The organism is Mesorhizobium sp. M1078 (genome assembly GCF_040318615.1).
Lineage (GTDB): Bacteria > Pseudomonadota > Alphaproteobacteria > Rhizobiales > Rhizobiaceae > Mesorhizobium.
In genome coordinates this window covers 1-54,317 of the sequence record NZ_JAMYMP010000026.1, presented here as the reverse complement: position 1 = coordinate 54,317, position 54,317 = coordinate 1, and the positions used below count along the sequence as shown (strand labels likewise).

Genomic DNA, 54,317 nt, shown 5'->3' with positions numbered 1-54,317 from the left:
GCAAGGTCCACGCGCTGTCGATCGGCGAGAATTCCGTGCACGGCTCCGACGCGCCGGAAACCGCTGCTGAAGAGATCAAGTACTGGTTCTCCGACACCGAGATCGTCGGCTGAGCCGACGCGAACCAATGTATGCAAGAGGCCGGCACTTCGCCGGCCTTTTTCTTTGGTCAGGTCCCGGCTTCGGCTTCATGCCGCTTTCAACGGATGAGCGGCGTGTCCCAGAGGTCGCCGAGCAGCGTTTTCAGCTCCGTGAAACGCTTCTCGCCCAGTTCCTCGGCCCATTCCCGCTCGACGTCGAGCAGGATGTCGGCCATCTTCTGGTATGCGGCGCGCCCGCGGTCGGTGAAGTGGACGACGGTCCCGCCGCTCTCATCGGGTGCCGCCGAGCGAGTGATATAACCCATCGCTTCCAGCGTCTTCAGCAGTTGATTCATGGCCTGCTTGCTCATCGCGGCGCGCTCGGCGAGCGCGCTCGGCCGAAGGCCATCCGGGCCGGGATATTGGATCACCGCCATATGCGGCGGGCTGAGGTCCTCGAAACCCGACGCCCTGAGATCCCTGATCAGCTTGCGGTGAATGGCCATGGCCGGAACGCGCAGCAGTGCACCGATCAGCGGTGGCTTCTTTGGCGGTTCTTCCGCGGATAATGGCATTGACACTCTGGTAAATCGAGTTTACTCATTTCGGTAAATTCAATTTACCACGTGGGAGGATGAAATGCTAGACAGAGCTAGCCAGATCAGCGTCAATCCGGCCGACGAGACAATCAGCCATGGCGGCCTTGCCGTGCGCTTCCTGCTTACCGGCGACCAGTCGAACGGCAGCATCGCCGCCTTCGAACTGACGGTCGCCGGCTCGCAGCGCCTGCCCGCCCCGGCGCACAGCCACGATCACTATGAAGAGACGATGTACGGGATCGAAGGCGTGCTGACGCTGACCGTCGACGGACACCGGCACGATATCGGGCCTAGGCAGGCGCTGTGCATTCCGCGCGGCGCGGTCCATCGCTTCGACAACGACACCGCCGCGACCGCCAAGGTGCTGTGCGTGGTGACACCGGCGGCGATCGGCCCGGAATATTTTCGCGAGGCCTTCGCCATCTTCAGCACTGGCGGCCCGCCAGACCGCACCAGGCTGATGGACCTGATGCGCCGGTTCGGCCTGACGCCGGCGCCCCCGCCGCCGCAGTCTTGATTCTTAGCTCGCTGCGTTGAAGCGCAAGATATCGTGGCCGTCCTTGTCGGCGATGATCAGCTTGCCGCCATCGACACGGTATGACGCCGCCTTGGCGAGCGCCTCGAACAGCGCCTTTTCCTCGGCCATGATCTCCGGCGCGCAGGCCTTGTAGGTCGAGCCGATGTCGCTGATGACGATGGTCTCGCCATCGACCTTGGCGGTGGCGAAATAGGCGTTGCACGGGCCGCTGCCGCCCGCCTTGCCGGCTTCGCTGACCCGGAACGTCGCCTGCGGCTCCGAAATCACGCCGATACCGTCGATATATTCGACTAGCCAGCTCTGGCCGAACAGCGAGGCCGAGGTCGGCTTGTCGCTCGGCGCCATTTTCAGCACAATGGCCTGCGGCGCCTCGCTGAGCGGATCGACCTGATAGCGCGAGTCCGTGACGAACAGCAGCTTGTCGTCGGCGATGATGCGCGCCTGCAGCGCATAGGTCATGTTGGGCCGGATCACCGTTGGATCGAAGCTGATCTCGAACTTGATCGGCACCTGGCCGGCCGGCGCTACCTTGCGCTCGCCGACAATGGCGGCCGGCGCATCGGCCAGCGATACATCGGCAAGTTGAACCGACAGCACGGCGTTGGGCGGCAGCGCGATGCGCTCGCGATACATCACCTCGCCCTTCAGGGTTTTCTCGGCGGCGACGGAAGGCTCGGGAACGGCCAGAACGCCGATAACCAGCGGCACAAAACCGAAGACGAAGAATTCGGCGATCCTGTCCAGCATGCCCTTGCTCCCTTTTTGGCCGATGCGATTTGGCCAAGGGAATGCGGTCAATACATGGCTGCGCCGAGATTTATTCGGGCCGCGCCTTCCAGCGCGCCGCAGCCTGGTCGTCGGCGTCCTTGGCCTCGACCCAGCCGCCATCGGTGCCGTCCACGCGGTGCTCCTTCTTCCAGAAGGGTGCACGCGATTTCAGGAAATCCATCAGGAAATTGGCCGCTTCGAACGCCGCCTGCCGGTGCGAGGACGCTGCCACCACCAGCACGATGTTTTCGCCCGGTGCGATCTTGCCGTGGCGATGGATGACGGTCAGCCCTTGCAGCGGCCAGCGCTGAAGCGCCTCGCGGGCGATGCGGGTGATTTCGGCCTCGGCCATGCCGGGATAGTGCTCGAGTTCCAGGGCCGACAGCTGGCCCTGCTCGTCGCGGCAAAGTCCTGAGAAGGACACTACAGCGCCGATGTCGGCGCGACCCTCGGTCAGTTTCGCGATCTCGGCGGCAACGTCGAAATCGTCGCGCTGGATGCGCACCGTCGGCGCGCCGGACATGGTGTCAGCCCCCGGTCATCGGCGGAAACAGCGCGATCTCGCGCGCGCCGGCTATCTTCTCGCGATGCTCGACATGTTCCTGGTTGATGGCGACGCGGATCACATCAGGATATTGCAGCGCGTGCTCATATTCCTCGCCACGCGATTTCAGCCAGCGCAGGAGGTCGGCCACCGTCTCGATACCGGCGGGCAGTTCGACATCCTCTTCCGGCTTGCCGATCCGTTCGCGCACCCAGGCGAAATAAATGAGCCTGGTCGACATCTCACTCGTCCATGATGTGCTTGAGGCCGGCGCGGAAATAGTCGTAGCCGGTGTAGAGCGTGACGAGGGCTGCGATCCACAGCAGCACCAGTCCGGTCTGCGTGGTCAGCGGGAAGATCTTGTCGCCGGCAGGCCCGGCCAGCAGGAAGGCGATGGCGACCATCTGGATGGCGGTCTTCCATTTGGCGAGCTGCGTCACCGGCACCGAGACTTTCAATGCCGCCAAATATTCGCGCAGCCCCGAAACCAGGATTTCGCGGCACAGGATGATGATTGCCGCCCACAACGACCAGCCTGCGATGCCGGCATGGCGGTCGGTGTCGGCGGCGAGCAGCAGCAGGCAGGTGGCGACCAGCAGTTTATCGGCGATCGGATCCAGCATCTTGCCGATGTTGGACGTCTGCTGCCAGGCGCGCGCCAGATAGCCGTCGAGATAGTCGGTGATCGAAGCCAGCAGGAAGATGATCAACGCCGACCAGCGGGCGAAGTCGCTCGATTTCAGATGCCCCTCGAGAAAAAAGCACAGCACCACCAGCGGCACCGCGACGATGCGGGCATAGGTAAGCATGTTAGGCAGGTTGAACGCGCGCTTGGCCATATCTCAGGGACTCTTTCTGCCTGCGTACTCAAATCAGAACCGGATGTAGGGGGTCAACAGGCGAGATTCGATTGGCCAGACGAAAATAGCGCGCGATTGCCGGGATTCGAGTGGCCTGCGAGAAAAGAACGGCTGCTGCCATTTGATCGGGACAGCGGCGTCACCGGCGCTCAGCTCTCATGGAAATGATTGTAGACGAGCTTGGCGACCTGCTCTGAAATACCGTCGACCTTGACCAGATCCTCGACTGCCGCGCGGCTGACCGCCTTCGCAGTGCCGAAGGCCAGCAGCAGCGCGCGCTTGCGGCCGGGACCGATGCCGGCGATCTCGTCGAGCGGGCTCTTGACCAATTCCTTCTTGCGCCGCGCGCGGTGCGAACCGATGGCGAAGCGATGCACCTCGTCGCGCAGCCGCTGGACGAAATAGAGCACGGGATCGCGGACGGGCAGCGAAAACGAGTCCCTGCCTCTGACGAAGAAACGCTCGCGGCCGGCATCGCGGTCCTGGCCCTTGGCGATGCCGATGGCCGCCACGCGATCCTCGATGCCGAGGTCGGCGAGGATCTTGCGCACCGCGCTCATCTGGCCCTGGCCGCCATCGATCAGGATGACGTCGGGCCAGGCCGGGAAGCTGCCGGAGATGTCTTCTTCGATGTCGTCGCCTGCTCCACCGGCTGCCGCGTCGTCGGGAACGACATCGCCATGTTCCTTCAGCAGCCGCGAAAAGCGCCGTTCCATCACCTCGCGCATCATGCCGAAATCGTCACCGGGCGTGATCTCGGTCGAGCGGATGTTGAATTTGCGGTACTGGTTCTTCACAAACCCTTCCGGCCCGGCGACGACCATGGCGCCAACGGCGTTGGTGCCCATAATATGCGAATTGTCATAGACCTCGATGCGCACCGGCGGCTTCGGCAGGCCGAAGGTCTCGGCAAAGCCGGCGAGCAGCCGGCCTTGCGTGGAGGTTTCGGCCAGGCGGCGGCCGAGCGCCTCGCGGGCATTCTGCAGCGCGTTGTCGGTCAAATCCTTCTTCTCGCCGCGCTGCGGCACCGAGATCGACACTTTACGGCCGGCGCGGGTGGACAGCGCTTCGGCCAACAGTTCCTGATCCTGGACGCCTCGCGACAGAAGGATGTTCCGTGGCGTCGGCTTGTCGTCATAGAACTGCGCCAGGAACGAGCCCAGCACTTCCGCCCCCTCCAGTGCCGGATCGGCCTTGGGGAAATAGGCGCGGTTGCCCCAGTTCTGGCCGGTGCGGAAGAAAAACACCTGGATACAGACCTGGCCGCCCTCCTGATGGATGGCAAAGACATCGGCCTCGTCGACCGTGGCCGGGTTGATGCCCTGATGGCTCTGCACATGGGACAGTGCAGCCAACCGGTCGCGATAAATGGCGGCGCGCTCGAAATCGAGCTCCTGCGAGGCCTGCTGCATGGCGGCAGAGATTTCGGTCTTCACCTTCTGGCTGCGGCCCGACAGAAAATCCTTCGCCTCGCTGACCAGCTCGGCATAGTCGCTATGCGAGATCTCCCCGGTACATGGACCGGCACAGCGCTTGATCTGGTAGAGCAGGCACGGCCGGGTGCGGTTTTCGTAAAAGGAGTTGGTGCAGCTCCTGAGCAGGAAGGCGCGCTGCAGCGAATTGATGGTGCGCCCGACCGCGCCGGCCGACGCAAAAGGTCCGAAATAGTCGCCCTTGCGCGAGCGCGCACCGCGATGCTTGTAGATGCCGGGCGAGACGTGATCGCCGGTCAACAGGATGTAAGGGAACGACTTGTCGTCCCGCATCAGCACATTGAAACGCGGCCGCAAACGCTTGATGAGATTGGCCTCGAGCAGCAGCGCTTCGATTTCGGTGCGGGTGACGACGAACTCCATCGTCGATGTCTCGCGCACCATGCGGCCGATGCGGGCGGTGTGGAACCGGCCTTGCGCGTAGTTGGTCACCCGCTTCTTCAGGCTGCGCGCCTTGCCGACATAAAGCACGTCGCCGGCGGCGTTCATCATGCGGTAGACGCCGGGCGCATTGGGCAGCCGCTTGACCAGTGTCTGGATGACCTCGGCGCCGACCATGCCGTCGGCGTCGCCGGCATGCGGCGCCCAGTCTATCGCGGTGAAGGCGACATCGGGCCCGGTGGCCTCGGGCTCGACGATCTCCTCGACCGCCTCATCCTCAAGGTCGATGTCGGGCGGCATATCGTCAGCGGCGCCGGCGCGCGTCTTGTGTTTCTGGTCTGCGGGACTCATTCCACCATGCCTGCCACATCCGGCGTCTGCCATGCAAGATGCTGGCCGCCGTCGAGCGCGATCATCTGGCCGGTCACCGAGCGCGCATCCCAGAGATAGCGAATGGTGGCGCCGAATTCGGCCAATTGCGGGCCGCGCTTCAGAATCAGGCCATCGACCTGCTTCTGGAAATCATCATCGTCCTGGCGCGTATTCTTCAGAGTCGGACCGGGACCGATGGCGTTGACGCGGATGCGCGGACCGAGCGCCTGTGCCAGCATTTCGGTCTGCGTCCACAAGGCCGACTTCGACAGCGCATAAGAGAAATAGCGCGGCGTCGGCCGCCAGACGCGCTGGTCGATGATGTTGACGATCAGCCCCTCCTGCCCTGGCGGCAAGGCGCGGGCGAAGTTTTGCGCCAACAGCGCCGGCGTCTTCACATGGATGGCGAAGTGAAGGTCCCATGCCGCCCAGTCGAAGTCCTCGACGCTATCGTCGACGAACAGCGACGCATTGTTGACAAGAAGCGTGACCGGGCCGAGCGCTGCCGCGGCGCGGCCGACGAGATCGCCAACCGCATCCATGTCGGTCAGATCGGCGGCTACCACGCCGGCGCGGCCGCCTCCGTCCCTGATGCTCGCAGCCAGCGCGTCGGCCTCGGCGGTCGAGCGGTTGGCGTGGATGGCGACGGCAAAACCGTGCGCGGCCAGATCCTCGACGATCGCCTTGCCGATCCGCTTCCCCCCGCCCGTCACCAGCGCCGTTCCGGCGGCTTCGATCATCTGTCAATCCTCAATCTGCGCCTCAATTCGGCTGGCGGCACATTGTGACGCGACCAGGGGTTAAATGCCGTTTCCACCTGGGGCAGGAATGTGGCGAAACGGCTTTTTCGCCGCCGGCACCGCCCCGGATTCGGGTCGGCAGGACCGCAATATAGGACGCTGAACCCGTTGCACCAAGCCGAGTGCAGTGCAGCATCGCCTGCGTACTGACATTTCGCTGTTGCGAAGATGCAACGTCAAGCTTCGGCCTCATTCGTGCCGGGGAATGACCCATTTTCAGGTTCGCTGCCGCCGCATTTTGACACGACATTCGGAACCGTTGAGTGCCAGATCCGTTTCACCCCCCGGACGGGTTGATGGCGCTCAGGACAAACAAGCCTACGTGTCTTGTGGCTTAAGGAGTAAACAACAATGCAAACCAATCTCAAATTCGCGCCGCTCGCGGTTGCGCTCGGGCTCTTCGCCCTCAGCGGTACCGCTTTTGCTGCCGATGTCGTCTCGGAAGAGCCCCCGGCGCCGGCCCCGATCGCCGAGCTCCCCGTCGCTTCCTGGGCCGGCCCGTATGCCGGTCTCAGCGCCGGCTACGGCTTCAGCGGTCATGCCAAAGTCCAGGACGGCGGCCCCGACATCAAGACCAAGGGCTTTGTCGGCGGCGTTTTCGGCGGCTACCAGTGGCAGCAGGAAAACTTCGTGTACGGTGCTGAAGCCGATCTCGGCTACAATGGCGTCAAGGGTGACAGCGGCGGCGTCAATTCCAAGGGCGGCTTCGAAGGCTCGCTGCGCGCCCGTCTGGGTTACGCCGTGACCCCGGAAATCCTGCTCTACGGCACCGGCGGCGGCGCCCTGAAGAACCAGAAGGTCTCGGTCCCCGGCGACAGCGACAGCAACACCATGCTCGGCTGGACGGCCGGCGTCGGCACCGACATCAAGATCACCGACAATGTGTTCGGCCGTGTCGAGTACCGCTACACCGACTTCGGTTCCAAGAGCTTCGACAGTGTCGGCACCAAGGTCAAAGAGAGCGACAACCGCGTCACCTTCGGCGTCGGTATGAAGTTCTAACTGTCGTTCAAGCCACGACACAAGAAAGCCGGGCCTCGCGCCCGGCTTTTTTTGTTTCGCCCGTCAGGCCGGCACAGCCACCTTCAGCTCCGGAAACTTCTCATCGAAACGCGCTGCCCAGCGGGTCAGGCGGCCGCGGCCCTTTTCCCATTTGCCGGCGAAGCGCAGAGCGAGGTAGCCGAGGCAGGCACGCAACGCCAGCTGGCCAAGCGTGATCTTCTTCGGCAGCTTCGGCGGATTGGCGTTGAGGAAATCGAGTGCGGCGGTGATCTTGGTCCACTGGCGATCGAGCCAGGGTTGATAGACCATCTCCTCCGGACGCGTGCGCCGCTCATAGACCATCGACAGCGCGCAGTCGCATATGCCGTCGGCCAGCGCCTCCAGCACTTCGGCCTCGAGGCGCTTGTCGGCATTGCGCGGCAACAACAGGCTCTTCGAAGCGCGGTTGAGATGCTGGGTGATCGCGCGGCTGTCGTGGATCGAGCGGCCGTCGTCGAGCACCAGCACCGGAATCTTGCCGAGAGGATTGGCTGACATCAGTTCAGCAGGCTTGTCCTCGGTCTTGACCGGCACTAGCTCGACGGCAATGCCGGCATGGAGTGCTGCCATGCGCACCTTGGAACTGTAGGGGGATGAGGACGCGTAGAGCAGCTTCGGCATGATCGGTTCCCTGTTTTCGGACGGCCAGTGCATGTCGCTCAAAAATGCGGTTCCGGTCTTGAGAACGACGCGCGTAAAACAAAGGTCTAGAGCGCGTCGCCTGAACCCCATCGAATGCGACCGCCTTAGTGTTGGCCGATCTTCCCTGAGGGAGCAACTGCCAGAAGGGCAAAACCAGGCGGCCAATCCGCCGACAATGAAATCGCCAATGCATGTCTCACAGAAGTGGCCTCAATTTCGAGAGAACGACATGGATCAAAACAAGGCCTAAATCACCACAAAAAAGCTCCCGGGAATCTGCCAGTCGGCAAAGTTCCCGGGAGCTTTGAGATGGAACGTCGTTACTTCTTCTTGGCGGCTGGCTTTTTGGCCGGTGCAGCCTTCTTCACAGCTGCCGTCGACTTGGCGGCGGCGGCCTTCATCGGAGCCTTGGCGGCGGGTTTTGCCGCTGCCTTGGCTGCCGGCTTCTTGGCGGCGGGCTTGGCTGCTGCCTTCGCAGCAGGCTTCGCCACAGCCTTGGCGGCCGGCTTCTTGGCGGCGGGTTTCGCTGCTGCCTTGGCGGCGGGTTTTGCTACTGCCTTAGCTGCCGGCTTTGCCGCTGCCTTGGCGGCCGGCTTTGCCGCTGCCTTCGGTGCTGCCTTCTTTACTGCTGCAGGTTTCGCGGCAGCTTTCGGTGCCGCTTTCTTTGCCGGCGCTTTCGCCGCCGGCGCCTTCGTCGTGGTCTTTGCCATGCGATGCCCCTTGCGTTTGTGCCGATGGCCGTGAGTGACCCGGCGAGCTAATGCATATCTGACTCGTGCGTATCTAGCCAGCGAAGCATTACATAGAATTTCGCAGATTAAGTTTCGGTTACGCTGAGAGCATGATCGCAATGATCGGCACAGAAATCGGCAAGAAATCTTCCCGCTTCGCAGCGAACTGTTGCGAGAGAAATCTCTGATATCGCGACTCACACGTTCTTCTCGTCAAGCTCACATTCTCTTGCAACGCCGTCGATCTCACGCGGTCATCGGCGGCCTATTGGATGGCAACAATCATCGCACCGCAGAGGCTGATCTTGCTTCATCCCCACGGTTGCAGGAACAGCACTAAACTAAACGCGAGCTTTTTACTCGTATATCGAAAGTGGTTGGATGGAAGCCAGGAAAGACAGTACTTGAAGGGACAGCCTGTTGTGTTGGACGTTTCCCAGACGAGAAGGGAGATCGCCAGCTTCGGCGCAAGAGATGCCCAACGGAAATGGGAAACGAAAGATCGGGGAATCCTCCTCCCGGGAAGCCGCGGTCCCTTGGAAGCCAACGGGTGCGGGCCCCTAAGCGCCAACCCGTTCGCGCACCTGCAGCCGGCGCGAAGGCTCGGCGTGGTGGAGGTGGACGGCAAACGTATCCCACGGCGGCGCAATGCCGATCTGCATCAGGATCCGCCCGATCTCGCCGCGGTGATAGCCGCCATGCGTGACGACATGTGTCAGCATTTCCTGGCGTGACATCATCGCCCTGTCGCCGTTGGTGAAGGTGAAAGGCACAGGCTCTGACATGAGCTTTGGCGAGACGGCTTCGATATAGTCGAGATACCAACGATCCACCGCAGCGACATCAGCGCTCAATTCATCGAGTGCCGGTGTGTCCTCGGTGTTGTCGGACGCATAGCCATGACGCGTGCCGGAAAGATGCGCGGCGAATATCTTCGATACGACAAGGTTGTGGTTGATGAGACGGGTCGCCGTGTGGCGCTGATCGACATGCTCCTGCTGGTCGAGGCCCGCAAGCTTCTGCAGCAATTCACCATTCGCCCAGGCTTGATAAACGAAGAGGCTGCGGAGCAAATCCAGCGCGTCCATGGTCTGTATCCTTTGCAAAAAATGTGAGTATATTATCTATATTCTTGGCTGCTGGAGCAGACATGTCTACTCGCATTGCAAAGCCGCGCTCACGCATGCGCAAGCAGCCGCGCCAGGCGCGTTCGAGAGCGACGGTCGAGGCGATCATCGAAGCCGGTGCTCATGTTCTAAGCGCGCTCGGCTGGGCCGGCTTCACCACCAACAAGGTGGCCGATGCGGCCGGCGTCAGCATCGGCTCGCTCTATCAATATTTTCCCGACAAGCTGTCGCTGGTCGAAGCAATTCGCCGGCGACATTTCGATCAGGTGCTGTCGGTGATCGCCGAATCAACAGAAGGCGACAAGCCGCTCAAACGATTCGCGCAGGAGTTGGTGCGCGGCATGATCGATGCGCACAGCATCCATCCGACGCTGCATCAGGTGCTGCTCGACGAGGCGCCGGGCGATCGCGGCTCACGCGCCGCCCATGCCTCGTTCCAATCGCGCTATCTCGATCACTACACGGCGGCGGTGGCGCAATATCGCAGGCGCAGAAAGGACAATGAGACCGTGGCCCGGGTGCTGTCCTCAGCGGTCGAGGGCGTCATCCACAATGCCGCGCGGCGAGACATGCTCGACGCGCCGGAACTGCAGAAGCAGTTGGTCGAGCTGATCTGCGCTTACGTATCTGGTGGGAAGGCGATGTGAGGCAGCGGCAGCAGTTCGGAGATTGGCGAAACCGGAGCGACATCAGATCTCCCCCTTGCAGGAGATGGCAGGTGCAACGGCGGTTCTTATCCGACCTTAGCGCAGGACGCGGCAGCGGCCGTTGTAGACCATCCAGCGGTCGAAGCCCGAGACGCAGAATTCGACATTGTCGCCGATCGAGGCAAAACCCTGGCCTTCCTCGATCAAGTACCAGATGGTGCGGGCGCGGCCGTCGGAAAGGCTGACGGTGGCGCCGCAATAGCGGCGGCCGATCGGCCATTCTTCGCTGGCCGGGAGATAGCGATGCTGGTGGATGCGTTGGAAATCGGTGATCGAAACATCCGGCAGATGCGGCACGTGATGCACCTGGTAGGAGAAGCGGCTGGAGATTTTGCTTAGCACCCAGGCCTCGCCGCAAACGCCGCTGTCCTCGTCGGAATAGACGGAAAGATCGGCGGCCTGCGCTGGCTGGCCAAAGGGTGCGGCCAGCGGCGTGCAAAGCGAAATCAGGGCAGCAAAAGCGGATTTGGCAAAGCGAGTCATGGCAGCCTCTCAAAGGTCGACTGCGCCCACTTTGCGGATTCGGCGGCGCGCGGTCAAGCGGTCGCACTGACGATGGTTTCCCGCTCCGCAACCGGTTTTGCCGGTGCGAAGCTGCGAAACCACGTCCTGACCTTTGAAAAAGCTCGCCTTGCCCATTTAGGAAAAGCGGCCTGCCATGGCCGGCGGGGTGCTGAAACCCGGTTCAGCCTTGCTTGGCGTCGCCCTTCGGTATGGCGGCCGGGTCCATCCACATCGCTTCCCAGACGTGGCCGTCAGGGTCGGCCAGGCTGCGATTGTACATGAAGCCATAATCCTGCTGGGCGTTGATGTCGGCGGCGCCGCCATTTTTCGCCGCCGCCTCGTTCATCGCATCGACCGCCGCGCGGCTGTCGCAGGACACGGCAAGCATGACCTCGCTCGAGCTGGCGGGTGGGATGGGGCGGTTGGTGAATTGACGCCATTTGGCGTGGGTGAGCAGCATGACGTTGATGGTTTCGCTCAGCACCATGCAGGCTGCGGTGTCGTCGGTGAAGTGCGGGTTGTTGTCGAAACCGAGAGCTTTGTAGAAGGCCATCGACGCAGCGAGGTCGGCGACGGGCAGGTTGACGAAGATCATACGGGGCATAGGGTCTCCTTGACAGTACACAGTTGAAACCGGACCGGCGTTGCGCCGGACCATCCTTCGATGCCTTCTCTCAAGGCACCGGTTTTGCTTTGCCGCGCAGCCTCTCGGTCTACACCTTCTGCATCGCTTCGACCTCTTCGATGAAGCCGAGCAAAACTGCATCTCGGCCACCGTGTATTTCTCCAGCAATGCGGCACCTGCCTCGAAGATCGGATGGTAGCAGCGCCGGACGAGTTCCTCGGTCTTCTTGCCCGCCGCTGCCATAACCTTGCGCCTGTCACCGGGATCCGGCTGGCGGCTGACGAAGCCGCGCTTTTCCAGCCGGTCAATCAACGTCGTAGCCGCCGCCGGCGTGAGATTTGTCTCCCTCGCTACGACGTTTGCCGGCCGCGGGCCGTGACTGATCGCGCCAGCGGCGCTCGGCAGCGCTCAGCACATAGATTTCGGCAACGGTCCCATCGAACGTTTCAACGGCATCCTGCCAGCGCGACATCGCGAAGCCTATCGCGTTGACCAGTTCCTTTTTTGTCGATCTTGGCTTCGATTCGAAATCTAATAATTAGATATCTATCTATCTGATTCTGGGATTAGCGTCAACGCCAAGCCGATTAGATGTGCATCTCCATGGTTTCGGTTCGTTCAACACAACTGAGCATTCGCGGATGGCGCCACCGTCAAAACTTCTAGCGACTTTGTGTCTTTGCCGCGGGCGTCGCCCGCTGCGAAGCGTCGCTACTCCCCGGCCAGCCATTCCAGCGACCAGTGCGCCGGCTTTTCGACCGCCAGCAATCTGTGCAGGACCGGCAGCACGATGCGCAGTTCGCGCTCCAGCGTGAAGGGCGGGTTGACCACCACCATGCCGCTGCCGTCGAGGCTTGGTTCACGCGATGCCGGCCGGATCTCGAACTCGATGTCGAGCAGTTTTGGAACGCCGGATTGCTTGAGCGCCTTGCGGAAGGCGATGATCGCTTTGCGGTCCTTGATTGGATACCACAGCGCGTAGATGCCACCCGGCCAGCGCCTGTGCGCTTTCTGCATGCCATCGACCAGGCGGTCGAATTCGCCGACTTCCTCGAACGGCGGATCGATCAAAACCAGGCCGCGCTTTTCCTTCGGCGGCAGATGCGCGCCAAGCGCCAGCCAGCCGTCGAGTTCGATCACCCTTGTCTGGAAATCGCCGGCAAACAGCGTCTTCAGCCTGGCGGCATCTGCGCCGTGCAGTTCGATCGCCGACAACCGGTCCTGCTTTCGCATGAGGTGCCTGGCGATCAATGGCGAGCCCGGATATTTCTTCACCCCGCCATCGGGATTGAGCGAACGCACCGCTTCAAGATAGGGGGCAAGCAGCGCAGCCGCCGATTTTTCGATCGGGGCGTGGATGAGGCGGCCGATGCCGCCTTGCCATTCGCCGGTCTTTTGCGCTTCCGCCGACGAAAGATCGTAGCGGCCAATGCCGGCATGAGTGTCGACGACACGGAACGCCTTGTCCTTCTGCTTCAGATAGTCGAGCAGAAGGCTGAGCACGACATGCTTGACGACGTCGGCGAAATTGCCGGCGTGATAGGCGTGACGGTAGTTCATGCCGCGCTCATGTCGAGGAGCCTCTGCCCCAACGCGGCGGTCGCGGCTTCGAGTTCGGGTTCTCCGGCCGGCGACCGCCGAAAGCCAGAGTAAGCAGGAAGCCGATCAGGCCGACGGCCATCAGCCCATAGCCAACCGGCCGTGCGCGTTGATCGATCTCACCGGCGCCGGAGCGCAGTATCAGATCCACTGCGCGTATCGGGATATCGTCGGCGTCGCCCGGGCCGGCGGTGAAGAGATAGGCGCCGGGACTGACGGTTTCGATCACGCCGGCCTCGTCGCGAAAGATCTTGTCGGGCAGTTGCGGGCTGACCTGGCGCGGATTGTCGGCGTGGTTGAATTGCAGCGTCGAGGCAAGCACCGTGCGCCCGGCTGTGGCGGCAGTCAGCGTCAGCACGGTGCGCTGCTGCGAGACAATGCGCTCGGCCTTTGCCGTCAGGTCGACCAGCACTCTGACCGGCGCGTCGCCAGCTTTCAGCGTCACCGTCACAGGCCTAAACCGTCCCTGGTCGTAGACGCGCCAGGCGCCGATCTCGTGGCCGGAGAAATTGCTCATGGCCCAGGGATAGACGAAGCCAATGGCGGCGCCGGCAAGCAGTATCAGGACAAACAGAAAGCGCATTGAGGAGATCCGGGTGTTCGACAGATTGCCAATAACGCCCTGAAGGCCAAAAAGCGATGGCTGACGCAGCGGAGCCACCTTTGTGGAGTCCGTTGGCGGCACGCAAGCCATGTGGCACTTATGGCGAATGAAGCCTTCCGCAGAAGCATTGACTCGTCTTTTCCAACCGATGCCGGTGGCTCATGCCCAATAGCACCGTGCTGATCACCGGTGCCCGCGCGCCGGTGGCGCTGCACCTGGCGCGGCTGCTGCATGGCGCCGGTTGCCGGGTGATCCTGGCCGACAGCCCGGCCCGGCCGATCGCCGCAGCGAGCACGGCCTGCGCCGCCTACCATCGCCTGCCGCCGCCGCGCTTTGCCGCCGACGCCTATGCCAAGGCGGTGGAAGCGCTTGTCCGCGCGGAAGGCATCGAACTCGTTATCCCGACCTGCGAGGAAGTCTTTTATCTCGGTCGTCTCTGGCAGCACCGCGCCATGCCGGCCCGCCTCTTCGCACCCGAGATGGCGATGCTCGCCCGCGTTCACGACAAGCATGCCTTCATCCGGCTGGCGCAGAGCCTTGGGCTCGACGTGCCGGAAACGATACTGCTGCAAAGCGAGGCCGATCTCGACGGCGTTCGTGGCCAATCGCGCGAATTGGTGTTCAAACCTGTGTGGTCACGTTTTGCCCGTGACGTACTGCTGCGGCCATCGCCGGACGAACTCGACGCCGTCCGCCCCTCGCCCGCCGCTCCTTGGGTGGCGCAGCGCTACATCGCTGGTGAAGAGATCAGCGCCTATGCGGTGGCGGTCGAGGGTGAACTCAAAGCGCTGGCGCTCTACAGTTCGCTCTATCGCGCCGGCATGGGCGCCGGCATCTGTTTCGAGCCAGTCGGGGATGCGGCTGCCCGGCGCTTCGTCGAAACCTTCGTCGCCGGCGCCGGCTGGACCGGCCAGATCTCCTTCGACCTGATGCGCGAGAATAACGGCACGGTGCTGCCACTGGAGTGCAATCCGCGCGCCGTGAGCGGCCTGCACTTCTTTCGCGATCCGCGGCGCTTCGCCGACGCGGTCCTGGAGGATGGCGCCGAGGTGAAGCCCGACGTGACGGCGCCGCAGACGGTGAGGCTTGCGATGTGGATCTACGGGATGCCGGCGGCACTGCGCTCCGGTGGTCTCGGCCGCTTCCGTCAGGCGATGCACGATGCCGATGAGCTGCTCGACTGGCCGGGCGACCCCGCGCCGAAGCGGGCGCAGTGGCGCACGCTGGCCGAGATCGCCGGCACAGCACTGCGCCAGCGCATCAGCCTTCAGGCTGCGTCGACGCGCGATATCGAGTGGAATGGGCCGGAGCAGGACTAGTCGAGTTGAAGCGGAACTTCCCGTTTTCAGCTGAGTGCGTAAGTCCTGCTAAGGTTGCCTAAACGGGATTAACTGGCTTTGCGGACAATTGCAGGCCAAGCGCCTTGGTTACGCCCAGCAATGTACTGAGGCGCGGATCGCCCTTTTCGCTCAGCGCCTTGTAGAGTGCCTCTCGGGTCACGCCGGCGTCCTTCGCTATGCTTGTCATGCCGCGGGCGCGCGCGACAATGCCGAGGGCGTGCGCAATATAAGTCGCGTCCCCGGTCTCGAACGCATCAGCGAGCAGTTCGGCTTGAGACTCAGCATCATCAAGATATTCGGCGGCGTCGAATGGTGTGGTTCTGAGGGTCATATCAAACTTCCTTTGCCATTTTCCTGGCTTTTCCGATGTCCCTGTCCTGCGAGCCTTTGTCACCGCCGCAGAGCAGGATAATGACCGTGTTGCCGCGCCGGACGAAGTACACGCGGTATCCCGGACCGTAATCTACGCGCAATTCTCCTATGCCATCGAAGAACTTGGCGTCTCCCAACAGCCCAGCCTGAACGCGGACAATCCGTTGGGTGATCTTCTTTACGGCGCGAATGTCCGTGAGCCCTCTGAGCCATTTTCGGAATTCGTCAGTGGATCGAACTTCGATCATCCGTGAACTATAATTTACAGCAGAACTGGAATCAAGTGCCGTGAACTTTAGATTACAACTCGATTTGGTGCACCCGCGGCTCTGCCGCCGCCGGTGGCATCTTGCCGTCGATGATCGCCGCTATGTCGCGGCGCAGGAAATCCAGCGGGCCGATCGCCGGCTGAACCTGCGGCGATATACGGGCGTTGTCGCTGGCCGATTTCAGCACACGGCGATCCTGCTGCAGGGCAAAGGCAAAGAGCGGCCGGAAAGCAAGCGCCTTGAGTTCGCCGAACAGGCCCTGTCGCGGGCCGATCAGCCAGCCGACGCCTTCGACGGTCCGTTCGTCCGCCTGACGCAAATGGAAAGTGGTCGCCAGCGCCAAGCCGCCCTTGCCCCAATATTCGAGTTCGACGATGCCGGGATGGCGGTAGCGGCCGATGGTCCTGGCGCGCTCGCCTTCCAGTAGCCGGCTGACCAGCCCCTGTTGGCGGTCCTCGCCGGTGTAGCAGCTTTCGACCCAGCCCTTGCCGCCGGTCACCTCGACGCGCACGAGATGGCGCTTTGCGGTCAGGCCGCGCAGCACACCCTTGTGGGTGAAGTGGGTGTGAGTGGCGTCGAGAATGTTCTCGGCGGCGTCGAGCACCGTCGATCGCGCCGAGCTTCGCACCCGCTTCACGACGACATCCTTGCCTTGCATGCAATGGAGATAGGGCTCGCCCTCAGGCGTGCCTGCCGAGACGAAGACGACGCCGTCGCGCTCGATCGCGCTGTAGCGGCGGATACGGTAATGCGGGACGTCGCCGACATGGCCGGGAATGGCGGTGCAGCGCCCTTCCCCATTGTAGCGCCAGCCATGATAGGGACATTCGATCTCGCCACCGACGACCTTGCCGGTCGAGAGTTCGACCAGGCGGTGAGCGCAGCGGTCGAAGAGGGCGGCAATGCCTTTCGCCGAGCGGAACAGCACCAGTGGCGCGCCGTCGAACAGGATGCGCTTCGGCTTGGCTTTGATGTCGGCAGACCGCATCACCGCCTGCCAATAGTCTTTGTCTTTCTGCTGCCGGGTGTCGCTCAAAGTTCAAATCTCCTGAGCAGGGGAATGCCGATCTTCGCGAGCACAAATTCCATGATACGCACTGCAGCGCGCTGGCGGCGCCGAAGATGGCCGGCATAGACGGCGTTGTACTCCACCGTTGCCACGGCGCCGCGCAAGCGTTTGAAGGCGGCGGCACCGGCGCTCATGTTGAAGAACAGGCCGTGCGCCATCGCATGGTCCTGCGCGATCGCCATCATCATGCGGTAGAGCCCTTCGCTCACTGGAAGACTTGTGTCGTAGCCAACGATTGGCTGCGTCAATGTCCTGCCGTTCTGAGACAAAGCGGCGACTGCGACCAGTTCACCGCCGGGACGACGCAGGCCTGCCAGTTGCAGGATGCCGCGACGGTGCGTCTCACCGATATAGCGGGCGGTGTAGTGCGGGTTGAGTGGCGTATATTTGTCGAGATAGAGCATCCGGTAGAGCGCTTCGGAGCGCGCATAGTCGGCCTCGGTGAAGTCGCCATTGCCGACCCGCTCGAACGGCGTCGTGCGCAGCCGCTTGCGGTCGCGCTTCATGTCGTTGGTCATGGCCGAACCGCGCCCGGCGAAGATGTAGATTTGCCGCGCCGCCAGCATTCGAAAACCCTCCGCCTTCAGCGCTGCGATTGTCGAGGGATCGGCGATCTCGCTCAGGGAGCGGATGAGAACAGCGCGATCGGGAAAACGCGCCGTGAGATCGTCGCGGATCGCAGCGACCGCGTTGCGATCGAGCAGCGGCACCGGATTGGTCGAATAGAGCCAGTTGTTGACCTGAACCTGATGGTCGAGGCCGCTCATCCTGACCAGCGGCGCGCACAGGCCAATCAACATGCGGATCGCTCTTTGCAGCACGGGCGACGAGACGAAATTGCGGGTCTCGTCGATGGCGTAGTCGATATAGGCGCTGGACGGGCAGCAGATATAGCAGTTCGGCGCCTCGCTTCTGTCGTTCAGCGTCAGTGGAAAAAAGCGGCCAGCGATCTCGAAGGCCTCGACGGCGACCGTCAGATTTCGCACGAGGTCGCGCACCGGCACCTCGTTAAAAAGCTGAACGAAGGCTTCGACCTCACGCGGGTTGATTTCTACCCGGTTCGTCTGATCGAGTGGCAACATAGCGAGCCGGTTCATGATGCCGCTCCCAGGTGGCATTCGACCCGACGCAGTTTGCGGCCGGTCTCCAACGGCAGGTCCCTGCGAACAAGGCTGACCGAAGCTGTCGCCTGGCGCGCCGCCAGCAAATTGCGCACGGACTGATGGGCGGCGGTGGCGGCTTCGTCGGCAAGCCCGGGGGCCAGGCTGAGTTCGATTGCATCTTCAGCGGTCTGGACCAGGCGGAAATCGTCGATGCGCCGGTCGGCCTTGAGCACCGCATTGCGTAGTATGTCGGGCGTGACGAGGAGCTGCCCGTGCGGCGAGGCGAGCCGGAAAGCGTCGTCCATGCGGCCGACGATCTCGTCCAGCGTGCGCAGCGGCGAGCCGCAGCGGCATGGCTTTTCGGACAGCCGCAGCAAGTCGTTCATCCGGTAGCGCGCCATGATCTGGGTCCGGCGGCGAAAGGCGGTGATCAGCGGCATGACCAGGCCGTCGCCGGCCGGTTCGAACTCGAAGAACACCGAATCCTCGGCCAGATGCAGCCCGCCCTGGCGGCAGGTGACGGCGAACAGCCCTTCGGTCGCCATGTAGATCTGGTCGACCTGACCACCAAAGAATGCCTCGATGACCGGCCGGTCAACCGGGTCGAGCGTTTCGGCGGCGCTGAAGACACGCTGCGGCTTGAGCCGAAAGCCCTCGGCCGCGAAGTGCCGCAGTATCTTCGGTGGCGCGATGATCACCGTCGGCGCGAAATCTTCGAGAGCGCCGCGCCAGCTCTCCGGACCGCGCGTCAGATCGAAGAAGCGCAGATCGATACGCCGCGATTTGCGCGCGCTATCGTAGAGCCCGGTGTTTTGCGGCAGGATCACCGCAACGCGCTGCCGGCGCCAGAGCAGATCGGGCACGGCCTTGGCCAGGATGGTGCCCAGCCAGCGGTATTTTTCCGCCTCGGAAATGACGAACAGGCCACGATTGCCCGACGTGCCGGTGCTGGAGCCGACAGTCAGCTCGCCAATGCGGCTATCGCCGGCCTGCGCCTTCCAGGCCTCGGCGGCCGAGACGCCATGAATGTTGAAGCGCTCGAAATTGCCCATCACCGTCGCCTTGTCGGTCACCGGCAGGTCGCCGAGAAGACGCGGCGCCTTGCCGTAGAACGGCGCGCGCGGCAGGTCGCGGTCGAGAAAGCGGCGCAAGGCTTGCGCCTGCCAGCGCTCGAAACTCTCGCGGCTTTTGCGCGAAACCCATTGCGTCAGCGCAAACGAGCGGATCGCTTCGGCCGGCCCGTTCACGCGCTCTCTCCGGCCACATCGTAGGCCGTCACCGCCGGATCATGACAAAGAACAACCTCGCCGCCGGTCGCCAGAAACCGACGCAACATTACGCTGGTCGGCTCGATCGCGGCGGCATCCTCGGCCAGCAGGGTTGCAGGCAGACCGGGAGTTCGGTTTTCCACCAATGCTCTGATCAGCCATTGCGCATCGACGGCGTAGAGCAGCGGCCGCTCCAGATTGGGGAACAAAAGGCCGAACTGGCCATCGGCATGGCCGGGCAGATCGACTGCGACGACGCTGCCGTCGCCGAACAGATCGGCGCCGCCCGGTACGCCGCCACGCGGCTCGACCTGCCGCTTCGACGACAGCCCGTCGAGTCGGGCCTCGAAGTCAGACGGGAACAGTTCCTTGAAGACGCCATGGCGCAGATTCTGCAGGGAAGTCTTGGCCTTCGCCCGCGCCCAGGCGGTGTCATTGGCGATAAGCCGAGCGTTGGGAAACAGCGACAGGCCCGACATGTGGTCGGCATGGAAATGCGTGACGATGACGGTGCGCACATCCTGCAAAGACAGGCCGAAGCGCGCCAGTACCGCGAGCGGCTGCTCGGCTTCGTTGAGCTGGGGCCGGAGGATCGCACTGTAAAGACGCAGCGCCGTGCTGCGCCCACTGCCTTGTGTCACATGCGGCGTGTAGCCGGTGTCGATCAGGACGGGGCCGGCCCGCGGATGCATGATCAGGCCGTAGCGGACACGTAGCCTGACCTTCGCCCAGCTGCCGCCGCGCAGGATCAGACGCTCGGCTGCGCTGACAGAGGCGCTGTTGGCGAAGACGATCTTCACGCTGCCCTCCTGCTTTCCATCGCCTTGCCGAATGTGCGATCGAGCCCTTCCTCGAACGACACTTTCGGCGCCCAGCCGAGGATGCGGCCTGCCTTGGAAAGATCGAGGCTCTGCGCATAGGCGAACAGGCCAAGACCGTAGCGCGTCACCGGCGGTTCCGGGCGGCCGGGCAATATATTCGCTACCGCCTCCGCTATCCCGGCCGTCAGCATGGCGGGCCAGAGCGGCATTCTGCGCCAGCGCGGCTGCACGCCGGCGCGGGCGCAGGCCGCCTCGGCAATGCGGCGGACCGGCACCACTTCGCCGCCGGAGATGTTGAATATCTGTCCCTCGGCAGCGCTCCCGGCGGACAGCGCGGCAAGCACCGCATCGACGACATCCTCTATATAAGTGAGATCGATGCGCGCCTTGCCGTCGCGAAACAGCGGCAGCGGGCGCTGCCGTGCCACCTGCAGCAGACGCGGCAGCAGCGTGCGATCGCCGGGACCGTAGAGGCCGCGCGGCCGCAGCACCACCGGGCTGATCTCAGGCGCCGCCAGCACGATCTCCTCGGCCTGCCGCTTGGTGCGGGCATAGTGGTTGACCGGAGGGGGCAAGGCCGCATTCTCGGAAACTCCGAGCTGGTCGCGATAGGCGAAACAGACCGTCGGGCTGGAGATATGGACGAAGCGGCGCACGCCTTGCCCGCGCGCGAAATCGCTGAGGTTGCGGGTAGCTGTGACATTTGCCGTCTGGAAATCCGCCAACCTGCCGAAGGGCGCGGAAAGTGCCGCGCAGTGGATGATCGCATCGACGCCGTCGAGAGCGCGCGCGGCAGCTGCATCGAATGGTTGAGACAAATCGAGCCGAACGACCCGATGACCAGCGGCTTCGAGCGCAGCGCAGCGTTTGGCGTCCCTGCCAAGACCCAGCGCCGGTGTGCCCACTGCCGCCAGCCGCGCCACGACATGCGCGCCGAGGAAGCCGCTGGCGCCGGTGACGAGGACGCGTCCCACGGTCATGCTTCCAGCGCCATGCCGCCGAACGACACGCCGGCCGAGGTGCCGAGGAACAGCACCTTGGCGCCCGGCACAATGCGTTGTTCGCGGCGCGCGACGTCGAGCGCAAATGGGATAGAAGCGGCGATCTGATTGCCGTAGCGCGCCGCGATGTCGACGAGCTTTTCCCTGGCGAAGCCGGTCTGGCGCGCCATGTGGGCGAGCGCCAAAGGGCTCGCCTGATGCGGCACGACGAGGTCAACATCGTCGTGCCGCCAGCCGGCGCGATCGAGCAACTCCGCTACAAAGCCGTTGAAATGGCGTGACGTGACGCGAAACAGTCCCTTACCCTCCATGTGGAACAGGCTGTGGCGGGCAAATTCCTCAGGCTCACGATGAAAGTCGAACCGGGTGCCGCCGGAGCCGATGCTGCAGGCCTCATAGGCGGAAGGGTAGGTGCGCATCAGGTTGGCCGCGACTCGACCCTCGGCAGGGGCTGCCTGCTGCAGCACGGCGGCCGCCGCGCCATCGCCGAAGAGGGCAGCAATTTCCGGCTGGTCCTGCCACGGCAGGGCGCGCGAGGCGATTTCAGACGAGAACACCAGCGCCGTCCGGCATTGCCCGGCCTCGATCAGGCGCGACGCGGTCTCGAAGGCTGTGAGGAAGCCGAGGCAGGTGCTGTTGACGTCGAAAGCGGCCGCCGACCCATCGGCAAGGCCGAGGCGCTGCATGACCAGCGGAGCCGTCGATGGCAACGGCTGATAAGGCACGCCGCAACCGCCGATGACCAGATCGACACTGCCTGCCTCAAGTTCGGCATCGGCAAGCGCCAGACGGGCTGCGGCACAAGCAAGGTCGACCTGCGATTCGGCCTCGCAGACATAGCGTTCGATGATGCCGGTCGCGGCCTCGAAATGTCCATCGCCAAACCCCAGCCGCGCATCGAGGGCGCGCGACGTCACGCATCGAGCCGGCACGGCCCGCCCCGTTCCGATGATCCTGATCCGCATTCTCAGCCCGCCGCTTGAGTTGCGCTTTTCGCAATCCTTAGATCGGATCGTTCGGCGATAACAGCGTCGTTTTCAAGACGCGCCGGCAAAGCGCTTACGCCTTGCGTTCCCAGCGCCGGTCGGGCGTCTGCTGCCAGTAGGTGACCGCGTGGCCCGCTTCTTTCAACACCTTCCAATGCGTCCGCGCGCTTTCGACCTGGGCCGCGTCATGGCCGTCGAAAAGGAACACGGCGCGTTCATAGCCGGCGAGATCCGCGGGTGCGGCGCCATCGACGAGGAAGCGTATCTGCGCCTGGTTGGGGTTGGCGTCGCTTGTGGTGAGAAGGATTGGCTGTTCGGCCGGATGGGCTTCACGGTCGCTCGCGTGCGCGAGGAACGAATCGTCCCTGAACGTCCACAGATGCTGGTCGAGCGCGTCGCGCCGCTCTTCGGTGCCGGTCTGCACCACGGCTCGCCAGCCGCGATCGATGCTGCGCTCGAGCAGGCCCGGCAGAGCATCCTCCAGCGTCGATTCGGTCAGGTGGTAGAACAGGACATCGGCCATTCCCTGCCTTATCCCTCGTAATTGTCGCGGACCAGCCGGTCGAGCAGCCTGACGCCGAAACCCGAGCCCCAGGACTGGTTGATCTCGCTCGGCGGCGAGCCCATCGCGGTGCCGGCGATGTCGAGATGCGCCCACGGCGTTTCCTTGACGAAGCGCTGCAGGAACTGCGCGGCGATGATGGCGCCGCCATAGCGGCCGCCGATGTTCTTCATGTCGGCGTTCTTGGAATCGATCAGCTTGTCGTATTCGGGCCCAAGCGGCATGCGCCACAGCCGCTCCTGACTCGCCTTGCCGGCCGCCGTCAACCTGTCCGAAAGTTCGTCATTGTTGGAGAACAGGCCGGCATAATGCTGGCCGAGCGCGACCATGATGGCGCCGGTCAGCGTCGCCAGATTGACCATGAATTTCGGCTGGAAGCGGTCGTTGCAATACCACAGCGCGTCGGCCAGAACGAGGCGTCCTTCGGCGTCGGTGTTGAGCACCTCGATGGTCTGACCCGACATCGAGGTGACGATGTCGCCAGGGCGCTGGGCATGGCCGTCGACGGCATTTTCCACCAGCCCGACGATGCCGACGACATTGGCCTTGGCCTTGCGCGCGGCTAGCGCCTGAATGAGCCCGATGACGGCCGCGGCGCCGCCCATGTCGCCCTTCATGTCTTCCATGCCGGAGGCCGGTTTCATCGAATTGCCGCCGGTGTCGAAGGTGACGCCCTTGCCGACGAAGGCGACCGGTGCGTCCTTGGCCTTGCCGCCCTTCCATTGCATGACAGCCATCCGGGCGCCGCGTGGCGAGCCTTGCGCGACACCGAGGAGCGAGCCCATGCCGAGCTTCTTCATTTCCTTCTCGGTGAGGATCTCGACCTCGACGCCGAGCGCTTCCAGTTCCTTGGCGCGGGCGGCGAATTCGATCGGGCCGAGCGTATTGGCCGGTTCGTTGACAAGGTCGCGCGCCAGAAGCACGCCGTCGATGACCGCAACCTCGTCGGCGAAGGCCTTTTTCGCCGCGGCAGGATCGGCGGTGTGGATGGTCACCTTGACCGGTTTCTTCGGCTCGGCATCGTCCTTGTCTTTCCTGGTCTTGTATTTGTCGAAGGAGTAGCTGCGCAGAATGATGCCGGCGGCAAGGTTCGCCGCTTGCCTGCCGCCAATCTTTGCGCCCGGCACATCGAGGATGACGGCCACCTCCGCTGCCTTGCGCAGGGACGCGGCGACGGTGCCGCCAAGCTTCAGCCAGGCAAAGTCATCGAGGCCGGCGACCTTGCCGGCGCCGACCGCCACCAGTCGGTCGAGCGATGTTCCCTGCGGCGCCAGCACTTCGACGACACCGGCGAATTTTCCGGAAAACTCCGCCACCGGAAACGCCCGCGCCAGCGTTCCTGAGGGGTCGCAGGCCTTTGCCGGTTCGCCAAGACCACCATCGTCGGCCGCCAGCACGAAGATGCTGCCCTTTTTGGGTGCGGCAAATTTGGCGAAGGCGATCAATGGTCTCAAAGTCATCAGGTCCTGCTTTCGGGAAACGGCTCAGATTTTCAGGAAAAATGCATTCTCAGGGAAGATGCGCGACATTTGGTCGTTTTCCTTGATTTGGCAAGACTTTGCCGGAATCAGGGCTCATATGCGCAGCGGAATCGATAACGATTCGTCGCGGCACGGCTCCGCTTTCCTGCCGCAACCTGTTGTTAACCATTGATGTTCTCCCTTTCTTATCCATTGCCGCCGACACTCCGGCCTGCGGGACGGGCGATGTGGGACGGAGAATCGGATCGAACCGCCTGAAAGAAATGGCCAAACGCACCCAGTTGTACAGCCGCAGCCGGACGACTACCTTGTCGGCGGGCATGATGCCGTTCGGCAAATCGAGAAAAGCCTTACATGAAGGTCGTTGAACGCTACATCATGCGTCGCGCACTGGCGGTGTTTCTCGCTGCGCTGATCTGGACGCTGGCCATTGTCTGGACGACGCAGGTGCTTGCCCGCATCGACCTGGTCACCGACAGTGGCCAATCGGCGCTGACTTTTTTCGAGGTCGCGGGCCTCATCATCCCCACCATCATCCCGATCGTGGTGCCATTCGCCCTGGTGGTGGCGGTGGCCCAGACGCTCAGCGTCATGAACTCCGATTCGGAATTGGCCGTCATCAACGCCGCCGGCGCCTCGCGCTGGACGATTGTGCGGCCGGTCCTGCTGATCGCGCTGGCGGCCAGCGTCTTTTCCTTCGCGGTCGACAATGGCGTCGAACCCTATGCCAGGCAGAAGAACCGCCAGCTGATCGCGTCCTCGCGCGCCGATCTCTTGTCGCTGATCATCCAGGAAGGCACGTTCCGCAAGATCGACGACGGGCTGTTCCTGCAGATAGGCGAGCGGCTGCCGGACAACCGGCTCGGCGGCATCTTCGTGGCCGATTCGCGCGAGGAAGGCGCCAATCTGATCTATTATGCCAAGAGCGGCAGCGTCGTCGAAAAGGGTGACGAGAAGGTGCTGATGATGAATGACGGCGTCATTCATCGCAAGACGCTGACCGGCGACCTGTCGGTCATCCGCTTCACGTCCTACGCCTTCGACCTTTCCGCCTTCATGTCGGCGGCGAACGATATCATGCTCCTGCCCAAGGACCGAACGACGCAATACCTGCTCAACCCGGATCCGAACGACAAGATCTTCCAGCGCAGGCCCGGCGCCTACAAGGCCGAGCTCGACCAGCGCTTTTCCGAATGGTCCTATTCGCTGGTGTTCGCGCTGATCGCGCTGGCCGTGGCAGGCGATGCGCGCTCACACCGCGAGGCGCGCATCCACCCGCTGATCACAGCCATCGCCATTGCGCTGTTCGTGCGCTGGCTGGGCTTCTTTGCCGCCGGCAAGGCCGACAAGATCCCGCAATACGCCTATATGGTCTATGGCGTGCCGGTCATCGCCTCGGCGGTCGCCATCTGGTTCATCGTCACCTCGCGAAGCATGGAACTGCCCGGCAGCTGGGCCGACTGGATGACGAATTTCGCCGGCCGCGTCAGCGATGGCTGGACGGCGCTCAAGCTGCGCCTCAATCGGCGCTACACATCCGGCCAGGGAGCCTGACGATGGGCTGGACCCTGGGCCGCTACTTCTTCTTTCGCTACGTGTCGATCACGATCTGGTTCTTCATCGGCCTTCTGGCGCTGGTGTTCCTGATCGACTTCACCGAGCTGTCCGGCCGCATCACCGGCCTGCCGGGCTTCACCTACGGCACGGCGGTCGCGATCTCGGCGCTGAGGATGCCGATGATCATGCTGCAGACGGTGCCGTTCGTCGGCCTGTTCTCGGCGATGGCGACGCTGGTGTCGCTCAACCGAAAATACGAGCTGGTGATTGCGCGCTCGGCCGGAGTGTCGGCCTGGCAGTTTCTGTTGCCCTGCTGCATCGGTGCGCTGTTATTCGGCATTTTGTCGGTCGGCGTGCTCAATCCGATCGCCGCGCATGGCTTCTCATGGTCGGAGCAGATGGAAAACCAGCTGCGATCCGGCAATTCGAACGCGGTGGCGGCCGATGCCACGCCGTGGATCCGCCAGAAAACCAACTCCGGCGACACCATCATCGGCGCCCGCGCCATCCTGAACCAGGGCCTGGAAATGGCCGACACCGTGTTCTTCGTCCTCGATCCGCAGGGCAATATCGTCGAGCGCAAGGACGCGGCGCGGGCCTTTCTGCGCGACGGCTACTGGGAATTGCAGGACGTCAAGGTGTTCAAGGACGGCAACATCCGTTCCGAAACGACCGACCAGTTGCCAACCAACCTCAAGCCGGAATTCGTGCAGGAACGGCTGGCGCGCCCCGAAACCATCCCGTTTTACGACCTTCCCGGCAAGATTGAGGTTGCCCGCTCCTTCGGCCTCAAGGCAAATGCCTTCGCCATGCAGTTCGATTCGCTGGTGGCGTTACCGTTCCTGCTTGTGGCCATGACGCTGATTGCGGCAACAGTTTCAATGCGATTTGCGAGGATGGGGCAGTCGGCAACGATGATTCTGGGTGGCGTCCTCGCCGGCTTTCTGCTTTATGTCGTTTCGGTATTGGTCAAGGCATTCGGCGTTGCGGGATTCGTGCCCACAGCCGTGGCTGCATGGGTTCCGGTTGTCGTGGCTATGTTCTTTGGGGTGACATTCCTGCTATACAAGGAAGACGGCTAGTGAGGGAGGCGGCTTTGCGCAGCCATAGGCAGGCCGGTTTGGCGCGCCTCTATTCGGCGAGCGCCTTGGCATGCCTGCTCGCCTGCGGCGTGCTGACGGCCCCTGCGCTGGCGCAGGACGTTACCGACGTGGCAACGAAGGTTCCCTCCGGCTCCCAGATGCTGCTGGCGGCAGACACGCTCGTCTATAACAATGACAACCAGACGGTCACCGCCATCGGCGGCGTCCAGATCGACTATGGCGGCAACAAGCTCGTCGCCCAGCGCGTCGTCTATGATCGAAACACCAAGCGGCTGGTTGCCAGCGGCAATGTCGAGATCGTCAACAGCGACGGCACCAAGATCAACTCGCAGCATATCGATATTACCGACGATTTCGCTGACGGTTTCGTCAATGCGCTGCGCGTCGAAACGCCCGAAAAAGCCTATTTCGCCGCCGAAAGCGCCGAGCGCATGGGCGGCGTGCTGACGACGTTCCACAACGGCGTCTATACGGCCTGCGAGCCTTGCGAAGACAAGCCGGACAAGGCGCCGACCTGGCGGATCAAAGCCAGGAAGATCATCTGGAACGGCGAAAAGAAGACGGTTCGCTTCGAGAATGCGAATTTCGAATTCTTCGGCTTCCCGCTGGCTTATCTGCCGGCGTTCGAGATCGCCGACCCGACGGTCAAGCGCAAAAGTGGCTTCCTGATCCCCAGCATCGGCTACAACAATCGTCTCGGCGTCGGCGTCAAAGTCCCCTACTACTTCGCTTTGTCGCCGACCTACGACCTCACCGTTACCGGCAGCGGCTACACCAAGCAGGGTTTCCTCGGCGAGGCCGAGTGGCGCCAGCGCTTCAACAATGGCCAATACACGCTGAAGCTTGCCGGAATCAACCAGCAGGACCCTGGCGCTTTCCGTGATTTCGCGGCTTTCCCCGGCGGCTACAATGTCAATTCGGGGCCAGCAGGCGATCCGAACAAGTTCCGCGGCATGATGGGCACCAAGGGCCAGTTCGCCATCAATCCGCGCTGGGACTTCGGCTGGGATATCCTGCTTCAGACCGACAAGAATTTTTCGCGTACCTATACGATCGAAGGCTACAACGACGCCGTGCATCAATCGTCGGTCTACCTGACCGGCCTAAACGACCGCAATTATTTCGATGTGCGCGCCATGCGCTTCCAGGTTCAGGAGAACACACCGGACGGCAACGTCGCATCGCGCAGCGACAAGCAGCCCTGGGTGTTGCCGTCGCTCGACTATGCCTACATCCCCGACATGTCGGTGGCCGGCGGCCAGCTGTCGTTCAACGTCAATGCGCGCATCATCCGCCGCGACGATCTCGATCAGGCCTATTTTACCCCCTATGTGCCGGGCTCAGGCGTCCAGCGCGTGCGCGGCATCGAGGGCGAATCCGGTCGCCTCACCGCCGAGGCCGAATGGAAGCGTACCTTCACCACGGACGGCGGATTGCAGTTGACGCCCCTTCTGGCTCTGCAGGGCGACGTCGACTATCTCAACGCTTCTTCGGCTTCGCTGACTGCGGTAAACCAGATGGCAACGAATGTCGGTGCCGCCGACGACATGCGGTCTTCCTTCGCCCGGTACATGGCGACCGCCGGACTTGAAATGCGCTGGCCGGTGCTGTTCTCGATGACCGGCTCCAGCCATATCGTCGAGCCGATGGCGCAGGTCTTCATGCGCCCGAATGAGCAGTATGTCGGCGGGCTCGCCGTTCCCAACGAGGATGCACAGAGCTTCGTCTTCGACGCCACGACGCTGTTCGAGCGCGACAAGTTCTCCGGCTACGACCGCGTCGAAGGCGGCAGCCGCGCCAATGTCGGGTTCCGCTATTCCGGCGCCTACGACAATGGCTGGGGCACCAACGCGATCTTCGGCCAATCCTACCAGTTGGGCGGGCGCAACTCGTTCGATTCACCGGATCTGGTCAATGCGGGCGCCGATTCCGGCTTGGAGACTTCGACCTCCGACTATGTCGGCCTTGTCGGCTTCAGCAGCCCGAGCGGCTTCTCCGGTTCGCTCAGCGGCCGCTTCGACGAGCAGACCTTCGAAGTTCGCCGTGCCGAGGTGAAGGCCGCCTATTCCGGGCTGCCGGTTTCGCTGAGCGCCAAATACGCCTTCATCCAGGCGCAGCCGCTCTATGGTTTCACCACCGACCGCCACGAAGTCACGCTCGGCGCCTCGACACACCTGGCCGAAAACTGGCGCGTCTTCGGCACCGGCACCTATGACCTGCAACAAAGCGTGCTGGTCAAGGACGGCGTCGGCTTTGCCTACAATGATTCCTGCTTCACCTACCTGATGACGTACTCGGAATCACGCGACATCAACACCAAGGAAGTGTCGCAGAATGTCGGCTTCAACCTGTCGTTCCGCACGCTCGGCGATTTCGGCTCGTCCCAAAGCTCGATCGACTCCATCCAGTAGAGCCGGCTGACGACATCGTTTTGCCGCATAAAGCGGGCACGGATTTCGCCAATATCGGGCTGGAATCGGCCAAAACCGGGCTAGAATTGGGATGCTTTCGATGAGGAAATACCTGTTTTCGGCAGGATTCGCGCTCCTGTTGGCGGCGACCTCGGTCTCTGTCACCATGATGGTACCGCCGGCCTTCGCCAGTGAAATCAAGTATGTCGTCAACAACATGCCGATCACCACCGGCGACATCGCGCACCGGGCTGCCTTCCTGAAACTGCAGCGCAAGAAGGGTGACGCGGGTCAGGAAATGATCGACCAGACGCTGCGTATGGCGGAGGCCAGGCGTCTCGGCATCCGCATCTCCGACGCCCAGGTAGAGGCTGCCTATCAGCGCTTTGCCTCGAGCAACAAGATGCAGCTCAAGCAGCTCGACGGTGTCATGGCGCAGTCCGGCGTGACCAAGGAGCATTTCAAGGAATTCATCCGCTCCCAGATGGCGTGGAACCAGGCGCTGAGCGCACGCTACAGCGGCGGCGGCGGGCAGGTGAGCGAACAGGATCTGGTCAAGCGCATGCTCGAAAAAGGCGGCGCCAAGCCAAGCGCCACCGAGTACATGCTGCAGCAGGTGATCTTCGTGGTGCCGAAGGCCGAGCGCAGTGCCACACTCGCCAAACGCAAGCGCGAGGCCGAAGCCATGCGCGCCCGCTTCAATGGCTGCAACACCACGCGTGAATTCGCCAAGGGCCTGATCGACGTCACCGTTCGCGACCTCCCCCGATTGCTGGCGCCGCAACTGCCGCCGGACTGGGCCGAGCAGATCAAGGCCACCAAGCTGGGCGGCGCCACGGCCGTGCGCGAGACCGATCGCGGCATTGAATTCATCGGCATCTGCTCGTCGCGCGAGGTTTCCGACGACAAGGCGGCCCAGATGGTGTTCCAGAGCGAAGGCAGCGGCGACAAGAACGCCGACGAGCTCTCGGCCAAATATGTCGAAGAGCTGAAGGCGAAAGCCAAGATCGTTACGCGCTGAACCGGCCCAGCCGTGCGTGAGACAGAGCTTCCGCTGGCGCTGAGCGTCGGCGATCCATCCGGCGTCGGTCCGGAAATCGCCATTGCCGCGTGGCAGAGCGCCCGCGGTTCCGGTGCCGCGCCCTTCTATCTTCTCGCCGATCCGGCGCTGATTGCCGCGCGGGCGCGCCGGCTCGGCGCGGCGGTGGCAATCGCCGAGACGGTGCCGGCCCAAGCAGCTGGTGTCTTTCAACACGCCTTGCCCGTGGTGCCGCTGGCGGCCCACTTCACCGACGATCCCGGCCGGCCCGACCCGGCCAATGCCGCCGGCATCATCGAGGCCATTGATCGCGCCGTCGCCGACTGCCTTGCCGGTCACGCGGCCGCGGTCGTCACCTGTCCGATCGCGAAGAAGCCGCTTTACGATGCCGGCTTCGGCTTTCCCGGTCACACCGAATATCTGGCGCATCTGGCCTCGCTCCACACCGGCGGCACGGTGACGCCGGTGATGCTGCTCGCCGGCCCCGAATTGCGCACCGTTCCGGTCACCATCCACATCGCGCTGGCCGAGGTGCCGAAGACGCTGACGACGGAGCTGATCGTTGCCATCGCGCGCATCACCGCCGGCGATCTTGCACGCCGTTTCGGCATCGCCAGGCCGAGGCTCGCGCTTGCCGGCCTCAATCCGCATGCCGGCGAAAGCGGCGCCATGGGGACAGAGGACGAGCGCATCATTCGTCCTGCGGTCGACATGTTGCGGGCGCAAGGCATCGATGCCTTCGGACCGCTGCCGGCCGATACGATGTTTCATGCGCGCGCTCGCGCCGGCTACGACGTGGCGGTCTGCATGTATCATGACCAGGCGTTGATCCCGGCCAAGGCGCTGGCCTTCGACGAGGCCGTCAACGTCACGCTTGGCCTGCCGTTCATCCGCACCTCGCCCGATCACGGCACAGCCTTCGACATCGCCGGCAAGGGCATCGCACGTCCCGACAGCCTGATCGCGGCGCTGAAGCTGGCCCGCCGGCTGGCCGATACCGGCGCAAAGCCCGCAGCTGCATGAGCCCAAAATCATGAGCCCAAATCATGAGCCCAAAATTCATGAGCCCAAAATTCATGAGCATTGACGGGCTGCCGCCGCTGCGCGAGGTGATCGAGCGCCATGGACTGCAGGCAAAGAAGGCGCTTGGCCAGAATTTCCTGCTCGACCTCAATTTGACCGGCAAGATCGCGCGGGTCGCCGGCGACCTCAGCGACAGCACGGTGATCGAGGTCGGCCCCGGCCCCGGCGGGCTGACCAGGGCGCTGCTCTCTGCCGGTGCCGGCCGCGTCGTCGCCATCGAGCGCGACGAACGCTGCCTGGCGGCCTTGGCCGAGGTCTCCAACCACTATCCGGGCCGGCTCGAGGTGATCAGCGGCGATGCGCTGAAGACGGATTTTGCCGCTCTTGCCAAGACCGCGTCACAAGACGGCCCGGTGAGGATTGCCGCCAACCTGCCCTACAATATCGGCACCGAGCTGTTGATCCGTTGGCTGACCGTGGCGGACTGGCCACCCTTCTATCAATCGATGACGCTGATGTTCCAGCGCGAGGTGGCCGAGCGCATTGTCGCCGGTGCCGGCAGCGATGCTTATGGCCGGCTCGGCGTGCTGGCGGGCTGGCGGACCGAGGCGAGGATCGCCTTCGACGTGCCGCCGCAAGCGTTCACGCCGCCACCCAAGGTAACGTCCTCGGTGGTGCATCTGGTGCCGCGCGCCAGCCCTTTGTCAACCGACGTGAAAAAACTCGGTCGCGTCACCGAAGCCGCTTTCGGCCAGCGCCGGAAAATGCTGCGGCAGAGCGTGAAGAGCCTGGGTGGCGAGGCACTGCTGACGCGCGCCGGCATCGATCCGACCCGGCGTGCGGAGACGCTCAGCGTCGAGGAATTCGTGCGGCTGACAAACGCGGTTTGACCGGCGGCGCTAGCGCCGCCTAGCAATCGTCATTCAAACGCATTACATTGACGGCGAAGGAGATTGCCATGCCAGCAAATGCACTGGTCCAGACGCGTATCGACGCCGACATCCGGGATCGAGCTTCGGCGGTGCTCGAAAGCATGGGGCTGACGGTCTCGGATGCGGTGCGGATATTGCTCACCCGAACCGCCAACGAGGGTGCGCTGCCCATCGATCTCGTCACAAACAACGAGGCGTATGATTTATGGTTTCGCGCCAAGGTTCGCGAAGCGCTCGACGACACCCGACAAGACATTCCTGATGATCAAGTCGAGGCGCATTTTGCCGAGAGACGCGCCGCGGCGCGGCGTTCGGGTGAACCTAAATCTTGAAGATCGTCTGGTCGCCATTCGCGCTTCAGATCGCGACGGCATCTTCGCGCATATCGAGGCCGACAATCCTGCGGCCGCGATCGCCACCGATGAGCGGATCGTCGCCGCAATCAACCGTCTTCGGGACCTTCCCCAAAGCGGCCGGATCGGCAGGCTTGCAGGGACACGAGAGATCGTCATCGTCGGCACGCCATATGTCGCGGCCTATCAGCTGACCAACAGCACGATTCGAATCCTGCGCGTGCTTCACGGAGCGCAGCGTTGGCCGGACGATCTGCCAGGCAGCTGATGGGGCTAATTTAGATTGCCAGCGGTGGACGAGCTATTCCGTCTTCTCGTCCAGCAACCCCGAGACGAAATCGAACAGCCCGGGCCGGCGGTCGCGCCGCAGCCTTTCCGCCGTCACGATGCCACGCACTTCGGCGAAGGCGCGGTCGAGATCGTCGTTGACGATGACAAAGTCATATTCCTTCCAGTGCTCGATCTCGTTGCGGGCGTTCTTCAGCCTGGTCTCGATCACGTGCTCCTGGTCCTCGGCGCGGCGCTTGAGGCGCGACTTCAATTCCTTCATCGACGGCGGCAGGATGAAGATCGAGACGATGTCGGCGCGCATCTTCTCCTTGAGCTGCTGGGCGCCTTGCCAGTCGATGTCGAAGAGCATGTCACGGCCCTGCGCCAGCGCCAGTTCGGCCGGCTCGCGCGGCGTCGCGTAGCAATTGCCGTGCACCTCGGCCCATTCGAGCAACGCGTCGGAATCGCGCAGCCGCTCGAACTCGCGCGTGGTGCGGAAGTGATAGTGGACGCCCTCGATCTCCGAGCCGCGGCGTGGCCTGGTGGTGACCGAGACCGATAATTCCAGGCTGCCGTCGCTTTCCAGCAGGTTGCGCGCGATCGTCGACTTGCCGGCGCCCGACGGCGACGACAGGACCAGCATCAGCCCGCGGCGGCGAATGCGGGATCCGAGATCCCTGGCAACCATCGGCTCCTTGCCACCCATTCGGGTTTACTCCAGATTCTGGACCTGTTCGCGAAACTGGTCGACCACCGCCTTCAGTTCCAGCCCGATGGCGGTGACAGTGGCGGCGTTCGACTTGGAACACAGCGTATTCGATTCGCGGTTGAATTCCTGCGCCAGAAAATCGAGCTTGCGGCCGATAGCGCCGCCATTTGCCAGCAGCGCTCTGCCCGACGCCACATGCGTCTTCAGCCGGTCGATCTCTTCACGGATATCGGCCTTGGTAGCCAGGAACGCCGCTTCCATGTGCAGCCGGCCGGCATCGAGATTGGCCGACGCATCCATCAGCAGCCGCACCTGTTCGGCGATCCGCTCGCGGATTGCCGCCGGCTCGCGCGACGGGTCGGCCTCGGCTTGAAGCGTCAACGCCTCGATGGCGTCGATATGGCCGGAAAGCAGCGAACGCAGCGCTTCGCCCTCGCTCTGGCGTGCCTGCTCGAGGCCTGTAAGCGCCGTTTCCAGCGCCGACAGGATTGACGCGTCGAGTGCTGCCCGCACCTCCTCGGTTTCGCTGGTTTCAGGGATATCGAGCACGCCGCGCAGGGAAAGCAGACCGTCGGCAGTTGCCGGACCAACACCGAACTGGTCCTGCAGCCGCTTGGCCAAGCCCGCCAGATCCCTGAGGAAGGCTTCGTTGACCACTGGCTGCGCCTGCTGGCCGGCGGCGCGGCCGACGGTCAGCGTCGCCTGGAAATTGCCACGCGAAAAGCGCTTCTGCAGCGTCTGCCGCACAGTCGGTTCGAGCCGCTCGAAACCTTGCGGCAGCCGCAACCTGACCTCGACGCTCTTGCCGTTGACCGACTTGACCTCCCAGGCGATCGAGGCGCCGTCATGTTCGGCAACAGTGCGTGCAAATCCGGTCATGCTCTGCAAATTCATGATGCGGCTCGTGTCTCCCTGATGGTCCGATTCTAACAATTGCGCATGCGTTCGATATCACGGGCAGCGCGAATGTCAGAATCGCAATACCGGCAAGATGTTGATTTCCGCTGTCGTTTCGATCTCGCAGGGCTGAAATCGAGATTCAGAGGCACCCGAGCAAGACCGAAAACGCTTCGAACCCCGCTACTCGTTCAAAGCAGCAGCGCGTCCGCCTCTGTCCGCGTCGCTTAAGGTCGATCCGTCTGAAAGCGCCGGCCTGCTACTGGGCGGCACCCGTATCGCCGGCATCGCCACTTGCGTCACCGTTGTCGTCGCCATCCGCCGGCGCATCGGTCTGGCCCGGAGTCTTGGCGCCCTTGGCGGCGTCTTCAGCCTGCTTCTTCTGCAGTGCCCGGTAGCGGGCAACGTTCTCATTGTGCTCGGCAAGCGTGGTGGCAAAGACGTGGCCGCCGGTGCCGTCGGCGACGAAATAGAGATCATCGGTCTTCGACGGGTTGGCGACGGCTTCGAGCGCGGCGCGGCCGGGATTGGCGATCGGCGTCGGCGGCAGGCCATTGATCAGATAGGTGTTGTAAGGCGTCTGTTTCTGGATGTCAGATTGATAAATCGGCCGGTCGGCGGGTTTGCCCTTGCCGCCGAACAGGCCGTAAATGATGGTCGGATCGGATTGCAGCCGCATGCCCTTGGCCAGACGGTTGAGGAAGACGGCGGCAACGCGCGAGCGCTCGTCGCCCCGGCCGGTTTCCTTTTCGACGATCGAGGCCAAGGTGACGAAGTCGTCGACATTGGCCAGAGGCAGGTCGGGCGCGCGCCGCTGCCAGACCTCGTCGACCAGCTTCTTCTGGTCGGCGAGCAGCTTGTCGACCATCTGTTGGCGCGTGGCGCCGCGGGTAAAGCGCAGCGTGTCGGTGGCGAGGCTGCCCTCAGCCGGCTTGGCGGCCGGCATGTCGCCGGTCAGCGCATCCTGCTCGGCGATGCGCTGCAGCGCCTGCTCAACCGTCAGGCCCTCGGGAATGGTCAGCGAATACATCACCGACTTGCCGCTCTTCAGAAGCTCCATGATGTCGCGCATGGAGGCGCGCGGCTTTATCTCGTATTCGCCTGCCTTCAGCGCTGAATCATTGCCATAGACCCGCACGGCGATGCGGAAGATGCGGGCATCGCTGATCAGCCCACGCCGTTCGAGCTGGTCGGCAATATCCTGGACGCCGGTGCTCGGCTTGACCAGGAAGGTGTCGCCGGCCACCGACGGGCCCGGTTCGTTGAATGCCTGCTTGCCGAAATAGAGCGAAACGCCGGCGGCGAGGATCATCAACATCACCGCGGAGATGACGAAGTTCATGAACACGACGACTTGGCTGCGCGAGGCGCGCGAGCGCTTTGGTGGTGGTGTGCCGGCTTCCGGGCGCAAAGCTTCGGCCGCGGTCTTCGGCACGATCGGGCCGGTCTGCTGGTTTTGTCCGAATTGTCCGCTGCCGCCCGGATTGGTGTTCATTAGCGCCCTACCATCTGATCTCTTAGAGCGACCATGCGCCCGATTGGACGCACAGCGTGCCCTAACATTTCAAGCCTACGCATCGTGCTTTTAAAAAAGCGCCTTCGGTTTCAGGCCGATGCGACGAATCCCCAGCGGCAGAGTAGGCTTGAATATGGCAAAATTGACGACAGACCGCTGGCGCGCCGGTCGATACCGCAATCAGCCTGTATAACGCTGGAATACCAGCGAAGCGTTGGTGCCGCCGAAGCCGAAGGAGTTGGACAGCGCCACGTCGACCTGGCGATGCCGTGGCGTGTTCGGAACAAGATCGATCGCGGTTTCGCGTTCCGGGTTGTCAAGATTGATGGTAGCTGGCGCGATGTTGTCTCTGATAGCGAGGATCGAAAAGATCGCCTCGGCGGCACCCGCGGCACCCAAGAGATGGCCGATCGACGACTTGGTCGACGACATCGAGATTTTCGAGGCGGCGTTGCCGACCAGCCGCTCGACGGCGCCGAGTTCGATCGTGTCGGCCATGGTCGAGGTGCCGTGCGCGTTGATGTAGTCGACGTCGGCGGGCGTCAGCTTGGCCCGGTTCAGCGCCGCCGTCATGCAGCGGAAGGCGCCGTCGCCGTCTTCGGCCGGTGCGGTGATGTGATAGGCATCGCCGGTCAGGCCGTAGCCGGTGACCTCGGCATAGATCTTGGCGCCGCGCGCCTTGGCGTGTTCGAGTTCTTCCAGCACCACGACGCCGGCGCCCTCGCCCATGACGAAGCCGTCACGGTCGCGGTCATAGGGACGCGAGGCCTTCTCAGGCGTGTCGTTGCGGTCGGTGGACAGTGCCCGGCAAGCAGCGAAGCCGGCAAGCGATAGTCTGGTCACCGGCGATTCCGCGCCGCCGGCCAGCATCACGTCGGCATCGCCGAAGATGATCAGCCGGGCGGCATCGCCAATGGCGTGCGCGCCGGTCGAGCAGGCGGTGACGACGGCGTGGTTGGGGCCTTTCAGCCCATGCCGGATCGATACCTGGCCAGATACCAGGTTGATAATGTTGCCGGGAATGAAGAATGGACTGATACGGCGCGGTCCGCGCTCTTTCAGGATGATAGCGTTCTCGGCGATGCCCTCGAGGCCGCCAATGCCGGAGCCGATCATGACGCCGGTGGCGCAGCGCTCGGCTTCGGTGCTGGGCTCCCAGCCGGAATCCTTCAGCGCTTCGTCGGCGGCCGCAATCCCGTAAAGGATGAAGTCGCCGATCTTGCGCAGTTCCTTGGGCTCGAGCACGGCTTCGGGATTGAGCGTGCCGTTGGTGCCGTCACCGCGAGGAATGACGTGGGCGATCTTGCAGGCAAGATCTTCCACTTCGAACTCGGTGACGCGCTTGGCGGCGCTGCGGCCGGTCAGAAGTTCCTTCCAGCTGTGCTCGAAGCCCATGCCGAACGGCGAAACCAGGCCAAGGCCCGTGACGACGACACGCCTCATCGCAGGTCCTCCCCGGTGATGACTGCGGATAGTGTCAGGCCGAAGCCTTGTCGATGTACTTCACGGCATCGCCGACGGTCAGGATGGTCTCGGCCGCATCGTCCGGAATCTCGACGCCGAACTCTTCTTCGAACGCCATGACGAGTTCGACCGTGTCGAGGCTGTCCGCGCCCAGATCATCGATGAAGCTCGCCTGCTCGGTCACCTTGTCGGCATCGACGCCAAGATGTTCGATGACGATCTTCTTGACGCGCTCTGCGGTGTCACTCATTTGGGGCATCCTCGTCTTTTGTTTGTCTGTCTTCGTTAGCGGGCAGAATGCCGCTAATCAAGCTGAAAGATGGTCCTGCCGGAAACGCAACGATGCCGGACCGGTTTTTGCCCGAACCGCCGGGTTGCGGGCCGCATTACACGAAAAATGGCCGAGGTCCAAGGCGAAATGGTCTCTTTTCACAAGCCGGCCATGTCTTCTTATCACCCGACAATATCCCGTCAGATCATGGCCATGCCGCCGTTGACATGGATGGTCTGGCCGGTGACGTAGGCTGCCTCGTTGGAGGCGAGATAGGCGACGGCCGACGCCACTTCAACACTCGTGCCCATGCGGCGCGTCGGGATCGCGGCCATTACCGCGTCTTTCTGCTTGTCGTTGAGCTTGTCGGTCATGGCCGATTCGATAAAGCCCGGGGCGACGCAGTTGACAGTGATGCTGCGGGTGGCGATCTCCTGCGCCAGCGACTTGGAAAAGCCGATCATGCCGGCCTTGGAGGCGCAATAATTGGTCTGGCCAGGATTGCCGGTGACGCCCACCACCGAGGTGATGTTGATGATGCGGCCATGGCGGCGGCGCATCATCGGATGGGTCAGCTCGCGGGTCAGCCGGAACACGGCAGTGAGGTTCACCTCCAGCACGCTGTCCCAATCCGCGTCCGCCATGCGCACGAACAGGCCGTCCTTGGTGATGCCGGCATTGTTGACCAGTATGTCGACGCCTTCGAGTTCGGCTTCGGCCTTCTGGCCAAGCGCCTTGACCTCGTCACGGTCGGCAAGATTGGCCGGGAACAGCTTTACCCGGTCGCCGAGTTCGCCGGCCAGGGTCTCCAGTTTCTCGATGCGGGTGCCGTGCAGGCCGACAATGGCGCCTTGCGCATGCAGCACCCGGACAATCGCCTCGCCAATGCCGCCCGATGCGCCGGTGACGAGCGCCTTGCGGCCGGTCAGTTCGAACATTTTCGTCTCCTGATCTTAAGAGAACACCCTTCCCACGGGAGAGGTTGAATCGCCAGTGGATTATGCAAGCGCGGCCAGCGCCGCCTCGACTTCGGCCGGCGTGCCGACGGCCGATGTGGTGATGTCGCGGCTGATCCGCCGCGCCAGGCCGGAAAGCACCTTGCCGGCGCCGATCTCAAAGAGCGTGGCGACGCCATTGGCGCCGAACCACTCCACCGTTTCGCGCCAGCGCACGCGGCCGGTGATCTGCTCGACCAGGCGGCGCGCGATCTCGTCGGGGTCGCGGGTCGGGGCTACAGTGACGTTGGAGACGACGGGCACGACCGGTGCATTCTTGGTCACGCCCGCCAGCGCCTCGCGCATGACATCGGCCGCCGGCGCCATCAGCGCCGAATGGAAGGGTGCGGAGACCTGCAGCATCAGCGCCCGCTTGGCGCCCTTTTCGGTGCACAGTTTCGCGGCGAGTTCCACCGCCGCCCTGGCGCCGGAGATCACCAGCTGGCCGCCGCCATTGTCGTTGGCGATCTGGCAGACCTGGCCGGATCCCGTTGCGGCCTCGGTGCAAGCGGCTTCGACGTCGGGCTGTTCCAGTCCGATGATCGCCGCCATGGCGCCCTCGCCGGCCGGCACCGCCGCCTGCATGGCGTTGCCGCGGATGCGCAGCAGCCGGGCAGCATCGGCGACCGAAACGAAACCGGCCGCGGCAAGGGCGGAATATTCGCCGAGCGAATGACCGGCAACGTAGGCAACCTTGTCCTTCAGCGAAAAGCCGCGCGCTTCCAGCGAGCGGATTCCCGCCAGCGAGACCGCCATCAGCGCCGGCTGGGCATTGGCAGTCAGGGTCAGCGCCTCTTCCGGGCCTTCCCAGATCAGTTTCGACAGCTTTTCGCCCAACGCATCATCGACTTCCTCGAACACCCTGCGTGCCTCGGGGAAGGCGTCGGCGAGGTCCTTGCCCATGCCGACAGCCTGGCTGCCCTGTCCCGGAAAGGTGAATGCGACGGCCATTTGGGCGCTCTCCAGCGGCTGATTTTTCCTGCCTGTGACGCAAGGCGGACCGTCAAGTCAAGCCCGGAGGCGGCATTTCCGCTCTCGCTTGAACCGGAGCTGACCTCGAGTCCCTGTTCCCAAAGGCTTTTTGCCGATCACACCTGATGAAAACCGCTCACGAATCGTTTGCTGGCTCTTCTTATTTTCGCCACAGGCGCTAGCTTTTGCATGACAGTTCTATGACAGAACGGTGGCGCGAGTGGAAATGCGCGTTGCTTGGGCCGGGGGAAGAGACGTGGCTAGGATCAGGAAGGGCGCGGCCGTACCCGCGCCACAGTTCTTGGAAGACGATCCGTCCACCGGCTACCTGCCGGGGCGCAGATGGCCGGTCATCCGCTACGGTCTGGTCACGCTGCTTGCCTCCGCCATCCTGGTGTTCGCCATCGAATGGATCGTGCGCGGCGACTTCTTCGGCACAGTCGACTTCTTCCTGCAGCCATTCAAGCCGGGCTGGACCACCATCATTGTCTTTGCATTGGTGCTGATGGGACTGGACGCCGTGCTTGGCCGCAGTCACCAGAGCCTGATGATCGTGGCGCCGCTGACGCTGGCGCTGGCCTTTGTCGGGCATCAGAAGTCGCATTATCTCGGCGATCCGCTCTACCCAACCGATTTTCTTTATTCGCGCCAGATCATGGCACTGATGCCGCTCCTGGTGCGCGAGCGGCCCTGGACGGCGCTCGCCATGGCGGTCGGCATCGTCGCCGGCCTGTCGCTGCTGATCTATGGCTGGCGGTTGTGGCGCCGCAAGGTTCCGATCCTCAGCCGCAAAGGGCGGCTGGCGCGGCTGACGCTGGCAGTGCCGCTGCTCGCCTTCTTCGTCTCGATCATGGACTACGCCACCTTCTCGTGGACCCGCGACCGGCTGCAGATCATCCCGATCATGTGGGACCAGAAGGAGAACTACGCCTCCAACGGGTTTGCGCTGGCCTTCGCGCTCAACGTGCCGATGGCGCATGTCTCGGCGCCGGCGGGCTATTCCGACAAGGCGATCGACGCGATCGACAGGCCTGCTGTGGCGGCCTCGGTACCGGATGAGAAACCCGACATCATCGTGGTGATGAGTGAATCTTTCTGGGATCCGACCAAGCTGCCCGGCGTCACAATCACGCCTGACCCGATCCCCAATGTGCGGGCGCTGCGTTCCGGCTATATGTTCTCGCCGGAATTCGGCGGCATGACCGCCAACATCGAATTCGAGGCGCTGACCGGCTTTTCCAATGCCTTCCTGCCGGCGGGCTCGATCCCCTATCAGCAATATGTGCGCACGCCGACGCCGTCGCTGGCGACCTTCCTGAAAAGCGAGGGATACCGGGCGCGCGCCATCCATCCGGGCACCAACTGGTTCTGGAACAGGGGCGCCGTCTATGCCGATTTCGGCTTCAACGATTTCCGCTCGGAAGAGACGCTGCCGCCACTGGAAAAGCGCGGGCCGCTGGCTTCCGATGCCTCGATGACCGACGAGATCATCGCAGAGGCCGACGCCAGCGAGCGGCCGGTGTTCTTCTTCGCCGTCAGCCTGCAGAACCACGGTCCCTACGAGCCGTACCGCTATTACAATCCGACCCACAAGGTCGCGGCGCCGATCAGCACATGGGCGCGGGAATCGCTGCTCAGCTACGCCGAAGGCTCCGCCGATGCCGACCGTGGCCTCGAACGATTGATCGAATGGGCGAAGAAGCGCGAGCGGCCGACGGTCATCGCCTTCTTCGGCGACCATCTGCCGCCGCTCGGCCCCGTCTATGTCGAAACCGGTTACCTGAAGGACAATGTCGCGCCGCGCAAGGAACCGACGCCGGCGGCGGCACTGGAGCATCATCAGACGCCGCTGGTCATCTGGTCTAACCGCACCGGTCCGGCGCAGGATATGGGCGCCGTGAGCCCGGCCTTCCTGCCCTACCATATCCTTACCACGGCCGGGATCACGCACCCCTACTACACCGGCTTCCTGGGCGCGCTGCGCGAACGCTATCGCGTCGTCGACCGCAATCTGCTTTTGACACCGTCAGGTGAGGCCACGCCGGACTGGGCGCGGCAGAAGGACGTTGATCCGGCGATCAACGATTACCGCTTGCTGCAATACGACATGATGTTCGGCAAGCGTAAGGCGGCTCCGGACTTCTTCCCCGAAACGATCAACGGTGGTACCCCGCATACGAGTTGATGCCTGGTATTTTTCCAACCCTGCGACGCCAGGACGCTGTCCGGAGCATGCGTTACCCTTGCCTTCCAGCCAATTTGCTATATAGACGCCCGCAATCTGCCGGTCCTTGCTGGGGGCTGAACGGAGGGCCGGAGGTTTTACCCAAAACCTTCGTGTGAAGCCAGAAGCGCTTCCGCCTCCCGTGTCTCCGCTCTCGACCGTCTCGAAATGCTCCTTTCTTCCCCGCCCCCTCGGGACCAGCGGGTCAGAGAAGTTGCAGAGGCTTTGCCGCGAGGATCCGGGAGAGAAACGAAGAAAGGCACTGAACCACTATGGCTCTATACGAACATGTGTTCCTTGCCCGGCAGGACCTCTCGCAGCAGCAGGTCGATGCGCTTGTCGAACAGTACAAGGGCGTTATCTCCGCAAATGGCGGGTCCGTCGGCCGGGTCGAGAACTGGGGACTGAAGTCCCTCACCTACCGGGTCAACAAGAACCGGAAGGCTTACTACACGCTTATGGACCTCAACTGCCCGCCGGCAGCGCTCAACGAGATGGAGCGCCAGATGGGCCTGTCCGAGGACGTGCTGCGTTTCCTGACCGTCAAGGTCGAGGCGCATGAGGAAGGCCCGTCGGCCATGATGCAGAAGCGCGAAGAGCGCTCGGAACGCGGCGGCTTCGGCGACCGCGACCGTGGCGATCGTGGTCCGCGCTCGTTTGGCGACCGTGACCGCGGCGACCGTGGCGATCGTCCGCCGCGCTCATTTGGCGACGCCGGTGGCGATCGTGGTCCGCGCCGTCCGCGCGAAGGCGTTGAAGGAGGTGCAGAATAATGGTCGACATCAATCAGATCCCGACCCGGCGCCCGTTCCATCGCCGCCGCAAGACCTGCCCGTTCTCCGGCGCCAACGCGCCCAAGATCGACTACAAGGACGTGCGTCTTCTGCAGCGCTACATTTCCGAGCGCGGCAAGATCGTGCCGTCGCGCATCACCGCCGTCAGCCAGAAGAAGCAGCGCGAACTCGCCAAGGCGATCAAGCGCGCCCGCTTCCTCGGCCTGCTGCCCTACGTGGTTCGCTAAGATCTCCGAAGCAGGCGGTTCGCCGCCTGCTTCCTTCTCCCACGGCGACGGGCGCCGCAGGGGTAATGCGATGATGCATGTCGTTGTCCCAAAACCGGGACCACTTTTGGCGACATGCATTGAAATCCCGAGTTGAGGTGAAAAGCCTCTAACTGCCGCGACAGGCAGGACAGCGACACCGGCGCCAAGGCGCTCAGAGCTTCCTGACCTGTTCCATTCAATTCGGCGCCGATCCCGCGGTCGGTGCCAGACGAAGGAACAAGACCATGCAAGTGATTCTTCTCGAACGCGTTTCCCGCCTCGGCCAGATGGGCGATACCGTCAAGGTCAAGGACGGCTTTGCCCGCAACTTTCTCTTGCCGCAGGGCAAGGCGCTGCGCGCCAACGAAGCCAACAAGAAGAAGTTCGAAGGGCAGCGCGCGCAGCTCGAAGCGCGCAACCTCGAGCGCAAGTCGGAAGCCAGCCAGGTTGCCGAAAAGCTCGACGGCAAGAGCTTCATCGCCGTGCGTTCGGCCGGCGAGACAGGCCAGCTCTACGGTTCGGTGTCGACCCGCGACATCGCCGACCTGCTGACCGCCGAAGGGTTCTCGGTCAACCGCAACCAGATCCAGCTCAACCAGCCGATCAAGACTATCGGCGTCACCAATGTGGCGATTGCGCTGCATCCGGAAGTCGAGGTCACCATCAGCCTCAACATCGCCCGCACGGCCGACGAAGCCGAGCGCCAGGCCAAGGGCGAGACGCTGACCACCGCCGAAGCCATCTATGGCGACGACATCAACGACAACGCACGGCCGGAGAACTTCTTCGACCCGAACACCGAGTTCGAAGGCGGCGAAGAAGACAACGCCTGATCCCGCACGGGGCCTGATCGGGAAGCGAGGGGAGCAGCGCTCCAATCACTTCCTCGTCATCCAGCCTTTCTGGACCAATGCCCGGGCCTCTCGCCCGGGCATTTTTGTGCCAAATGGAACTTTTCGAACCCCTATATATTGTTGCAGAATTGGTCCGCCAGTCTGACCGTGAGGGGACATTTGGTGATGAATATTCTGTTGAAGCGCGTTCTCGACCGCCTGGTGCGTACGGGCAATCTGAAAGTCACCGGGCCGAAGGGCTCGACAGTGGTTTTCGGCGACGGCAGCGGCGAGCCGGTGCATATGCACATCAAGACCGCGCATGCCGAGCGCGCCATTACCTTCGATCCGATGCTGGCCGTGCCGGAAGCCTATATGGACGGCGAACTCGACATCATCGAGGGCGGCGTACTGGGTATGATGCGCATCGCCTTCCAGAACATGGGCAGCGGCGGTATCGACGCCACCTGGTCGAAGGCCATCGAGGGTCTGCGCCACGCCTTTCGCCGCCTGCAGCAGATCAACACCGCATCACGGGCGCGCCGCAACGTGCAGCGCCACTATGATTTGTCGGGTGACCTCTACCGGCTCTTCCTAGACGACGACATGCAGTATTCCTGCGCCTATTTCGAACAGCCGGACATGACGCTCGACGAGGCGCAGATGGCCAAGAAACGCCATATCGCCGCCAAGCTCAGGCTGAAGGCCGGCCAGACCGTGCTCGATATCGGCTCCGGCTGGGGTGGGCTCGGCCTCTATCTCGCCAAGGCTTTCGATGTCGACGTGCAAGGCGTGACGCTGTCGACCGAGCAGCACGGCGTCGCCACCGACCGGGCGCATGCGCAAGGCTTGCAGGACCGCGTGCATTTCGACCTCAAGGACTACCGCGAACTCAACGAACGCTTCGACCGCATCGTCTCGGTCGGCATGTTCGAGCATGTCGGCGTCAACCACTTCCGCACTTTCTTCGACAAGTCGGCGACGTTGTTGAAGCCCGACGGCGTCATGCTCTTGCACACGATCGGCCGCTCCGGCGTGCCGTGGGCGACCAGCGCCTTCATCCGCAAGTACATTTTTCCGGGCGGCTACATTCCCTCGCTGTCGGAGGTGATGCCGGCGATCGAGAAGTCGGGCCTTGTGGTCACCGACATCGAGATTCTGCGGCTGCACTATGCCGATACGCTGAAGCATTGGGGCCAGCGCTTTGCCGCCAACCGCGACAAGGCCAAAGCCATCTACGACGAGCGCTTCTGCAGGATGTGGGAGTTCTATCTGGCGGCTTCGGAAGCCGCCTTCCGCTGGCAGGATCTGGTGATCTTCCAGATCCAGATCGCCAAGAAGAACGACACGCTGCCGATGACGCGCGACTACATGGCCAAATGTGAAAAGGCGCTCGAAATGCGCGAAATGGGGCATCGTCAGGAGGCGGCGGCCGCCGAGCCTGCTGTCGCTAGGTCTGTGCCTGCCAGGTCCGTTGCTGTCAGGTCCGTTGCGGCCAAGCCAGCGCGCCGTCGCAAGGTGGCGGATCGCGAATAACGCCTCGATTGCGATTGCCGCTTGCCATTGACGGCTCTGACACTGAAAAAGGTCTCGTTCTCGCGAGACCTTTTTAATGACCTGCCTGCCCACCATGGCCACCACCCTTGTCGAGTTCGCCGGCGCCTCGGTGCTCGCACCACGCGGAGCCTGAGCGTGGAACTCCCCGCCTCGCTGCGACAAGGCGTCGAGCGCCTGCTCGAAACGATACCGCTGGCGGTGCTGCGCCAGGCGGCGAAGACGCTGTCTGACCGCTACCGCGCCGAATTGCGCGACGGCCGCCTGCACATGGCCGAAGAGATGGCGGTAAAAGCCTATCTGGCGACGCGGCTGCCGGCGACCTACGCGGTGGTACGGGCCGGTCTCGACGAACTCGCCTATGCGCGGCCCGATTTCCAGCCAACGAGCTTGCTCGATGTCGGCGCCGGTCCTGGCACGGTGCTTTGGGCCACTACAGACCTGTGGCCCGACCTCGAAGAGGCGGTTCTGGTTGAAGCAAGCGCCGCGGTGCGCAAGGTTGGCCAGTCACTCGCCCTTGATACCATCGCCACCAGGATGGACTGGCGCGCCGGCGACGTCACCATCGACCTCGCCGATCTCAAGCCTGCCGATCTGGTCACCTGCGCCTATGTGCTGGACGAGATCGCGCCGGCATCGCTGCCGAAGCTTGTCGTCCGGCTCTGGCATTTGACCGGCGACACACTGCTGATCGTGGAGCCCGGCACACCGGCAGGCTGGCAGCGCATCCTGGCAGTGCGCAGGCAATTGCTGGAGGCCGGGGCGCACGTGCTGGCGCCTTGTCCGCATGAGGCGCCCTGCCCGCTTGAGCCGCCCGACTGGTGCCATTTTTCGCGCCGCGTCGCCCGCTCGCGCCGGCACCGCCTGGCCAAGGACGCCGACGTGCCGTGGGAGGACGAGAAATTCATCTACGTCGCGGCGTCGCGGCAAGCCGCGCCTGTACGTCAGCCGCGCGTGATTGCGCCGCCGAAATCGGGCTCCGGCAAGGTGCTGCTCAAACTGTGCCAGCCGGATGGCGGCGCCGGCGAGACACTTTTCACCAAGCGCGAGGGCGAGCTGTTCAAGGCAGCGCGGCGGCTGGACTGGGGCGATACATTGGACGGAAGAAGCGGGTAATCACCGAGATTGTTCTTGCTCTGTTCCAACGACTCGGATAGAAGTCAGCGCCTTTCTGAGTCAACCGGAATCGGGGCGCGGAAACACTCTTCTGTGGACGGTTTGCCGCCCCTGTGAACAACGGGGCATCGAGGTTGATTGGTCGTGCGGTGATGCAGAAAGGTCAGCACCGATTTATCTCGTTCTGATATCGAGAAGCCGGGATCAAAATCGGGGACATCATGGCAGAGGCAGCGCGAAAATTCGGCGTGGCGGAGCAGCAACCGCTTTATCGTGAAGCGCCGAACAACATCGAGGCCGAGCAGGCGCTGCTCGGCGCCATCCTCGTCAACAACGATGCCTTCTACCGCGTCTCCGACTTCCTCAAGGCCGGCCATTTCTACGAGCCGCTGCACCGGAAAATCTTCGAGGTCGCGGCCGAGCTCATCCGCATGGGCAAGGTGGCGACGCCGATCACGCTGAAAACCTTCCTGCCGGCCGACGAGAAGGTCGGCGACATGACGGTGGCGCAATATGTGGTTCGTCTGGCGGTCGAAGCCGTCACCGTCGTCAATGCCACCGATTATGGCCGCGCCATCTACGATCTGGCCACGCGCCGGGCACTGATTACCGTCGGCGAGGACATGGTCAACATCGCCTATGACGCGCCGGTCGACATGGCGCCGTCCGAACAAATCGAGGATGCCGAGCGGCGGCTGTTCGAACTGGCCGAAACCGGCCGCTATGATGGCGGCTTCGAGAGCTTCACCGACGCGGTCAAGACCGCCGTCGACATGGCCAACGCCGCCTATATGCGCGACGGCCATTTGTCGGGCCTCGCCACCGGCATGCGCGATCTCGACCGCCGCATGGGTGGCCTGCAGGCGTCGGATCTGATCATCATTGCCGGCCGTCCGGGCATGGGCAAGACGTCGCTCGCCACCAACATCGCCTTCAACATCGCCGAGATGTATGAGCCGGCGCAGCAGGCCGACGGCTCGTTCAAGGCAGCCAATGGCGGCGTCGTCGGCTTCTTCTCGCTGGAAATGTCGTCCGAGCAGCTCGCCACCCGCATCATTTCCGAACAGACGGAAATTTCGTCGTCAAAAATCCGCCGCGGCGAGATTTCGGAGATGGATTTCGAAAAGCTGGTCGCCTGCTCGCAGACCATGCAGAAGATCCCGCTGTTCATCGACCAGACCGGCGGTATCTCTATCGCGCAGCTGTCGGCGCGGGCGCGGCGGCTGAAGCGTCAGCGCGGCCTCGACCTCATCGTCATCGACTATATCCAGCTGATGCAGGGGTCGAGCGCGAAATCGTCGCAGAACCGGGTGCAGGAAATCACCGAGATCACCACCGGCCTCAAGGCGCTGGCCAAGGAACTCTCCGTTCCGATCATCGCGCTGTCGCAGCTGTCGCGTCAGGTCGAAAGCCGCGAAGACAAGCGCCCGCAGCTGTCCGATCTTCGCGAATCCGGTTCGATCGAGCAGGACGCCGACGTGGTGATGTTCGTCTATCGCGAGGAATATTATCTGAAGAACCGCGAGCCGAAGCCCGGCACCGACGAGTACATCAAGTGGGAACACGAGATGAACGAGATGCGCGGCAAGGCCGAAGTCATCGTCGCCAAGCAGCGCCACGGCCCCACAGGTTCGGTCAGCCTCGCCTTCCAGGGCGAGTTCACACGGTTTTCCGACCTCGCCGAAGAGCATCATATTGCGGAGAGGTTCGAGTAGCTTTTTGGCCTACCGCAGCGCTCCGTCACACCCCCCTCTGGCCTGCCGGCCATCTCCCCCGCAAGGGGGGAGATCAGCAGCTTTGCGGACGGCGCTCATCTTGCCACGTTGGCGATTGGCGAAAGCAGCGACGATAGCCAATCTCCCCCCTTGCGGGGGAGATGTCCGGCAGGACAGAGAGGGGTGTGCAGGATCACCCTCCTTCGGTCATTTGCAGGCAGCATCACTCCATGGCTAAATCGCGCGTCCAGTTCATCTGCCAGAATTGCGGGTCGGTGCATCAGCGCTGGGCCGGTAAATGCGATGCCTGCGGCGAGTGGAACACACTCGTCGAGGAAGGCACGTCCGGCGGCATCGGCTCGGGACCGGCCAACACGCGAAATGCGCGCAAGGGCCGCGCCGTGGTGCTGACCAGCCTGTCCGGTGACATCGAGGATGCGCCGCGGATCATCTCCGGCATTGGCGAACTCGACCGCGCCACCGGCGGCGGTTTCGTGCGCGGCTCGGCGCTGCTGGTCGGCGGGGATCCCGGCATCGGCAAGTCGACGCTGCTTACCCAGGCCGCAGCAGCATTGGCGTCAAAAGGCCACCGCATCGTCTATGTCTCGGGCGAAGAGGCTGTCGCGCAGATCCGGCTGCGGGCGCAGCGGCTTGGCGTCGCCGACACGCCGGTCGAACTTGCCGCCGAGACCAATGTCGAGGATATCCTGGCAACAATAGCCGATGGCAGAAGGCCGGACCTCGTCATCCTCGATTCCATCCAGACGCTGTGGACCGACATGGCCGACTCGGCGCCCGGCACCGTCACCCAGGTGCGCGCCTCGGCGCAAGCGATGATCCGCTACGCCAAATCCACCGGTGCTGCCATCGTGCTGGTCGGCCATGTCACCAAGGAAGGCCAGATCGCCGGTCCGCGCGTCGTCGAGCACATGGTCGACGCCGTTCTCTATTTCGAAGGCGAAGGCGGCCATCACTACCGCATCCTGCGCACGGTGAAGAACCGTTTTGGGCCGACCGACGAGATCGGCGTCTTCGAGATGTCGGACAAGGGCTTGCGCGAGGTCGCCAATCCGTCGGAGCTGTTCCTCGGCGAACGCCACGCAAAATCGCCGGGTGCCGCGGTATTTGCCGGCATGGAAGGCACACGTCCGGTGCTGGTCGAGATCCAGGCGCTGGTGGCGCCGTCCACATTGGGCACGCCGCGCCGTGCCGTCGTCGGCTGGGACGGCGCACGGCTGTCGATGATCCTTGCCGTGCTCGAAGCCCATTGCGGCGTGCGCTTCGGCACCCACGATGTCTACCTCAACGTCGCCGGCGGCTACCGGATTTCCGAGCCGGCGGCCGATCTGGCGGTTGCCGCTGCACTGGTTTCGTCGCTCACCGGTCTTGCCCTTCCCGCCGATTGCGTCTATTTCGGCGAAATCAGCCTGTCGGGCGCAGTGAGGCCGGTTGCGCATGCGCAGCAGCGCCTTAAAGAGGCCGAAAAGCTGGGTTTTGGAAGTGCGGTTCTGCCCTTGGGCAGCGAGGAGGTTGTCGGGGGGATCGGGGCCGGCGCTTTCCAGCCGACCGAACTTGCCGATCTCGTCGCACGCATAGCCGGCTCACGGCGCAGCCGTGTCGACGTGGAAGATTGACGCGGCTCGCCCGAGCCGTGAAAAGACAATCTGAGTGGGGCGAAAGACATGCCGATTACGCTGCTGGACGGAATTCTCGTCGGCTTCACCCTGGTCTCGGCGATGCTCGCCATGGTTCGCGGCCTGTCACGCGAAATCCTGTCCGTCGTGTCCTGGGCGGCTGCCGCCGCGGCGGCATTCTTCTTCTACAAGCCGGTGCTGCCTTACGTTCAGCCCTATGTCGAAAGCGACAAGATCGCCATGGCGGCATCCGCCGGCATCGTCTTCCTCATCGCGCTGATCGTCGTTTCCGTCATCACCATGAAGCTTGCCGACTGGATCATCGATTCCAGGATCGGCGCGCTCGACCGTACGCTGGGCTTCCTCTATGGCGCCGCGCGCGGCGTCCTCGTCGTCGCCGTGGCGCTGCTGTTCTTCAACTGGCTGGCCGGCGCCAAGGCCCCTGCCTGGATCGCCAACGCCAAGTCGAAGCCGCTGCTCGAGACCATCGGCGCCAAGCTGGAAAGCCTGCTGCCCGAAGATCCGGAAAACGCCATCCTGAAGAAGCTCAATCCGAATCAGCCGGCAGCCGAGACGCCTCCGGCGGCCGATGCACCGGCGGCGGATGCTCCGGCAACCGGTGACGATACGCCGGCGCCCGACGACGAGACCGACGCTCCGGCCGATAACGCACCCGCGCCCGCTGCTCCGGCTCCGGCCGCGCCGGCAAACTGATACGGACGGATGGTGCCGGACAGGCGCCATCCCGGCAGTTCCGGCCTGACTACGTTGCTTTCGCGGCGCTATCGCACTATATGGCCATTTTAGCGGAGCTTGAGCCCCATGGCAGTTTCGAAGGCAGACGCGGACGACGTGCTTTCCGCCGAAGCAGACGATCATTTTCACGACGAATGCGGCGTGTTCGGCATTTTCGGCCGGCAGGACGCTGCGGCCATCGTCACGCTAGGCCTGCATGCGCTGCAGCATCGCGGCCAGGAAGCGGCCGGCATCGTCTCCTATGACGGCACGCAGTTCCATGTCGAACGCCATGTCGGCCTGATCGGTGACACCTTCACCAAGCAGCACGTCATCGACAGCCTGCAAGGCAACCGTGCCATCGGCCACACGCGCTATGCCACGACCGGCGGCGCCGGCATGCGTAACATCCAGCCTTTCTTCGCCGAACTCGCCGATGGCGGCTTCGCCGTCGCCCATAACGGCAATCTCACCAACGCCATGACCGTGCAGCGCGCGCTGCAGAAACAGGGCGCGATCTTCTCGTCGACCTCCGACACCGAGACGCTGCTGCATCTCGTTGCCACCAGCAAGGAACGCGATTTGAATTCGCGCTTCATCGACGCCGTGCGTCAGGTCGAAGGCGCTTTCTCGCTGGTCGCGATGACCTCCAAGAAGATGATCGGCTGCCGCGATCCGCTCGGCATCCGCCCGCTGGTGCTCGGCGACCTCGACGGCGCCTGGATCCTGGCCTCCGAAACCTGCGCGCTCGACATTATCGGCGCCCGCTTCGTGCGCGACCTGAAGCCCGGCGAAATGGTCGTGGTGACCTCGAAGGGCATCGAGAGCCTGTTCCCCTTCGAGCCGCAGAAGACCCGCTTCTGCATCTTCGAATATGTCTATTTCGCCCGCCCGGACTCCTCGGTCGAAGGCCGCAATGTCTACGAAGTGCGCAAGCGTATCGGCGCCGAATTGGCGCAGGAAAGCCCGGTCGAGGCCGATATCGTCGTGCCGGTGCCGGATTCCGGCACGCCGGCGGCAATCGGCTTCTCCCAGGCGGCAGGCATCCCCTTCGAACTCGGTATCATCCGCAACCACTATGTCGGCCGAACCTTCATCCAGCCCGGCGATTCGATCCGCCATATGGGCGTCAAGCTCAAGCACAACGCCAACCGCCGGATGATCGAGGGCAAGCGCGTGGTGTTGGTCGACGATTCGATCGTGCGCGGCACCACCAGCCAGAAAATCGTGCAGATGGTGCGCGACGCCGGCGCCAAGGAAGTGCATATGCGCATCGCCTCGCCGCCGACCAGCGCGTCGTGCTTCTACGGCGTCGACACGCCGGAGAAGTCGAAGCTTTTGGCATCGCGCATGTCGATCGAGGAAATGGCCGAGTTCATCCGTGTCGATTCGCTCGGCTTCCTCACCATTGACGGGCTCTACCGCGCCGTCGGCGAAGCCAGCCGCGACAATGAGCAGCCGCAATTCTGCGACGCCTGTTTCACCGGCCAGTACCCGACCCGCCTGCTCGACTTCGAAGGTCACGACAATGTGCGCACGCTGTCGCTGCTGGCGAACAACGGGGCGTAAAGCCCAACTGCTATCCTTGAAAGCGCTCGCATGACCCTCGACCTCTCCGGCCGCGTCGCGGTCGTTACCGGCGCCTCGCGCGGCATCGGCTACTTCATCGCCAAGGAACTTGCCGCCGCTGGGGCCCATGTCATTGCGGTAGCCCGGACCGTCGGCGGGCTGGAAGAACTCGACGACCAGATCAAGGCCGAGCGCGCGAAAACCGGCAAGGGCGAAGCGACGTTGGTGCCTCTCGACCTCTCAGACATGGCCGGCATCGACCGGCTGGGCGGCGCCATTCACGAGCGCTGGGGCAAGCTCGACATTCTGGTGGCCAATGCCGGTGTGCTCGGCGTCATCTCGCCGATCGGCCATGTCGAGGCCAAAACCTTCGAGAAGGTTATGACCATCAATGTCACCTCGACCTGGCGGCTGATCCGCTCGGTCGACCCGCTGCTCAGGCTGTCCGACGCCGGCCGCGCCATTCTCATGTCGTCCGGGGCCGCGCATTCGGCGCGCGCCTTCTGGGCGCCCTATGCGGCGTCGAAGGCGGCTGTGGAAGCCATGACGCGTTCCTGGGCGCATGAGACGCAGAGCCTGCCGCTCCGCATCAATGCGGTCGACCCCGGCGCCACCCGCACCGCCATGCGTGCGCAGGCCGCGCCCGGCGAGGATCCGGAAACGCTGCCGCACCCGTCAGAGGTGGCAAAACGCATCGTGCCGCTGGCGAGCCCCGAGATGAAAGAGACGGGGCTGATCTTCCAGGTCAAGAACAACCGCTTCGTCGCCTACCGGCAGCCGGAATAAACCGGGTTGTAGCGGGATTAAACAGGCCTCCAGTTACGTTTCTTCGAATGTAGGACATTCGAAACCGGAGGACCGACATGCGTAGACTTCTTCTCGTTGCCGCCGCCGCGATTGCCGCCACAGCCGGGGTGGCGCTGGCGCAAGACGCCAAGATGAGTTTCTTCGTCACCAGCGTCGGTTCCGGCAAGGGCGCCGATCTCGGCGGTCTCAAGGGTGCCGACGCGCATTGCGCCTCGCTGGCGGAAGCGGCTGGGGTTACCGGCAAGGAATGGCACGCCTATCTCTCGAGCGCCAATGTCGATGCGCGCGACCGTATCGGCAAGGGTCCCTGGGTCAACGCCAAGGGCGAGAAGATTGCCGATGACGTCGCCTCGCTGCACAGCAACGCCAACGCCATCAACAAGCAGACGGCGCTGACCGAGAAGGGCCAAGTGGTCAATGGCCGCGGCGACAAGCCGAACCGGCACGACATATTGACCGGCTCGAAGCCTGACGGCACCAAGATCGCCGACCAGACCTGCGGCGACTGGACCTTGAGCGGGGCGGAGGGCGCGGCGATGATGGGCCATCACGACCGCACCGGCCTTGATGAGTCGGCGGCGGCGAAATCCTGGAACTCCTCGCATGCCTCGCGCGGCGGCTGCAGCCAGGAGGCGCTGAAAGGCACCGGCGGCGACGGCCTGTTCTACTGCTTTGCCGCGAACTGAGAGACGTCTGGGAGCGGTTCGTTCACGGGTCTGTGATGGTCCGGCAGGTCCCTCCCCCATCGCCCTGCTTTCGCCATCAGCCGGGAGTTGCTAGGGTCGACCCGACTCCGACACCCAGCAAAGCGAGGAATTCCCATGGCTGCTCCCAGCGTAGCATTGGTCTGGTACCTGGTGATCGCCGGCCCGCAAGGCGGCATGGTGGTGCTGCCCAGCACCTTCGACACCCGCGAACAGTGCACAAACGCGATTACCGAATATCAGAAGCAGCCGACGCCGGCCGGCTGGGCGGTCAATTGCGTGCCGAGCGCCTCGCCTTTCACCGATGAGGGTGATGCGGAAGAGCCGGCGGCGCAGTAGCGTAGTCTCCCCCCTCGAGGGGGAGATGGCCGGCAGGCCGGAGGGGGTCGCCTCGCGTAGAGTGCCAACCTCCTTCCGCACAAAGGGCGTCGCGTCCAGTCGGCCCGACCCCCTCTGTCGCCTTCGGCGACATCTCCCCCTCAAGGGCATAGGCGCTAAGATAGGTATTGCCCTGCGGAATCGGGTGTGATTCTACACTGCGATGACACACGAATCGCTTGTTGATGACGGCTGGGCCGAGACGAT

General features: G+C 63.4%; 57 protein-coding genes and 2 pseudogenes (1 of these 59 running past the window's edge). 26 read left to right on the top strand and 33 right to left on the bottom strand.

Annotated features, from left to right (window positions below; all coding sequences use genetic code 11):
- A protein-coding gene (ndk, locus tag NKH38_RS25390) for a nucleoside-diphosphate kinase (RefSeq protein WP_023684731.1) crosses the window boundary here: on the top strand, window positions 1-113 show its final stretch. 310 nt of this gene lie to the left of the window's left edge; 113 of the gene's 423 nt are visible here — the last part of the coding sequence; its start codon lies beyond the left edge, outside the window; its stop codon occupies window positions 111-113.
- An 86-nt stretch (window positions 114-199) separates the two neighbouring features.
- Here the strand turns inward: ndk and NKH38_RS25385 are convergent, their stop codons facing one another.
- Complete coding sequence (locus NKH38_RS25385; RefSeq protein ID WP_023701901.1) at window positions 200-655, bottom strand: MarR family winged helix-turn-helix transcriptional regulator; 456 nt, start codon at window positions 653-655, stop codon at window positions 200-202.
- Window positions 656-719: 64 nt separating this feature from the next.
- On the opposite strand from NKH38_RS25385, the gene NKH38_RS25380 reads away from it, so the two are divergent.
- Window positions 720-1,196: a cupin domain-containing protein gene (locus tag NKH38_RS25380; RefSeq protein ID WP_023701902.1), complete on the top strand. Its 477-nt coding sequence runs from the start codon at window positions 720-722 to the stop codon at window positions 1,194-1,196.
- A gap of 3 nt (window positions 1,197-1,199) precedes the next feature.
- Here NKH38_RS25380 and NKH38_RS25375 read toward each other — a convergent pair whose 3' ends face one another.
- The 6 genes from NKH38_RS25375 to NKH38_RS25350 form a co-directional block, all read right to left on the bottom strand.
- Window positions 1,200-1,964, bottom strand: coding sequence for a YbaY family lipoprotein (locus tag NKH38_RS25375; protein ID WP_352763824.1), 765 nt, complete (start codon window positions 1,962-1,964; stop codon window positions 1,200-1,202).
- A 70-nt stretch (window positions 1,965-2,034) separates the two neighbouring features.
- On the bottom strand, window positions 2,035-2,508 hold the full coding sequence (locus tag NKH38_RS25370; protein ID WP_023733882.1) for a molybdenum cofactor biosynthesis protein MoaE: 474 nt from the start codon (window positions 2,506-2,508) through the stop codon (window positions 2,035-2,037).
- 4 nt (window positions 2,509-2,512) lie between these two features.
- Window positions 2,513-2,770: a molybdopterin converting factor subunit 1 gene (gene moaD / locus NKH38_RS25365; protein WP_023689089.1), complete on the bottom strand. Its 258-nt coding sequence runs from the start codon at window positions 2,768-2,770 to the stop codon at window positions 2,513-2,515.
- Between the two features lies 1 nt (window position 2,771).
- On the bottom strand, window positions 2,772-3,368 hold the full coding sequence (gene pgsA / locus NKH38_RS25360; protein WP_023673449.1) for a CDP-diacylglycerol--glycerol-3-phosphate 3-phosphatidyltransferase: 597 nt from the start codon (window positions 3,366-3,368) through the stop codon (window positions 2,772-2,774).
- Window positions 3,369-3,538: 170 nt separating this feature from the next.
- A complete protein-coding gene (gene uvrC / locus NKH38_RS25355) occupies window positions 3,539-5,614 on the bottom strand; it encodes an excinuclease ABC subunit UvrC (protein ID WP_023824130.1) in 2,076 nt (691 codons plus the stop codon).
- A complete protein-coding gene (locus NKH38_RS25350) occupies window positions 5,611-6,375 on the bottom strand; it encodes an SDR family oxidoreductase (RefSeq protein ID WP_352763828.1) in 765 nt (254 codons plus the stop codon). The genes uvrC and NKH38_RS25350 overlap by 4 nt, the downstream gene beginning before the upstream one ends.
- Before the next feature lie 411 nt (window positions 6,376-6,786).
- On the opposite strand from NKH38_RS25350, the gene NKH38_RS25345 reads away from it, so the two are divergent.
- Window positions 6,787-7,437: an outer membrane protein gene (locus NKH38_RS25345; RefSeq protein WP_023673452.1), complete on the top strand. Its 651-nt coding sequence runs from the start codon at window positions 6,787-6,789 to the stop codon at window positions 7,435-7,437.
- 63 nt (window positions 7,438-7,500) lie between these two features.
- Here NKH38_RS25345 and NKH38_RS25340 read toward each other — a convergent pair whose 3' ends face one another.
- From NKH38_RS25340 to NKH38_RS25330, 3 genes are all read right to left on the bottom strand, one after another.
- On the bottom strand, window positions 7,501-8,097 hold the full coding sequence (locus NKH38_RS25340) for a glutathione S-transferase family protein (protein WP_352763832.1): 597 nt from the start codon (window positions 8,095-8,097) through the stop codon (window positions 7,501-7,503).
- A gap of 341 nt (window positions 8,098-8,438) precedes the next feature.
- Complete coding sequence (locus NKH38_RS25335) at window positions 8,439-8,828, bottom strand: hypothetical protein (RefSeq protein ID WP_023673454.1); 390 nt, start codon at window positions 8,826-8,828, stop codon at window positions 8,439-8,441.
- Window positions 8,829-9,409: 581 nt separating this feature from the next.
- The gene (locus tag NKH38_RS25330) at window positions 9,410-9,937 is read right to left on the bottom strand and encodes a DinB family protein (RefSeq protein ID WP_352763834.1); all 528 of its coding nucleotides are present in this window, start codon (window positions 9,935-9,937) and stop codon (window positions 9,410-9,412) included.
- A 62-nt stretch (window positions 9,938-9,999) separates the two neighbouring features.
- Between NKH38_RS25330 and NKH38_RS25325 the strand changes: the two genes are divergently transcribed.
- The gene (locus NKH38_RS25325; protein WP_502896644.1) at window positions 10,000-10,623 is read left to right on the top strand and encodes a TetR/AcrR family transcriptional regulator; all 624 of its coding nucleotides are present in this window, start codon (window positions 10,000-10,002) and stop codon (window positions 10,621-10,623) included.
- A gap of 96 nt (window positions 10,624-10,719) precedes the next feature.
- On the opposite strand, the gene NKH38_RS25320 is transcribed toward NKH38_RS25325, so the two are convergent.
- The 5 genes and pseudogenes from NKH38_RS25320 to NKH38_RS25300 form a co-directional block, all read right to left on the bottom strand.
- Window positions 10,720-11,166 (bottom strand): hypothetical protein, encoded by a 447-nt coding sequence (locus NKH38_RS25320; protein ID WP_352760430.1) that lies wholly within the window; start codon window positions 11,164-11,166, stop codon window positions 10,720-10,722.
- Window positions 11,167-11,368: 202 nt separating this feature from the next.
- A complete protein-coding gene (locus NKH38_RS25315; protein WP_352760433.1) occupies window positions 11,369-11,791 on the bottom strand; it encodes a VOC family protein in 423 nt (140 codons plus the stop codon).
- Between the two features lie 315 nt (window positions 11,792-12,106).
- A pseudogene (locus NKH38_RS25310) lies at window positions 12,107-12,196 on the bottom strand (MarR family transcriptional regulator); the annotation flags it as partial.
- Window positions 12,197-12,523: 327 nt separating this feature from the next.
- Window positions 12,524-13,372: a 23S rRNA (adenine(2030)-N(6))-methyltransferase RlmJ gene (locus NKH38_RS25305; RefSeq protein WP_023831132.1), complete on the bottom strand. Its 849-nt coding sequence runs from the start codon at window positions 13,370-13,372 to the stop codon at window positions 12,524-12,526.
- A gap of 7 nt (window positions 13,373-13,379) precedes the next feature.
- Window positions 13,380-13,994, bottom strand: a complete 615-nt coding sequence (locus NKH38_RS25300; RefSeq protein WP_352763839.1) for a hypothetical protein — start codon at window positions 13,992-13,994, stop codon at window positions 13,380-13,382.
- Window positions 13,995-14,176: 182 nt separating this feature from the next.
- On the opposite strand from NKH38_RS25300, the gene NKH38_RS25295 reads away from it, so the two are divergent.
- Window positions 14,177-15,334 (top strand): ATP-grasp domain-containing protein, encoded by a 1,158-nt coding sequence (locus NKH38_RS25295; protein ID WP_352763841.1) that lies wholly within the window; start codon window positions 14,177-14,179, stop codon window positions 15,332-15,334.
- A gap of 58 nt (window positions 15,335-15,392) precedes the next feature.
- Here the strand turns inward: NKH38_RS25295 and NKH38_RS25290 are convergent, their stop codons facing one another.
- From NKH38_RS25290 to NKH38_RS25240, 11 genes are all read right to left on the bottom strand, one after another.
- On the bottom strand, window positions 15,393-15,686 hold the full coding sequence (locus tag NKH38_RS25290) for an addiction module antidote protein (protein WP_023672747.1): 294 nt from the start codon (window positions 15,684-15,686) through the stop codon (window positions 15,393-15,395).
- Window position 15,687: 1 nt separating this feature from the next.
- Window positions 15,688-15,975: a type II toxin-antitoxin system RelE/ParE family toxin gene (locus NKH38_RS25285; protein ID WP_023672746.1), complete on the bottom strand. Its 288-nt coding sequence runs from the start codon at window positions 15,973-15,975 to the stop codon at window positions 15,688-15,690.
- 52 nt (window positions 15,976-16,027) lie between these two features.
- Complete coding sequence (locus NKH38_RS25280; protein WP_023731126.1) at window positions 16,028-17,032, bottom strand: Rieske 2Fe-2S domain-containing protein; 1,005 nt, start codon at window positions 17,030-17,032, stop codon at window positions 16,028-16,030.
- Entirely contained in the window at window positions 17,029-18,162 is a 1,134-nt protein-coding gene (locus NKH38_RS25275) for a GNAT family N-acetyltransferase (protein WP_352763845.1), read from the bottom strand. Before NKH38_RS25275 ends, NKH38_RS25280 begins: the two co-directional genes overlap by 4 nt.
- On the bottom strand, window positions 18,159-19,415 hold the full coding sequence (locus tag NKH38_RS25270) for a F390 synthetase-related protein (protein ID WP_023826929.1): 1,257 nt from the start codon (window positions 19,413-19,415) through the stop codon (window positions 18,159-18,161). The genes NKH38_RS25275 and NKH38_RS25270 overlap by 4 nt, the downstream gene beginning before the upstream one ends.
- Window positions 19,412-20,236, bottom strand: coding sequence for an MBL fold metallo-hydrolase (locus NKH38_RS25265; protein WP_352763849.1), 825 nt, complete (start codon window positions 20,234-20,236; stop codon window positions 19,412-19,414). The genes NKH38_RS25270 and NKH38_RS25265 overlap by 4 nt, the downstream gene beginning before the upstream one ends.
- A complete protein-coding gene (locus NKH38_RS25260; protein WP_352763852.1) occupies window positions 20,233-21,237 on the bottom strand; it encodes an NAD-dependent epimerase/dehydratase family protein in 1,005 nt (334 codons plus the stop codon). Before NKH38_RS25260 ends, NKH38_RS25265 begins: the two co-directional genes overlap by 4 nt.
- Complete coding sequence (locus NKH38_RS25255; protein ID WP_352763855.1) at window positions 21,234-22,175, bottom strand: 3-oxoacyl-[acyl-carrier-protein] synthase III C-terminal domain-containing protein; 942 nt, start codon at window positions 22,173-22,175, stop codon at window positions 21,234-21,236. Before NKH38_RS25255 ends, NKH38_RS25260 begins: the two co-directional genes overlap by 4 nt.
- A 142-nt stretch (window positions 22,176-22,317) precedes the next feature.
- Window positions 22,318-22,767, bottom strand: coding sequence for a DNA polymerase III subunit chi (locus NKH38_RS25250; protein ID WP_352763858.1), 450 nt, complete (start codon window positions 22,765-22,767; stop codon window positions 22,318-22,320).
- An 8-nt stretch (window positions 22,768-22,775) separates the two neighbouring features.
- Window positions 22,776-24,266 carry a leucyl aminopeptidase gene (locus NKH38_RS25245; RefSeq protein WP_352763861.1) on the bottom strand — a complete coding sequence of 497 codons (1,491 nt, stop codon included), beginning with the start codon at window positions 24,264-24,266 and terminating at the stop codon, window positions 22,776-22,778.
- Between the two features lie 49 nt (window positions 24,267-24,315).
- Window positions 24,316-24,609 carry a hypothetical protein gene (locus NKH38_RS25240; RefSeq protein ID WP_155923279.1) on the bottom strand — a complete coding sequence of 98 codons (294 nt, stop codon included), beginning with the start codon at window positions 24,607-24,609 and terminating at the stop codon, window positions 24,316-24,318.
- Window positions 24,610-24,641: 32 nt separating this feature from the next.
- On the opposite strand from NKH38_RS25240, the gene lptF reads away from it, so the two are divergent.
- From lptF to NKH38_RS25200, 8 genes and pseudogenes are all read left to right on the top strand, one after another.
- The gene (lptF, locus tag NKH38_RS25235) at window positions 24,642-25,841 is read left to right on the top strand and encodes an LPS export ABC transporter permease LptF (protein ID WP_023672737.1); all 1,200 of its coding nucleotides are present in this window, start codon (window positions 24,642-24,644) and stop codon (window positions 25,839-25,841) included.
- A gap of 2 nt (window positions 25,842-25,843) precedes the next feature.
- A complete protein-coding gene (gene lptG / locus NKH38_RS25230; protein WP_023695591.1) occupies window positions 25,844-26,926 on the top strand; it encodes an LPS export ABC transporter permease LptG in 1,083 nt (360 codons plus the stop codon).
- Entirely contained in the window at window positions 26,926-29,358 is a 2,433-nt protein-coding gene (locus tag NKH38_RS25225) for an LPS-assembly protein LptD (RefSeq protein ID WP_352723800.1), read from the top strand. Before lptG ends, NKH38_RS25225 begins: the two co-directional genes overlap by 1 nt.
- Before the next feature lie 91 nt (window positions 29,359-29,449).
- Window positions 29,450-30,379 carry a peptidylprolyl isomerase gene (locus NKH38_RS25220; RefSeq protein WP_023738609.1) on the top strand — a complete coding sequence of 310 codons (930 nt, stop codon included), beginning with the start codon at window positions 29,450-29,452 and terminating at the stop codon, window positions 30,377-30,379.
- Window positions 30,380-30,391: 12 nt separating this feature from the next.
- Entirely contained in the window at window positions 30,392-31,420 is a 1,029-nt protein-coding gene (gene pdxA, locus NKH38_RS25215; protein ID WP_031195193.1) for a 4-hydroxythreonine-4-phosphate dehydrogenase PdxA, read from the top strand.
- 53 nt (window positions 31,421-31,473) lie between these two features.
- On the top strand, window positions 31,474-32,310 hold the full coding sequence (rsmA, locus tag NKH38_RS25210) for a 16S rRNA (adenine(1518)-N(6)/adenine(1519)-N(6))-dimethyltransferase RsmA (protein WP_023814939.1): 837 nt from the start codon (window positions 31,474-31,476) through the stop codon (window positions 32,308-32,310).
- A gap of 68 nt (window positions 32,311-32,378) precedes the next feature.
- Window positions 32,379-32,684 carry a type II toxin-antitoxin system RelB/DinJ family antitoxin gene (locus NKH38_RS25205; protein ID WP_023672731.1) on the top strand — a complete coding sequence of 102 codons (306 nt, stop codon included), beginning with the start codon at window positions 32,379-32,381 and terminating at the stop codon, window positions 32,682-32,684.
- A pseudogene (locus NKH38_RS25200) lies at window positions 32,681-32,973 on the top strand (type II toxin-antitoxin system RelE/ParE family toxin). The gene NKH38_RS25205 and the pseudogene NKH38_RS25200 overlap by 4 nt, the downstream one beginning before the upstream one ends.
- A gap of 33 nt (window positions 32,974-33,006) precedes the next feature.
- Here the strand turns inward: NKH38_RS25200 and gmk are convergent.
- The 7 genes from gmk to fabD form a co-directional block, all read right to left on the bottom strand.
- Window positions 33,007-33,681 carry a guanylate kinase gene (gene gmk, locus NKH38_RS25195; RefSeq protein ID WP_023672729.1) on the bottom strand — a complete coding sequence of 225 codons (675 nt, stop codon included), beginning with the start codon at window positions 33,679-33,681 and terminating at the stop codon, window positions 33,007-33,009.
- Window positions 33,682-33,687: 6 nt separating this feature from the next.
- Window positions 33,688-34,578, bottom strand: a complete 891-nt coding sequence (locus NKH38_RS25190) for a YicC/YloC family endoribonuclease (RefSeq protein WP_023695597.1) — start codon at window positions 34,576-34,578, stop codon at window positions 33,688-33,690.
- Between the two features lie 262 nt (window positions 34,579-34,840).
- Window positions 34,841-36,076 carry an endolytic transglycosylase MltG gene (gene mltG / locus NKH38_RS25185; RefSeq protein WP_023702950.1) on the bottom strand — a complete coding sequence of 412 codons (1,236 nt, stop codon included), beginning with the start codon at window positions 36,074-36,076 and terminating at the stop codon, window positions 34,841-34,843.
- 201 nt (window positions 36,077-36,277) lie between these two features.
- A complete protein-coding gene (fabF, locus tag NKH38_RS25180) occupies window positions 36,278-37,540 on the bottom strand; it encodes a beta-ketoacyl-ACP synthase II (RefSeq protein WP_023685687.1) in 1,263 nt (420 codons plus the stop codon).
- 34 nt (window positions 37,541-37,574) lie between these two features.
- Window positions 37,575-37,811 carry an acyl carrier protein gene (locus NKH38_RS25175; protein WP_006203723.1) on the bottom strand — a complete coding sequence of 79 codons (237 nt, stop codon included), beginning with the start codon at window positions 37,809-37,811 and terminating at the stop codon, window positions 37,575-37,577.
- Between the two features lie 221 nt (window positions 37,812-38,032).
- Entirely contained in the window at window positions 38,033-38,770 is a 738-nt protein-coding gene (gene fabG, locus NKH38_RS25170; protein WP_352763871.1) for a 3-oxoacyl-[acyl-carrier-protein] reductase, read from the bottom strand.
- Window positions 38,771-38,830: 60 nt separating this feature from the next.
- Complete coding sequence (fabD, locus tag NKH38_RS25165; protein ID WP_023805665.1) at window positions 38,831-39,778, bottom strand: ACP S-malonyltransferase; 948 nt, start codon at window positions 39,776-39,778, stop codon at window positions 38,831-38,833.
- 277 nt (window positions 39,779-40,055) lie between these two features.
- On the opposite strand from fabD, the gene NKH38_RS25160 reads away from it, so the two are divergent.
- The 13 genes from NKH38_RS25160 (at window position 40,056) to NKH38_RS25100 (ending at window position 54,071) form a co-directional block, all read left to right on the top strand.
- Window positions 40,056-41,984 carry an LTA synthase family protein gene (locus NKH38_RS25160; RefSeq protein WP_352763874.1) on the top strand — a complete coding sequence of 643 codons (1,929 nt, stop codon included), beginning with the start codon at window positions 40,056-40,058 and terminating at the stop codon, window positions 41,982-41,984.
- A 311-nt stretch (window positions 41,985-42,295) separates the two neighbouring features.
- Window positions 42,296-42,796, top strand: coding sequence for a 30S ribosomal protein S6 (gene rpsF / locus NKH38_RS25155; RefSeq protein ID WP_023672722.1), 501 nt, complete (start codon window positions 42,296-42,298; stop codon window positions 42,794-42,796).
- A complete protein-coding gene (gene rpsR, locus NKH38_RS25150; protein ID WP_006203718.1) occupies window positions 42,796-43,044 on the top strand; it encodes a 30S ribosomal protein S18 in 249 nt (82 codons plus the stop codon). Before rpsF ends, rpsR begins: the two co-directional genes overlap by 1 nt.
- A 266-nt stretch (window positions 43,045-43,310) precedes the next feature.
- Window positions 43,311-43,898 (top strand): 50S ribosomal protein L9, encoded by a 588-nt coding sequence (gene rplI / locus NKH38_RS25145; protein ID WP_023672721.1) that lies wholly within the window; start codon window positions 43,311-43,313, stop codon window positions 43,896-43,898.
- Window positions 43,899-44,084: 186 nt separating this feature from the next.
- Window positions 44,085-45,434 (top strand): cyclopropane fatty acid synthase, encoded by a 1,350-nt coding sequence (locus NKH38_RS25140; RefSeq protein WP_023672720.1) that lies wholly within the window; start codon window positions 44,085-44,087, stop codon window positions 45,432-45,434.
- A gap of 156 nt (window positions 45,435-45,590) precedes the next feature.
- Window positions 45,591-46,568 carry a small ribosomal subunit Rsm22 family protein gene (locus NKH38_RS25135; protein WP_352763879.1) on the top strand — a complete coding sequence of 326 codons (978 nt, stop codon included), beginning with the start codon at window positions 45,591-45,593 and terminating at the stop codon, window positions 46,566-46,568.
- Between the two features lie 221 nt (window positions 46,569-46,789).
- Window positions 46,790-48,283: a replicative DNA helicase gene (locus NKH38_RS25130; RefSeq protein ID WP_023731144.1), complete on the top strand. Its 1,494-nt coding sequence runs from the start codon at window positions 46,790-46,792 to the stop codon at window positions 48,281-48,283.
- 230 nt (window positions 48,284-48,513) lie between these two features.
- Complete coding sequence (radA, locus tag NKH38_RS25125) at window positions 48,514-49,917, top strand: DNA repair protein RadA (RefSeq protein WP_023672716.1); 1,404 nt, start codon at window positions 48,514-48,516, stop codon at window positions 49,915-49,917.
- A gap of 48 nt (window positions 49,918-49,965) precedes the next feature.
- Window positions 49,966-50,631 (top strand): CvpA family protein, encoded by a 666-nt coding sequence (locus tag NKH38_RS25120; RefSeq protein ID WP_023672715.1) that lies wholly within the window; start codon window positions 49,966-49,968, stop codon window positions 50,629-50,631.
- Between the two features lie 108 nt (window positions 50,632-50,739).
- Window positions 50,740-52,221, top strand: coding sequence for an amidophosphoribosyltransferase (gene purF / locus NKH38_RS25115; RefSeq protein WP_023672714.1), 1,482 nt, complete (start codon window positions 50,740-50,742; stop codon window positions 52,219-52,221).
- A 30-nt stretch (window positions 52,222-52,251) separates the two neighbouring features.
- Window positions 52,252-53,007 carry an SDR family NAD(P)-dependent oxidoreductase gene (locus NKH38_RS25110; protein WP_023672713.1) on the top strand — a complete coding sequence of 252 codons (756 nt, stop codon included), beginning with the start codon at window positions 52,252-52,254 and terminating at the stop codon, window positions 53,005-53,007.
- 77 nt (window positions 53,008-53,084) lie between these two features.
- On the top strand, window positions 53,085-53,714 hold the full coding sequence (locus NKH38_RS25105; protein WP_352763886.1) for a hypothetical protein: 630 nt from the start codon (window positions 53,085-53,087) through the stop codon (window positions 53,712-53,714).
- 135 nt (window positions 53,715-53,849) lie between these two features.
- A complete protein-coding gene (locus NKH38_RS25100) occupies window positions 53,850-54,071 on the top strand; it encodes a hypothetical protein (RefSeq protein ID WP_023689120.1) in 222 nt (73 codons plus the stop codon).
- Window positions 54,072-54,317: the final 246 nt, after the last annotated feature.

What these genes read in the sequence shown, in the direction of transcription:
- rpsR (WP_006203718.1), top strand. Translation starts at nt 42,796, where the DNA reads ATGGTCGACATCAATCAGATCCCGACCCGGCGCCCGTTCCATCGCCGC.
- NKH38_RS25385 (WP_023701901.1), bottom strand. Translation starts at nt 655, where the DNA reads ATGCCATTATCCGCGGAAGAACCGCCAAAGAAGCCACCGCTGATCGGT.
- NKH38_RS25345 (WP_023673452.1), top strand. Translation starts at nt 6,787, where the DNA reads ATGCAAACCAATCTCAAATTCGCGCCGCTCGCGGTTGCGCTCGGGCTC.
- lptG (WP_023695591.1), top strand. Translation starts at nt 25,844, where the DNA reads ATGGGCTGGACCCTGGGCCGCTACTTCTTCTTTCGCTACGTGTCGATC.
- NKH38_RS25110 (WP_023672713.1), top strand. Translation starts at nt 52,252, where the DNA reads ATGACCCTCGACCTCTCCGGCCGCGTCGCGGTCGTTACCGGCGCCTCG.
- NKH38_RS25120 (WP_023672715.1), top strand. Translation starts at nt 49,966, where the DNA reads ATGCCGATTACGCTGCTGGACGGAATTCTCGTCGGCTTCACCCTGGTC.
- NKH38_RS25315 (WP_352760433.1), bottom strand. Translation starts at nt 11,791, where the DNA reads ATGCCCCGTATGATCTTCGTCAACCTGCCCGTCGCCGACCTCGCTGCG.
- NKH38_RS25105 (WP_352763886.1), top strand. Translation starts at nt 53,085, where the DNA reads ATGCGTAGACTTCTTCTCGTTGCCGCCGCCGCGATTGCCGCCACAGCC.
- fabG (WP_352763871.1), bottom strand. Translation starts at nt 38,770, where the DNA reads ATGTTCGAACTGACCGGCCGCAAGGCGCTCGTCACCGGCGCATCGGGC.
- gmk (WP_023672729.1), bottom strand. Translation starts at nt 33,681, where the DNA reads ATGGGTGGCAAGGAGCCGATGGTTGCCAGGGATCTCGGATCCCGCATT.
- NKH38_RS25380 (WP_023701902.1), top strand. Translation starts at nt 720, where the DNA reads ATGCTAGACAGAGCTAGCCAGATCAGCGTCAATCCGGCCGACGAGACA.
- rsmA (WP_023814939.1), top strand. Translation starts at nt 31,474, where the DNA reads ATGAGCATTGACGGGCTGCCGCCGCTGCGCGAGGTGATCGAGCGCCAT.
- NKH38_RS25130 (WP_023731144.1), top strand. Translation starts at nt 46,790, where the DNA reads ATGGCAGAGGCAGCGCGAAAATTCGGCGTGGCGGAGCAGCAACCGCTT.
- moaD (WP_023689089.1), bottom strand. Translation starts at nt 2,770, where the DNA reads ATGTCGACCAGGCTCATTTATTTCGCCTGGGTGCGCGAACGGATCGGC.
- NKH38_RS25275 (WP_352763845.1), bottom strand. Translation starts at nt 18,162, where the DNA reads ATGAACCGGCTCGCTATGTTGCCACTCGATCAGACGAACCGGGTAGAA.
- NKH38_RS25250 (WP_352763858.1), bottom strand. Translation starts at nt 22,767, where the DNA reads ATGGCCGATGTCCTGTTCTACCACCTGACCGAATCGACGCTGGAGGAT.
- NKH38_RS25240 (WP_155923279.1), bottom strand. Translation starts at nt 24,609, where the DNA reads ATGCCCGCCGACAAGGTAGTCGTCCGGCTGCGGCTGTACAACTGGGTG.
- NKH38_RS25220 (WP_023738609.1), top strand. Translation starts at nt 29,450, where the DNA reads ATGCTTTCGATGAGGAAATACCTGTTTTCGGCAGGATTCGCGCTCCTG.
- NKH38_RS25330 (WP_352763834.1), bottom strand. Translation starts at nt 9,937, where the DNA reads ATGGACGCGCTGGATTTGCTCCGCAGCCTCTTCGTTTATCAAGCCTGG.
- NKH38_RS25305 (WP_023831132.1), bottom strand. Translation starts at nt 13,372, where the DNA reads ATGAACTACCGTCACGCCTATCACGCCGGCAATTTCGCCGACGTCGTC.
- NKH38_RS25295 (WP_352763841.1), top strand. Translation starts at nt 14,177, where the DNA reads ATGCCCAATAGCACCGTGCTGATCACCGGTGCCCGCGCGCCGGTGGCG.
- NKH38_RS25300 (WP_352763839.1), bottom strand. Translation starts at nt 13,994, where the DNA reads ATGCGCTTTCTGTTTGTCCTGATACTGCTTGCCGGCGCCGCCATTGGC.
- fabF (WP_023685687.1), bottom strand. Translation starts at nt 37,540, where the DNA reads ATGAGGCGTGTCGTCGTCACGGGCCTTGGCCTGGTTTCGCCGTTCGGC.
- NKH38_RS25140 (WP_023672720.1), top strand. Translation starts at nt 44,085, where the DNA reads ATGAATATTCTGTTGAAGCGCGTTCTCGACCGCCTGGTGCGTACGGGC.
- NKH38_RS25375 (WP_352763824.1), bottom strand. Translation starts at nt 1,964, where the DNA reads ATGCTGGACAGGATCGCCGAATTCTTCGTCTTCGGTTTTGTGCCGCTG.
- NKH38_RS25335 (WP_023673454.1), bottom strand. Translation starts at nt 8,828, where the DNA reads ATGGCAAAGACCACGACGAAGGCGCCGGCGGCGAAAGCGCCGGCAAAG.
- pgsA (WP_023673449.1), bottom strand. Translation starts at nt 3,368, where the DNA reads ATGGCCAAGCGCGCGTTCAACCTGCCTAACATGCTTACCTATGCCCGC.
- NKH38_RS25175 (WP_006203723.1), bottom strand. Translation starts at nt 37,811, where the DNA reads ATGAGTGACACCGCAGAGCGCGTCAAGAAGATCGTCATCGAACATCTT.
- NKH38_RS25350 (WP_352763828.1), bottom strand. Translation starts at nt 6,375, where the DNA reads ATGATCGAAGCCGCCGGAACGGCGCTGGTGACGGGCGGGGGGAAGCGG.
- NKH38_RS25205 (WP_023672731.1), top strand. Translation starts at nt 32,379, where the DNA reads ATGCCAGCAAATGCACTGGTCCAGACGCGTATCGACGCCGACATCCGG.
- NKH38_RS25290 (WP_023672747.1), bottom strand. Translation starts at nt 15,686, where the DNA reads ATGACCCTCAGAACCACACCATTCGACGCCGCCGAATATCTTGATGAT.
- NKH38_RS25320 (WP_352760430.1), bottom strand. Translation starts at nt 11,166, where the DNA reads ATGACTCGCTTTGCCAAATCCGCTTTTGCTGCCCTGATTTCGCTTTGC.
- fabD (WP_023805665.1), bottom strand. Translation starts at nt 39,778, where the DNA reads ATGGCCGTCGCATTCACCTTTCCGGGACAGGGCAGCCAGGCTGTCGGC.
- purF (WP_023672714.1), top strand. Translation starts at nt 50,740, where the DNA reads ATGGCAGTTTCGAAGGCAGACGCGGACGACGTGCTTTCCGCCGAAGCA.
- mltG (WP_023702950.1), bottom strand. Translation starts at nt 36,076, where the DNA reads ATGAACACCAATCCGGGCGGCAGCGGACAATTCGGACAAAACCAGCAG.
- lptF (WP_023672737.1), top strand. Translation starts at nt 24,642, where the DNA reads ATGAAGGTCGTTGAACGCTACATCATGCGTCGCGCACTGGCGGTGTTT.
- NKH38_RS25100 (WP_023689120.1), top strand. Translation starts at nt 53,850, where the DNA reads ATGGCTGCTCCCAGCGTAGCATTGGTCTGGTACCTGGTGATCGCCGGC.
- NKH38_RS25285 (WP_023672746.1), bottom strand. Translation starts at nt 15,975, where the DNA reads ATGATCGAAGTTCGATCCACTGACGAATTCCGAAAATGGCTCAGAGGG.
- NKH38_RS25245 (WP_352763861.1), bottom strand. Translation starts at nt 24,266, where the DNA reads ATGACTTTGAGACCATTGATCGCCTTCGCCAAATTTGCCGCACCCAAA.
- NKH38_RS25190 (WP_023695597.1), bottom strand. Translation starts at nt 34,578, where the DNA reads ATGAATTTGCAGAGCATGACCGGATTTGCACGCACTGTTGCCGAACAT.
- rpsF (WP_023672722.1), top strand. Translation starts at nt 42,296, where the DNA reads ATGGCTCTATACGAACATGTGTTCCTTGCCCGGCAGGACCTCTCGCAG.
- NKH38_RS25325 (WP_502896644.1), top strand. Translation starts at nt 10,000, where the DNA reads ATGTCTACTCGCATTGCAAAGCCGCGCTCACGCATGCGCAAGCAGCCG.
- radA (WP_023672716.1), top strand. Translation starts at nt 48,514, where the DNA reads ATGGCTAAATCGCGCGTCCAGTTCATCTGCCAGAATTGCGGGTCGGTG.
- NKH38_RS25370 (WP_023733882.1), bottom strand. Translation starts at nt 2,508, where the DNA reads ATGTCCGGCGCGCCGACGGTGCGCATCCAGCGCGACGATTTCGACGTT.
- rplI (WP_023672721.1), top strand. Translation starts at nt 43,311, where the DNA reads ATGCAAGTGATTCTTCTCGAACGCGTTTCCCGCCTCGGCCAGATGGGC.
- NKH38_RS25260 (WP_352763852.1), bottom strand. Translation starts at nt 21,237, where the DNA reads ATGACCGTGGGACGCGTCCTCGTCACCGGCGCCAGCGGCTTCCTCGGC.
- uvrC (WP_023824130.1), bottom strand. Translation starts at nt 5,614, where the DNA reads ATGAGTCCCGCAGACCAGAAACACAAGACGCGCGCCGGCGCCGCTGAC.
- NKH38_RS25340 (WP_352763832.1), bottom strand. Translation starts at nt 8,097, where the DNA reads ATGCCGAAGCTGCTCTACGCGTCCTCATCCCCCTACAGTTCCAAGGTG.